This window comes from Arenibacter arenosicollis, from assembly GCF_014397245.1.
Classification (GTDB): domain Bacteria; phylum Bacteroidota; class Bacteroidia; order Flavobacteriales; family Flavobacteriaceae; genus Arenibacter; species Arenibacter arenosicollis.
Window position 1 is genome coordinate 1 of the sequence record NZ_JACLHY010000022.1, and the last position, 57,671, is coordinate 57,671.

Annotated in this window: 59 protein-coding genes and 1 pseudogene (1 of these 60 running past the window's edge); 40 read left to right on the forward strand and 20 right to left on the reverse strand. The window is 38.5% G+C overall.

Translation table 11 applies throughout. The features are described from left to right. Positions 1–134: 134 nt before the first annotated feature. The 3 genes from H4O18_RS17295 to H4O18_RS17305 all read right to left on the reverse strand — a co-directional run bounded on the left by H4O18_RS17295 (position 135) and on the right by H4O18_RS17305 (position 3,548). Positions 135–998 (reverse strand): hypothetical protein, encoded by an 864-nt coding sequence (locus H4O18_RS17295; protein WP_187586894.1) that lies wholly within the window; start codon positions 996–998, stop codon positions 135–137. A 17-nt stretch (positions 999–1,015) separates the two neighbouring features. Next, on the reverse strand, positions 1,016–3,037 hold the full coding sequence (locus H4O18_RS17300; RefSeq protein WP_246474388.1) for a TonB-dependent receptor domain-containing protein: 2,022 nt from the start codon (positions 3,035–3,037) through the stop codon (positions 1,016–1,018). A 136-nt stretch (positions 3,038–3,173) separates the two neighbouring features. Next, entirely contained in the window at positions 3,174–3,548 is a 375-nt protein-coding gene (locus H4O18_RS17305) for a hypothetical protein (protein ID WP_187586896.1), read from the reverse strand. A 282-nt stretch (positions 3,549–3,830) separates the two neighbouring features. Here H4O18_RS17305 and H4O18_RS17310 point away from each other — a divergent pair, with 282 nt between their 5' ends. The 10 genes and pseudogenes from H4O18_RS17310 to H4O18_RS17350 all read left to right on the forward strand — a co-directional run bounded on the left by H4O18_RS17310 (position 3,831) and on the right by H4O18_RS17350 (position 8,538). Beyond that, positions 3,831–4,265, forward strand: a complete 435-nt coding sequence (locus tag H4O18_RS17310) for an RrF2 family transcriptional regulator (protein WP_187586898.1) — start codon at positions 3,831–3,833, stop codon at positions 4,263–4,265. A gap of 43 nt (positions 4,266–4,308) precedes the next feature. Further along, on the forward strand, positions 4,309–4,746 hold the full coding sequence (locus H4O18_RS17315) for a hypothetical protein (RefSeq protein WP_187586900.1): 438 nt from the start codon (positions 4,309–4,311) through the stop codon (positions 4,744–4,746). A gap of 6 nt (positions 4,747–4,752) precedes the next feature. Beyond that, a pseudogene (locus tag H4O18_RS22530) lies at positions 4,753–5,340 on the forward strand (tryptophan 2,3-dioxygenase family protein). 63 nt (positions 5,341–5,403) lie between these two features. After that, complete coding sequence (locus H4O18_RS22535; RefSeq protein WP_343065476.1) at positions 5,404–5,712, forward strand: hypothetical protein; 309 nt, start codon at positions 5,404–5,406, stop codon at positions 5,710–5,712. Next, positions 5,666–5,962 carry a cupin domain-containing protein gene (locus H4O18_RS17325; RefSeq protein ID WP_187587050.1) on the forward strand — a complete coding sequence of 99 codons (297 nt, stop codon included), beginning with the start codon at positions 5,666–5,668 and terminating at the stop codon, positions 5,960–5,962. Before H4O18_RS22535 ends, H4O18_RS17325 begins: the two co-directional genes overlap by 47 nt. Before the next feature lie 5 nt (positions 5,963–5,967). Then, positions 5,968–6,693 carry an iron-sulfur cluster repair di-iron protein gene (ric, locus tag H4O18_RS17330; RefSeq protein ID WP_187586902.1) on the forward strand — a complete coding sequence of 242 codons (726 nt, stop codon included), beginning with the start codon at positions 5,968–5,970 and terminating at the stop codon, positions 6,691–6,693. A gap of 199 nt (positions 6,694–6,892) precedes the next feature. Beyond that, on the forward strand, positions 6,893–7,354 hold the full coding sequence (locus H4O18_RS17335; RefSeq protein ID WP_187586904.1) for a hemerythrin domain-containing protein: 462 nt from the start codon (positions 6,893–6,895) through the stop codon (positions 7,352–7,354). 19 nt (positions 7,355–7,373) lie between these two features. After that, positions 7,374–7,658, forward strand: coding sequence for a hypothetical protein (locus H4O18_RS17340; protein WP_187586906.1), 285 nt, complete (start codon positions 7,374–7,376; stop codon positions 7,656–7,658). A 5-nt stretch (positions 7,659–7,663) separates the two neighbouring features. After that, a complete protein-coding gene (locus H4O18_RS17345) occupies positions 7,664–8,005 on the forward strand; it encodes a 2Fe-2S iron-sulfur cluster-binding protein (RefSeq protein WP_187586908.1) in 342 nt (113 codons plus the stop codon). A 134-nt stretch (positions 8,006–8,139) separates the two neighbouring features. Continuing rightward, a complete protein-coding gene (locus H4O18_RS17350; protein ID WP_187586910.1) occupies positions 8,140–8,538 on the forward strand; it encodes a group III truncated hemoglobin in 399 nt (132 codons plus the stop codon). Here H4O18_RS17350 and H4O18_RS17355 read toward each other — a convergent pair. The 3 genes from H4O18_RS17355 to H4O18_RS17365 all read right to left on the reverse strand — a co-directional run bounded on the left by H4O18_RS17355 (position 8,535) and on the right by H4O18_RS17365 (position 11,421). Continuing rightward, entirely contained in the window at positions 8,535–9,752 is a 1,218-nt protein-coding gene (locus H4O18_RS17355) for a hypothetical protein (RefSeq protein WP_187586912.1), read from the reverse strand. The genes H4O18_RS17350 and H4O18_RS17355 overlap by 4 nt on opposite strands. A gap of 277 nt (positions 9,753–10,029) precedes the next feature. Next, entirely contained in the window at positions 10,030–10,860 is an 831-nt protein-coding gene (locus tag H4O18_RS17360) for a GIY-YIG nuclease family protein (RefSeq protein ID WP_187586914.1), read from the reverse strand. A 96-nt stretch (positions 10,861–10,956) separates the two neighbouring features. Then, on the reverse strand, positions 10,957–11,421 hold the full coding sequence (locus H4O18_RS17365) for a ferritin-like domain-containing protein (protein WP_187586933.1): 465 nt from the start codon (positions 11,419–11,421) through the stop codon (positions 10,957–10,959). A 278-nt stretch (positions 11,422–11,699) separates the two neighbouring features. On the opposite strand from H4O18_RS17365, the gene H4O18_RS17370 reads away from it, so the two are divergent. The 5 genes from H4O18_RS17370 (at position 11,700) to H4O18_RS17390 (ending at position 16,904) form a co-directional block, all read left to right on the forward strand. Beyond that, entirely contained in the window at positions 11,700–12,152 is a 453-nt protein-coding gene (locus H4O18_RS17370; RefSeq protein WP_187586935.1) for a response regulator, read from the forward strand. Beyond that, a complete protein-coding gene (locus H4O18_RS17375) occupies positions 12,149–14,668 on the forward strand; it encodes a PAS domain-containing protein (RefSeq protein ID WP_187586945.1) in 2,520 nt (839 codons plus the stop codon). The genes H4O18_RS17370 and H4O18_RS17375 overlap by 4 nt, the downstream gene beginning before the upstream one ends. A 125-nt stretch (positions 14,669–14,793) precedes the next feature. Further along, complete coding sequence (locus H4O18_RS17380) at positions 14,794–15,252, forward strand: response regulator (RefSeq protein WP_187586947.1); 459 nt, start codon at positions 14,794–14,796, stop codon at positions 15,250–15,252. 443 nt (positions 15,253–15,695) lie between these two features. Continuing rightward, positions 15,696–16,148: a ferritin-like domain-containing protein gene (locus tag H4O18_RS17385; protein WP_187586949.1), complete on the forward strand. Its 453-nt coding sequence runs from the start codon at positions 15,696–15,698 to the stop codon at positions 16,146–16,148. 210 nt (positions 16,149–16,358) lie between these two features. Continuing rightward, positions 16,359–16,904 carry a hypothetical protein gene (locus H4O18_RS17390; RefSeq protein ID WP_187586950.1) on the forward strand — a complete coding sequence of 182 codons (546 nt, stop codon included), beginning with the start codon at positions 16,359–16,361 and terminating at the stop codon, positions 16,902–16,904. A gap of 43 nt (positions 16,905–16,947) precedes the next feature. On the opposite strand, the gene H4O18_RS17395 is transcribed toward H4O18_RS17390, so the two are convergent. Beyond that, positions 16,948–18,012 carry an endonuclease/exonuclease/phosphatase family protein gene (locus H4O18_RS17395; protein WP_187586952.1) on the reverse strand — a complete coding sequence of 355 codons (1,065 nt, stop codon included), beginning with the start codon at positions 18,010–18,012 and terminating at the stop codon, positions 16,948–16,950. Positions 18,013–18,455: 443 nt separating this feature from the next. Between H4O18_RS17395 and H4O18_RS17400 the strand changes: the two genes are divergently transcribed. After that, entirely contained in the window at positions 18,456–20,585 is a 2,130-nt protein-coding gene (locus H4O18_RS17400) for a catalase (protein WP_187587052.1), read from the forward strand. A 42-nt stretch (positions 20,586–20,627) separates the two neighbouring features. Next, complete coding sequence (locus tag H4O18_RS17405) at positions 20,628–20,783, forward strand: lmo0937 family membrane protein (RefSeq protein ID WP_187586954.1); 156 nt, start codon at positions 20,628–20,630, stop codon at positions 20,781–20,783. A gap of 101 nt (positions 20,784–20,884) precedes the next feature. Here H4O18_RS17405 and H4O18_RS17410 read toward each other — a convergent pair whose 3' ends face one another. From H4O18_RS17410 to H4O18_RS17450, 9 genes are all read right to left on the reverse strand, one after another. Further along, positions 20,885–21,667 (reverse strand): ABC transporter permease, encoded by a 783-nt coding sequence (locus H4O18_RS17410; RefSeq protein WP_187586956.1) that lies wholly within the window; start codon positions 21,665–21,667, stop codon positions 20,885–20,887. Further along, positions 21,660–22,370, reverse strand: a complete 711-nt coding sequence (locus tag H4O18_RS17415; protein ID WP_187586958.1) for an ABC transporter ATP-binding protein — start codon at positions 22,368–22,370, stop codon at positions 21,660–21,662. The genes H4O18_RS17410 and H4O18_RS17415 overlap by 8 nt, the downstream gene beginning before the upstream one ends. Next, positions 22,367–23,605 (reverse strand): nitrous oxide reductase family maturation protein NosD, encoded by a 1,239-nt coding sequence (locus H4O18_RS17420; RefSeq protein WP_187586960.1) that lies wholly within the window; start codon positions 23,603–23,605, stop codon positions 22,367–22,369. The genes H4O18_RS17415 and H4O18_RS17420 overlap by 4 nt, the downstream gene beginning before the upstream one ends. Further along, positions 23,605–23,898 carry a cupin domain-containing protein gene (locus tag H4O18_RS17425; RefSeq protein ID WP_187586962.1) on the reverse strand — a complete coding sequence of 98 codons (294 nt, stop codon included), beginning with the start codon at positions 23,896–23,898 and terminating at the stop codon, positions 23,605–23,607. The genes H4O18_RS17420 and H4O18_RS17425 overlap by 1 nt, the downstream gene beginning before the upstream one ends. A 128-nt stretch (positions 23,899–24,026) precedes the next feature. Continuing rightward, positions 24,027–24,461, reverse strand: coding sequence for a nitrous oxide reductase accessory protein NosL (locus tag H4O18_RS17430; protein ID WP_187586964.1), 435 nt, complete (start codon positions 24,459–24,461; stop codon positions 24,027–24,029). 18 nt (positions 24,462–24,479) lie between these two features. After that, positions 24,480–25,124 (reverse strand): hypothetical protein, encoded by a 645-nt coding sequence (locus tag H4O18_RS17435; RefSeq protein WP_187586966.1) that lies wholly within the window; start codon positions 25,122–25,124, stop codon positions 24,480–24,482. A gap of 133 nt (positions 25,125–25,257) precedes the next feature. Then, on the reverse strand, positions 25,258–27,219 hold the full coding sequence (gene nosZ, locus H4O18_RS17440) for a Sec-dependent nitrous-oxide reductase (protein WP_187586968.1): 1,962 nt from the start codon (positions 27,217–27,219) through the stop codon (positions 25,258–25,260). A gap of 34 nt (positions 27,220–27,253) precedes the next feature. Next, entirely contained in the window at positions 27,254–27,835 is a 582-nt protein-coding gene (locus H4O18_RS17445; RefSeq protein ID WP_187586970.1) for a fasciclin domain-containing protein, read from the reverse strand. Positions 27,836–27,853: 18 nt separating this feature from the next. Further along, entirely contained in the window at positions 27,854–28,360 is a 507-nt protein-coding gene (locus H4O18_RS17450) for a c-type cytochrome (RefSeq protein WP_187586972.1), read from the reverse strand. Positions 28,361–28,973: 613 nt separating this feature from the next. Between H4O18_RS17450 and H4O18_RS17455 the strand changes: the two genes are divergently transcribed. The 6 genes from H4O18_RS17455 to H4O18_RS17480 all read left to right on the forward strand — a co-directional run bounded on the left by H4O18_RS17455 (position 28,974) and on the right by H4O18_RS17480 (position 35,482). After that, positions 28,974–29,453, forward strand: a complete 480-nt coding sequence (locus H4O18_RS17455; RefSeq protein ID WP_187586974.1) for an acyl-CoA carboxylase biotin carboxyl carrier protein subunit — start codon at positions 28,974–28,976, stop codon at positions 29,451–29,453. 13 nt (positions 29,454–29,466) lie between these two features. After that, the gene (gene accC / locus H4O18_RS17460; protein ID WP_187586976.1) at positions 29,467–30,945 is read left to right on the forward strand and encodes an acetyl-CoA carboxylase biotin carboxylase subunit; all 1,479 of its coding nucleotides are present in this window, start codon (positions 29,467–29,469) and stop codon (positions 30,943–30,945) included. 45 nt (positions 30,946–30,990) lie between these two features. Further along, entirely contained in the window at positions 30,991–32,532 is a 1,542-nt protein-coding gene (locus H4O18_RS17465; protein ID WP_187586978.1) for an acyl-CoA carboxylase subunit beta, read from the forward strand. A gap of 43 nt (positions 32,533–32,575) precedes the next feature. Further along, entirely contained in the window at positions 32,576–33,442 is an 867-nt protein-coding gene (locus H4O18_RS17470; protein ID WP_187586981.1) for an acyl-CoA thioesterase, read from the forward strand. A 265-nt stretch (positions 33,443–33,707) separates the two neighbouring features. Continuing rightward, positions 33,708–33,878: a DUF6747 family protein gene (locus H4O18_RS17475; RefSeq protein WP_187586983.1), complete on the forward strand. Its 171-nt coding sequence runs from the start codon at positions 33,708–33,710 to the stop codon at positions 33,876–33,878. 389 nt (positions 33,879–34,267) lie between these two features. Then, a complete protein-coding gene (locus H4O18_RS17480) occupies positions 34,268–35,482 on the forward strand; it encodes a DNA polymerase Y family protein (protein ID WP_187586985.1) in 1,215 nt (404 codons plus the stop codon). A 490-nt stretch (positions 35,483–35,972) separates the two neighbouring features. Here the strand turns inward: H4O18_RS17480 and H4O18_RS17485 are convergent, their stop codons facing one another. Then, positions 35,973–36,605: a 7-carboxy-7-deazaguanine synthase QueE gene (locus H4O18_RS17485; protein WP_187586987.1), complete on the reverse strand. Its 633-nt coding sequence runs from the start codon at positions 36,603–36,605 to the stop codon at positions 35,973–35,975. A gap of 208 nt (positions 36,606–36,813) precedes the next feature. Between H4O18_RS17485 and H4O18_RS17490 the strand changes: the two genes are divergently transcribed. The 5 genes from H4O18_RS17490 (at position 36,814) to bla (ending at position 41,220) form a co-directional block, all read left to right on the forward strand. Continuing rightward, positions 36,814–37,530, forward strand: a complete 717-nt coding sequence (locus H4O18_RS17490) for a VIT1/CCC1 transporter family protein (protein WP_187586989.1) — start codon at positions 36,814–36,816, stop codon at positions 37,528–37,530. Positions 37,531–37,575: 45 nt separating this feature from the next. Next, positions 37,576–39,180 (forward strand): sulfatase family protein, encoded by a 1,605-nt coding sequence (locus tag H4O18_RS17495; RefSeq protein WP_187586991.1) that lies wholly within the window; start codon positions 37,576–37,578, stop codon positions 39,178–39,180. 91 nt (positions 39,181–39,271) lie between these two features. Then, positions 39,272–39,661 (forward strand): VOC family protein, encoded by a 390-nt coding sequence (locus H4O18_RS17500; protein WP_187586992.1) that lies wholly within the window; start codon positions 39,272–39,274, stop codon positions 39,659–39,661. A 161-nt stretch (positions 39,662–39,822) separates the two neighbouring features. Then, complete coding sequence (locus H4O18_RS17505) at positions 39,823–40,401, forward strand: YdeI/OmpD-associated family protein (protein WP_187586994.1); 579 nt, start codon at positions 39,823–39,825, stop codon at positions 40,399–40,401. An 18-nt stretch (positions 40,402–40,419) separates the two neighbouring features. Further along, entirely contained in the window at positions 40,420–41,220 is an 801-nt protein-coding gene (bla, locus tag H4O18_RS17510; RefSeq protein WP_187586996.1) for a subclass B1 metallo-beta-lactamase, read from the forward strand. 165 nt (positions 41,221–41,385) lie between these two features. Here bla and H4O18_RS17515 read toward each other — a convergent pair whose 3' ends face one another. Further along, the gene (locus H4O18_RS17515; protein ID WP_187586998.1) at positions 41,386–42,723 is read right to left on the reverse strand and encodes a Gfo/Idh/MocA family protein; all 1,338 of its coding nucleotides are present in this window, start codon (positions 42,721–42,723) and stop codon (positions 41,386–41,388) included. A 402-nt stretch (positions 42,724–43,125) separates the two neighbouring features. On the opposite strand from H4O18_RS17515, the gene H4O18_RS17520 reads away from it, so the two are divergent. From H4O18_RS17520 to H4O18_RS17570, 12 genes are all read left to right on the forward strand, one after another. Next, on the forward strand, positions 43,126–43,554 hold the full coding sequence (locus tag H4O18_RS17520) for a DUF1801 domain-containing protein (protein WP_187587000.1): 429 nt from the start codon (positions 43,126–43,128) through the stop codon (positions 43,552–43,554). A 677-nt stretch (positions 43,555–44,231) separates the two neighbouring features. Then, positions 44,232–44,615: a tetratricopeptide repeat protein gene (locus H4O18_RS22290; protein WP_246474391.1), complete on the forward strand. Its 384-nt coding sequence runs from the start codon at positions 44,232–44,234 to the stop codon at positions 44,613–44,615. An 8-nt stretch (positions 44,616–44,623) separates the two neighbouring features. Beyond that, positions 44,624–45,913 carry a tetratricopeptide repeat protein gene (locus H4O18_RS17525; protein ID WP_246474393.1) on the forward strand — a complete coding sequence of 430 codons (1,290 nt, stop codon included), beginning with the start codon at positions 44,624–44,626 and terminating at the stop codon, positions 45,911–45,913. Between the two features lie 19 nt (positions 45,914–45,932). Next, a complete protein-coding gene (locus H4O18_RS17530) occupies positions 45,933–46,550 on the forward strand; it encodes an SCO family protein (RefSeq protein WP_246474397.1) in 618 nt (205 codons plus the stop codon). Between the two features lie 274 nt (positions 46,551–46,824). After that, positions 46,825–47,313: a GNAT family N-acetyltransferase gene (locus H4O18_RS17535; RefSeq protein WP_187587003.1), complete on the forward strand. Its 489-nt coding sequence runs from the start codon at positions 46,825–46,827 to the stop codon at positions 47,311–47,313. A 138-nt stretch (positions 47,314–47,451) separates the two neighbouring features. Beyond that, entirely contained in the window at positions 47,452–48,099 is a 648-nt protein-coding gene (locus tag H4O18_RS17540) for a cation efflux transmembrane domain-containing protein (protein WP_187587005.1), read from the forward strand. A gap of 126 nt (positions 48,100–48,225) precedes the next feature. Then, entirely contained in the window at positions 48,226–48,459 is a 234-nt protein-coding gene (locus H4O18_RS17545; protein ID WP_187587007.1) for a thioredoxin domain-containing protein, read from the forward strand. Positions 48,460–48,523: 64 nt separating this feature from the next. Next, positions 48,524–48,787: a DUF2024 family protein gene (locus H4O18_RS17550; protein WP_187587009.1), complete on the forward strand. Its 264-nt coding sequence runs from the start codon at positions 48,524–48,526 to the stop codon at positions 48,785–48,787. Positions 48,788–48,842: 55 nt separating this feature from the next. Next, complete coding sequence (locus tag H4O18_RS17555; RefSeq protein ID WP_187587010.1) at positions 48,843–49,454, forward strand: MarR family winged helix-turn-helix transcriptional regulator; 612 nt, start codon at positions 48,843–48,845, stop codon at positions 49,452–49,454. 158 nt (positions 49,455–49,612) lie between these two features. After that, positions 49,613–51,988 carry a S9 family peptidase gene (locus tag H4O18_RS17560; RefSeq protein ID WP_187587012.1) on the forward strand — a complete coding sequence of 792 codons (2,376 nt, stop codon included), beginning with the start codon at positions 49,613–49,615 and terminating at the stop codon, positions 51,986–51,988. Positions 51,989–52,349: 361 nt separating this feature from the next. Then, positions 52,350–53,726, forward strand: coding sequence for a PAS domain-containing protein (locus tag H4O18_RS17565; protein WP_187587014.1), 1,377 nt, complete (start codon positions 52,350–52,352; stop codon positions 53,724–53,726). Then, a complete protein-coding gene (locus H4O18_RS17570) occupies positions 53,698–54,096 on the forward strand; it encodes a response regulator (RefSeq protein WP_187587017.1) in 399 nt (132 codons plus the stop codon). Before H4O18_RS17565 ends, H4O18_RS17570 begins: the two co-directional genes overlap by 29 nt. A gap of 469 nt (positions 54,097–54,565) precedes the next feature. On the opposite strand, the gene H4O18_RS17575 is transcribed toward H4O18_RS17570, so the two are convergent. Then, positions 54,566–56,515, reverse strand: coding sequence for a hypothetical protein (locus tag H4O18_RS17575; RefSeq protein WP_187587019.1), 1,950 nt, complete (start codon positions 56,513–56,515; stop codon positions 54,566–54,568). A 163-nt stretch (positions 56,516–56,678) separates the two neighbouring features. Continuing rightward, positions 56,679–57,671 carry the end of a VCBS repeat-containing protein gene (locus tag H4O18_RS17580; protein WP_187587020.1) on the reverse strand. The gene runs 2,295 nt beyond the window's last position, so only the last 993 of its 3,288 coding nucleotides appear in the window; its start codon lies beyond the right edge, outside the window — the gene reads right to left on this strand; its stop codon occupies positions 56,679–56,681.

Sequence of the window (57,671 nt, forward strand, 5' to 3'; positions counted from 1 at the left end):
AAGACCACATTTGAGCCTTAATTATAAAACACCTAATTTTATACATAACAAAAAACCTGTGAAGTTAACTTCACAGGTCTAATATATATTCTTTAAAAACCGTCAACCTATTTTAGGACGTCTCAAAGTTTTGTCTAAAACTCCAATTCAAAATACAAACTACTGGCTTCGTTTTCCTCTGTAACATCTTCGCCTTTCAACACTTCTCCAGAGCCATTAAACAACTTCAAATTAAGCTTCCAATACCCCGTCATTGTCAAAGAAAGTTTTCCTTTATAACTTTTGGCAGCGGTATCATAGGTTAAATCCTCATTGTTGGGGGAACTGTGATTACCCATACCTGGCATACGTGGATCAAGTGCAATAGTGTAATTTTCAACTGCGGGAAAGCTCATCATATTTTCCATTTTAAACAACATTGCCTGTATATCGTTAACGGCAACTTGCGGGTCTAAGGGTTCTGCCATGGCCAAGACATACCTTACATCATCACTCCCCATAAACGAACTTACCTTTTGTTTACCATCGCTGGGAGCTACAACATCAATGGTTTCCGTCAAAGAATACTCCTTACCCTCCACTGTATATGTAAAAGTTATGTCCCAAAATTCATCCGTATTTCCTGCCATTTGAAATACAAGGTACCCCTTTGAAACCGTATTGTTTTCTTCCGTAATATTCAGGTCCGATTTTGGACATGAATGATTCATACTCATCATGTGCATGACAGGCATCCATGTAATTTCCGGATCGGCAAAATAGCTTTCATCGGCGTTGTCTTTAATACGTACGAAGATTTCATTGTATCCGGTAGTAAAACCATTCTTACCCTCAGAATATAGCTGCAAACTGTGACCGTTGGCCTCGATGTTTGCAAGCAAATTAAATTCTGCCATTGGATTTTCCTCAATTTTCGGCGAATCGTCCCCGTCTGATGTACAAGAACTTAATACCAAGGCTACTATGAATATTACTATAAATGGTTTTATTGTTTTCATTTTGTTTATTATTAAAATTAATTTATTGAATAAGAAAGTGTTAAGAAGAAATTTCTTCCCATACGTGGAATGTTCTTCCAATCGGTGTAAGTGGAGTAATTTTCATCAAAAATATTCTCCATCCCGAATTTCGCATACATTGAATCGTTGTTAAAATTGAAGGTTTTTCCAAAGGTCAAGGAACAAACTGTATATGCCTGTGTTTGATCCTCCCCAAAATCCGGGTTATAGTTAACTTGTTTTGCTGCCCCGGTTATCCTTAAACCGGCAGAAAATAATTTGCTGTTATATTGAAGACCTGAACGATATGAAAATGGACTAATAAATGGAATATTCTCCTGATTATTGTCCGTGCCTAGATGATAGGAGATTAATCCTGACCATTTCAATTCTGGCAGAACTGTGTATTCCATATCCAACGAAGTATTGAACAAATTGGCATACTCCAAATTTTTATAAATCTTGACCCCATCCGCACCAATGGTCATTACACTAAGGGAAGGATCGACCTCTCCAATGATATAATCTTTAATGTGGAAATAATTGGCCTCCGCGCTCACCTTAAATTTGGACTTCTCCCAAGTAATCTTGGTATTGGCCTCCATCGATTTTTCATTGGCAAGTCCCGGATTCCCAATATAATCATGGTTATCAAAGCTATTGAACAAATAAAACCCATATCCCTCGGTAACGGATGGCGCCCTATCCCCATAGGATAGTCCGGCATTGAAATGCCAGGGCATCCACATTTTATGCCATTGGCCAGAAATACTTTTCAGGAAGCGTGTTTTGGATGTTTCCATATCAGGATAAAAAATCCTTAGACTATTCAATCCAAATTCGTCCGCAACGTTCTGATTCTGCACGGCCATTCTGGTGGCTATTTTTAAAAAGCTACCATTTAAATTTAGCTCATCTTCCGCATAGACCCCAGCATTGGCAGTACGCACATCGGGCCAAGTGAGCATAAACATGGGCAACTCATCAGGGTCGTTGGGATACATTGTCATTTCTGCCAACGACTTATTGTAATAACCATCTGCTTTGAACAAAAATTGATGCTTTTTAAGCTTTAAGAGGGCTTGTGAGAAGAATCCATAGGTATCGCTCCAACCGGGCATATCCATATGAATGGGCACATCGGGCCTTTTGGTATCATCCATAACATGGGTAACCTTATTAAAATACACCTTGGATTTCCAATTACTTAAACTGCCCCATAAATCATCTTGTTCAAAACCAATGGATGCAATGATGGCCCTGGCCAAAGAAACATCCATAGTTAATGCGGGATAACCTACATCCCTGGCCTCATCAAATATAAGACTCCCTGTTAGTGCCTGATCTTCGGCGATTTTATAACCGCCACTGGCTGAAACATTATATTTTTCAAATTGGGAAAACTGAACTTCTTCATCACCGCCTGCAAAATAATTTTCTGCCTTGCGATAAATAATATCCGTATCCACATAGAAATTGGAATCAGAATAATTAAGCTCGGCCCCAACAACACTCATCTGGTTGTTGCTTTCAAAACCGGTCTCCAATCCGCCGTATAATCCAGTCTCCTTAAAATTACCCCTATCCAGCTCCAAATTAATGGCGCCACCAATGGTAGTACCGTGTTCGGCCCCTTGTTGTCCAGAAGCTATGTGGGCCTTTGACAAATTGGACACATCCACATAAGAAGTTATGGGATCCATCTTGTCCGTACATGCGCCAAAAATCCTCATGCCATCTATGGTAACCGAAAGACGTTCAGAGAACATATTGTTCAAAGTAGGTTCCCAGGCATAGGCACCCCTTTTCACCATATCCACTTTTTTTGACGATTCCAAATATTCGTCCAAGGTTGATAAGGGTTTCGGCTGGCGATGGTAATCCAAAGTCTTTCTTGCCGATATCAGGATAACTTCGTCCAAGTTGATCGTGATAATCGAATCCTTTTGCAAAACCAATTCCTGTGCGCCATTGTAAATAGGTAAAAGTAATTTCCCTAACAAAAGCACCCACCTGGATATAGGTTTGCTCTTTGCCATAAGTATTAAGCATACTTTATGGGCACATCCAATAATTTTCACATGTTTAAATTTTAGATAATACAATTCATTTAGGAAGCCAAAATAGTGACATGGGAATTACAATAATTCCATGACTACCAAGGCGATAATTGAATTATACCAGCTCGGGAGGCTGTGCAATATCTGTAGTGTATAACCCAGAAATTAGCATCTGGGCTCTTTTAAAGTTATCCTGAATGCTATTTCCGTATTCATTACCAGTTCCAAAAACCATTAATGGTTCGAATGAAGATATGTACTGGATTTCCAAATTGAACCGCTTGCCTTCAAACGGATTTTTATCGCTCCCTTCCGATTCTTTGGCCAATTGTTTCGCCAAATAACATTTACCATCACAATGTAAGGAAGGAGTATCCCTATTTTCACAAAGATTCTCTACTATGTAGTCATAATTTACCGCATATTCTGCTAAAGGCCAAAGTGGCTTTATCAGCATGATCAATGCAACAAACAGAACTACTTGTTTCATTATATTTTTTTATAATTGAAAATTACAGCCCAAATATAAGACTACAATAATATTAACAAAGCTCCTTTTATAATCAAGGTCTGCTTTTTTTTTTAACATTCCGGACAAAGATAGGGCATAATACAAACATAAAAAGATGACAAATATCATGAACTTTAAAATTTGGGTTTAAACAAAAAATGTAAAAAACGAGATTGACAGTCGAAATTCATTTTATTTAGGATAAATTTGTCCGAAATAAGAATAAGACTTATATTTGTTCCTATCAAACTTAGAGTAACTATGTTTTCCAAAGCCTGCGAATACGGAATAAAAGCCACCATATATATAGCTGTTAAGTCTATGCACAAAGAACGTGTAAGCCTTAAAGAGATTGCGGAAGAAGTGAATTCACCGGTAGCATTTACTGCTAAGATATTACAGTCTTTGGCCAAGAGTGGCATTATAGACTCCCACAAGGGTCCAACGGGTGGCTTTCAGATCGAAGAATCAAGAATTGATACCATTAAATTACATGATATAGTGCATGCCATAGACGGCGATAATATTTTCAATGGCTGCGGTCTAGGATTAAAACAATGTGATGCCAGACAACCTTGTCCCGTTCATCATAAATTTGTGGTAGTTCGGGACAATCTAAAGATAATGCTACAAAATACCAGCTTGTATGAATTGGCCACAGGCTTGGATATTGGTCTGACCCATCTGAAAAGATAAAATTTTTAACTATAAAAGGATAAAAAGGTATTAAAATCTTTATATGAAGGCAACAACAAATAATCTGTACATACTAGCTTCTGTTTTTTTGTGGATTGGATTTGTAGGGGCTATTAGCTTTATGGAGGCTTGGTTAAAATTTCAAGAACCTACATTAACGCTGTCCGTGGGACTGGGCATAGGTAAATTAGTGTTCAATGCACTGAACAAAGTGGAATTGGTCCTTGCCACTATCATTTTACTTACTTTATACAGGACTTCCAAGAAGATTTTTTTATGGAGAAATCTCTTTTTCCTTATTCCATTGGCCATTCTAATTTTTCAAACCTTAATTCTCCTACCCATTTTGGACGCAAGGGCTATAGCGATCATTGAAAATAATCCTGTTCCAATATCCAACGCCCATTTATATTATGTAGGTCTAGAGGTGGTCAAAGTAACAACCTTATTTATTTACGGAATTAATATATATAAAACCTAAACTGTGATGGACATTATCCAAAAAATAACAGAAAAATACCAATCCCTTGGAGAGAATCCGGCCACCTATCTTCAAGGTCTTCTCCATTCAAAACCAATCACCTATTGGGATTACGTTGAAGTGGACACCTTACTCTCCCTTCAAAAACCACGTACCAATTTTAATGATGAGTCCATTTTTATTATGTACCATCAGGCAACCGAACTTTATATAAAAATGATGCTGCACGAACTGCAGCAAATAGTGGCGGAAACCAACCCTACCACTAAATTCCTTACAACCAAACTGGATCGACTTATAAAATAAACCACTATATTGATCAATTCCTTTGATATTATGACGGTGGGCATGGACTATGACGATTATAATACATTTCGTACTACCCTTACCCCGGCGAGTGGTTTTCAATCGGCACAATTTAGGTTTATAGAACTTCATTGTACGTCATTGACCAACCTAATCAGTATTAGGAAAAAAAACCATTTATCCAATAATCCGGATTTAAGGGAATGTTTGGAACATGTCTATTGGAAGGATGCAGGAACCAACCCCAAAACCGGCGAAAAAACATTGACATTACAACTTTTTGAGTAAAAGTATCTTAAACGGTATATTGAATCCGCCAATAATTTAATAGGCAACACCCTAGAGGACAAGTTGGAACAACTACCCTATATTCCCGATGCCCTAAGAATTAGACTTCGCACTTTTGACAAGCTTTACAATATTGAATGGCCATTGGTCCATTTACATACCGCCGAACATTATTTGGATAAAAAAGGTCAAAACAAAGCAGCTACAGGCGGCTCTGAATGGAAAAAATACCTACACCCAAAATATCAACAACGCAAATTTTTCCCGGCCTTGTGGACGGAAACCGAAAAACAAAACTGGGGAATAAACAACAAATATGAAGACTATGGAAGTATTGAACAGACCAGAATTGACGCACCTGCAGGTAGGTGAAAATCTTAAAATCCTACAAATTAAGGCCTTGGCCGGAATGGGTATGCCTAAGCATCACAGTACCAAAGAAGCGGTAATTGTTGTCCAGAAGGGTAAAGCCATACTTAACACCAAGGATACCGAATATCTTTTGGAGAAAGGATCCTCAATGTTGGTACCTGCAGGATTGGAACACAGTCTAACCATACTAGAAGAATTTGAAGCAGTTGCCATAATGGCAAAAGATTGTAATATAAATTTTAACAATTAATAATCATGGAAAATTTAATGACCAAAAGTATAGGGGAAATAGTAGCGGAAAACTATCGCACTGCCCAAATATTCAAAAATCATAAAATAGATTTTTGCTGTAAGGGAAACAGAAGCATAGTAGAAGTGGCCGAAAAAAATAAGCTGGACGCGAATCTTTTGTTGCAGGAAATTGAAACGGTACAACATCAAACAAACGATAACAATATCGATTTCAAAACTTGGCCCTTGGACCTACTTGCTGACTATATAGAGAAAAAACATCACCGCTACGTAGAGGCGCAGATACCTATTTTAAATCAATATTTGGCTAAACTATGCCGAGTTCATGGAGAGCGACATTCAGAACTGTTGGAAATTACAGCCCATTTCAACAAGAGTGCTGGAGAACTTGCCATGCATATGAAAAAAGAGGAACTAATTGTTTTCCCTGCCGTACGTAAAATGCTCCATAGCAAACATTTAGGAAATCCACTGGCCCAACAAAATTTCGGCACTATTCAGAATCCCATACAAATGATGATGCAAGAACATGAGAATGAAGGGGATCGTTTTAGGCTAATCGCGGAATTAAGTGATAATTACACCCCTCCAGCTGACGCCTGTAACACTTACCGTGTAACATTTTCCCTGCTACAGGAATTTGAAGAGGATTTGCACAAACATATACATTTGGAAAATAACATTCTCTTCCCAAAAGCCATAGAATTGGAAAAAGTATTAAATGATTAAATCAAAGTCTAAAGAGCAATAGGCAAGATGATTAGTGAAATAAACAGGCAAACCGATCCGGTACCGGTTATGACTTTACTTAAAAGTCCCCCCCCCCCGACCGTGCCGTATTGGTCCCTGTTTACCAAAGGACTAACGAATACCATGACCAAGAATAGGCCCAACAGGACCATTGGGCGATAACTAAAAAATAGTGACTATGAAAACCAAACCTATTAAAAGACACCAGGCCTTGCAACCCTTGAGCAGGGACCATCATCAGGGACTACTGTTATCTTGGAAAATTAGGACTGGCTTTGCCAAAGGCATCTCAGTGGATCGCATAAAAAACTACACTGACTGGTTTTATAAAATCCATTTAATTCCACATTTTAAAGAGGAGGAAAAATACATCTTTCCCATATTGGGAAACGATAATGAATTAGACAAAAAAGCCATTGCCCAACATAGAAGACTGGACCGGTTATTCAATAGCTCTTTGGAGTTAAAAAAGTCTTTAAACCGTATAGAGGAAGAATTGGAACAGCATATCCGATTTGAGGAAAGGGTACTGTTCAATGAAATTCAGAAAGTAGCCACCAAACAGCAAATGGAATTCATTTTGGAACATCATAAAGAAACCAAGTTTTTGGATAATAATACAGATACGTTTTGGGAGTAAAAATATAAATATGAAGATTATGAAGCTCTATAATCAGTTGTTAAACGAATTTGAAAGGGAACAAACGGGGTATTCCACCATTGCTATTATTGGGCAAAGTTGTATTGGATCTGTTGCTGCCATGGTACTTCTCATGAATAATATGCCGACGGCGATAAAACTGACATTACTTTTCCTGGTCACCATCCTCTGTATGGCCTATAATGCAGCGGTTTTGGCCCAATTAAGTACTAAAACAACCTTTAACTTACTCGTTTTAAGCATCGTTTTCAGTATCCTAACCATAATTGGAAATCTTATTTAAAACAAATGAAACAGGAGAAGTACACCTTTACCTATATTGACGAATTTGGGGATATTTGTTCTGCCAATTTTAGGCTAAACGAATACCATAGTCTAATGGATCTTCTTTTCGACAAATACCTGCAGGAATGGGGCGATTGTAAAGGCAGGGCATGGTGCGGAACATGCCATATACAAATTCTTGAAGGCACTTTAAGTGCAAAAATACAGAACGATGAAAAACATACCTTGTCCAAACTGCATGGTGCCTCAGCTCACAGTAGATTGGCCTGTCAAATCCCTGTTAATTCGAATCTCCATAATATGGTTTTTAAGGTAATAACGGAAAATGATTATGGAACCAATTAATTAGGGGACCGGCGAGAAGTAGAAATTATAGATACCAAGAAGACCTATTGCCTTTCAAAAAAAGTATAATTATCCCCAACTAAAAAAGCAACCAACTACCTTTGTAATCTGCCCAAAGAAATTAAATTTAAACTATGTCATTAAAATCGGAAATAAAAACGAGGCAGGATGTTAATCTTTTAGTGGTTAGTTTTTATGCCAAAATTAGAAAACACCCAACATTGGGACCCATTTTCAATGGTATAATCAAAGATTGGGACAGCCACCTGGAGTTGCTTACCGATTTTTGGGAGAGTCAATTATTGCTTCAACGAAAATATATGGGAAACCCCATTGTTGTTCACCAGGAGGTAGACGAGAAAATGAACCACACTATTACTCCGGAGCATTTTGGCCTTTGGTTAAACGAATGGTTTTCCACCATTGATGAACTATTTGAAGGAGAAGTCGCATGGATTGCCAAAAACAGGGCCCAAAAAATGTCTACCATGCTCTATATGCAGATTTACCAGCATAGAAATAAGGGAGCTTAAATCCCTGACTTTGCACCATCACCCTTGGAGTGCCAAAGAATCAATATCAAAGCAATAGGAATTAGAGAACTGCCCAAGACCAAGAGTTTTAGGTAGGCTTCGAATAATGGCCACCCCAACCAGGCTGCCATGCCCTTATAAAAAATAAGCAATTCGGTTATTGCAAAGCCCAGTATATAAACAACATAGCTGGATTTGGAGAGCTTTATAAATCCGAAAAATTCCAAAAAGAAGAATAAACCTAAAGTAATGACGCCTAAAAAGGTCCAATGCAAATAACCAATGGTGAAATCCAAAACCGTTGAAGCCAAGTTGGCAAAGTAAGGCATGGCAGTTAGCAATTGCAACATCATTTTGACAAATAACAATATTGCCCCCAATTTTAAAATGCCAAATTGAAATTTGGAAAAACCAGATTGCAATACCAACCTATTTCCATAACAAATCTTTAATAAAATGCCGAAGCCGATCAATTGCAATAATGCGCCCAACCCTCCCAAAATATAGTATATCAATGCTGGTCCTGTCCAAAGGGTAGACAGGAAAAAGCTTAGTACTATACCCAATAAGGTGGTCCAGAAAAAGTATTTAAAAATCCTTGGAGAAATGATAATTTGATGTTTTTCCAACAGGTAAAAAAGGAGTCCCGTCAGTCCCAATATCATCCATCCGTTATATTGAAAATGCAGGTAAAAGTAGATGGCCAATCTATACCATATGGATTCGGGCCCCAAAATGGTCATTATTGCACCCAAGGCCCAAGGTCCAAGACTGGAACCTATCATAAACCATAGGGCTGCCCTTACACAGATATAGGCTTTAGTATTCTTTATGGAAGTAGGAGCGTATTTTATAAAAAAAGCGGTAAACCAATAGGATGCCAATAAAAATAAGGTGGAAAAAACAATGGAAAACAAGGCATATCCCTGAAAGGGAAAGGATAACAACATTCCTAACAAACATAACTGTGTAAACCAGAAAATCCCTCGATATTTACCTTGCAGGTCCTCCTTTTTTAAAAAAAGGTGATACAGCAAGGTGGTCAGTGCAATATATACCCATCCCAAAAGCGCTATATGGGAATGGGTATGCACAATAAAGCGGTAATTAATCGGCATAGGGGCAACTACATATGTACGCAATACCACCCCTAGTAATGCCGCCAATAAAAAATAGCCTAAGGATACCTTAATATGGGATTTAGTGTAAAGCACGCTTCATTGAAATTCTGTTAAAGGTACTATTAAAAATCCTTTCTTATTGCAAGACATTGGCCATAACTTCAGTAAAGGCTACACTAAATCAGCCTTCCAGACTTAGAAATGAAATTAGGTTTTTGTGATCATTTATTATTCCATTCGATAGAATCATAATATTTTTAATTTTATCAAATTCTCAATTTTTAAACTCCATGCTAAAAAATAATCCAATAGTCACTCTTCCTTACAAACTATTATTTATGCTTGGATTGTAAGAACCTATTCCTGGGTGTCATAATCCCATAATTGTTTCGGCCTCTAAATACATTATTTTGGAACGATTCTTTTTTCGATAAGTGTTCAGTATTTGAACGACATGAAATGTATGTTTACGAGGATTCATTAAATCCAAAAGGTCTTCAATACCACAAATCTGTTGAGAACTATCTATATATTTAAAACCCTGATAAACCCCGTTCAATACCAAAATTAAACTCTGTTCTCCGCTTCGCCTGCCTTTTTCTCGAACTATATAACTATCGGCGTTGGCCTTTAAGGATGCGATTGCCCTTTTGGCACGCTCATTATAACTTCCAATATTCTCCTCTTCACAACACACTCCTTGGCAAAACGGGAATTTGATATGGTTACATTTTCCACTTTTGCGTTGAAGTCCTGAATACTTGGGACAGAGATTGAATTCTTCACACAGGTGTTCCAACTTTTTTTTGGCAGCGCCTTTTGTATAAAATAGTTCAGAAGACACATGTAATCGTGGCATTTCTTCCACAGTCAATTGTAGAACGCCCATTTTATTATAAGCCGCACAAACATAGTATGCGATATGGGACTTTTTCTGTAAGGTATTATAGATGGGCATGTGCTTTTGAATCAAGTCCGATTCAAGTAGAAGTGCAATGAGTTCGTTTCCAGCCAGTTCATAATCTATTGAGAAGGTGGCGTTGCACAAAACAATCTCCTTTTGCGCTTTGCTTTGAAAATGACTAAGGACCCGTTTTTTAATATTCTTGGCTTTGCCAATATAAATTACTACTCCTTCTTTATCTTGGAATTTATAAATACCAGATCTGCTGGGCAATGCATCGAACTGTTGGTGATTCATTAGATAAAATGGATTTAATCCCAAAAGTAGGAAAAATTCCAAACATTGGGCCAAAATCAATATTCCAGGAAACTGAAACAATCAAATGAAATTTGGCTAAGATTCTTCCTGAAACTCGATATTGTCGATTGCATGTAAGATAACTAGACCATTTTCTATTTTAGAACGTTGTGCTCTTATAATAGCTTTTGTGGTAGGCCCCAGGGTTGTCGCGGCCAATACGTCGCTGTACTCCTCTAAGGCAGCCCTTTCGCCTCTGATGGCCTCCTCCAGCATTGCCTCATCATTATCCAATGAAAATGCCGCCTTTACATCCATCCAAACTCGGTGGAAATCTCCAATTAGGCTAGGAGTCTTAACACAGGGATGTCCCAATGAATGGAGTTCCAATTTGAGTTCTTCCCTGAACATTCTCCTTTCTAAGGCTTTTGCCGTAAACCACTCCTTCAGTGAACTGGCTTTTGAAATTTCAGCAGCCTTTTCGAAACCCTTTTCAGCATCACTATTTTTTTGCACAAGGGCATTAAGTTTAACTGTAATTTGCTCTGAGTCCATTTTCATAACATTAATATTTAGAGACCGTAAATTTTTCCTTCATATTCTTTGGAACGCGCTTTAAGAAAAATCTTAAAATCTGAAGTTTCTCATATGTTCCGGCTATTACCGAAAATCCATAGTTTTAAAATGGTATGTTGACTCGTTTGAATCAAAAATTAACTTGTTCAAGACCTCATAGTTTATTTAAGAATTGCAATTTGCTCAACAAAAGGATAAATTATATTTTTGGAAATCCTTTAATACTCTATTAATCTCGATGTCCATTTTCAATACTGATTTCTATGTGCGATAATCCCTACCATGTATTCTTAATCGATGATGATGAGGACGATCGTGATCTGTTCGAAGATGCGTTAATGGAAATTCCCACAAAAACACGTGTCGTAACTTTTGGCAGCGGTATTGAATTATTTAATTTCATAAAAGATGAAAATAACCAGCCTCCACAAATTATTTTTCTGGATTTAAATATGCCAATGATGAGTGGGGAAGAATGCTTACAAAAAATCCGTGAAAATCCTCGTTTTAGGAATCTTCCTGTCGTCATATTCTCCACATCGATTGTGGACCCATTGGTTAATCGGGTAAAAAGTTTAGGTGCCAGCCTTTACGTAAAAAAGCCATCTTCGTTTTCCTCCTTGAAGTCTATTTTGGAAAGTTGTATAACAGCCTTACTTGAAAACGAAATAAAGATAGGCGTGGAATTGGATTTTATCGTAAAAGAAAATTTATGAGCATAGATATAAATTCGAGCATACCCAAATTTCTTCAAGGTGGTGGCAAAATGGGTCAAATCATTTATGAAAAGGACTGGACTTCCCATTCTTTGGGAAAGCCTGAAAATTGGCCCATGTCCTTAAAAATATCGATAAGTAATATATTGAAAACAGCATTCCCGAAATTTATTTATTGGGGAAGAGATCTGATATGCTTTTATAACGATGCTTTTAGGCCCAGTTTGGGAAAGGACGGAAAACATCCATCCATACTTGGTGAAAAGGCTGAAGTTGCCTGGCCCGAAACTTGGGAAATCATCAAACCACTAATTGATCAGGTCCTGAAGACAGGTAAACCTACATGGAACAAAAACCAGTTGATACCTATTTACAGAAATGGGAAGATGGAGAATGTTTATTGGACATTTAGTTATAGTGCCCTTTTAGCTGACGATGAAAATATAAAGGGAGTTATGGTGACTTGCACAGAAACCACCGAAGAAATACTCAACCTACAAAGATTGGAGGAAAGTGAAGATCTATTAAAATTCGCAATTGATGCTGCTGAACTCGGTACATGGGATTACAACCCACATACCAACAGATTTAATGGCAATGATAGGCTCAAAAGTTGGTTTGGTATCTCTACAGAAGATGAAATAGAATTGACCTTGGCTACGGAAGCCATGGTCCCAAGGGACAGGGATAGGGTTACACAGGCCATAAAGCGAGCGCTGGAAGGTGTCAATGGGGGAAAATATGACATTACATACTCCATTGAGAACAAGAAGACCCATGAAATAAAAATAGTTCGTGCTTTAGGTCGGGCATGGTTCAACGGTAGTGGTGAGGCCTACCGTTTTAATGGAACATTGCACGATGTTACTGAGCAAGAGAAATCGGCTGAAAAATTACGGATGGCCAATCAACAAATAAAAAATGAAAAGGATAGATTTAAGAATATTATCCATAATGCCCCTGTGGGTATAGCTATATTTAAAGGAGAGCAATGTATTGTGGAAATGGCAAATCCCTTTATATTGGCAATTCTTGATAAAACCTCCGAGGAATTGGAGGGTCAACCACTTTATGAGGTGCTTCCAGAAATAGAGAATGGAGTAAGTCCGCTTTTCGAGGAGGTCTTGAAAAATCGAGAGTCGGTCTTAGGAACTGAATTGATTCTACCCATAAAACGCAAAGGAAAAATTGTAAATGCATATTTCAATTTCATACTACATCCATTAAACAAGCATTCAGATGATGTTTTGGAGGTCATGTTTATCACCAACGAAGTCACTGATTACGTAGTGGCGCGTAATATATTGGAAGAGAACGAGAGCCAATTTAAAAACTTGGTGCTGCAATCGCCAATTGCAATGGCCATCCTTAGGGGTGAAAACCTAGTGATTGAAATGGCGAATAATAAATTGCTAAATCATTTTTGGAAGAGGTCTTGGGACAATGTTATCGGAAAAAGGCTAATAGAGGTCTTTCCCGAATTGGAAGGACAAGAATATGTGGGACAAATTACAAAGGTTTTAAGAACAGGCCAAACTGTACAGAAACAGGAGTCCAAAGCCATCGTTGTTAAAGATAACGAAACATTCGAATTTTATGTAGATTATATTTACTTGCCTTTGAGAGAAGTAGATGGTTCAATTTCTGGTGTTATGCTTACAGTAACAGACGTTACCGATCAATTCTTGGCAAAAGAAAAGCTGGTTAACTTTTCAAAGGAAATGGAAGAACTAGTAAAGGAGCGTACGGAACTTCTGAGAAAAGCTAACGATAAATTACATCAATCCGTCAAAAAATTGGAATACGCCAATGCGGAACTGGAATCTTTTACCTACGTTTCAAGCCATGATCTTCAAGAGCCATTGCGTAAAATACAGGTTTACACCTCACGAATTTTAGAACAAGAGCAAGATAACCTTAGCAAAACTTGCAAGAATTATTTTGAAAAGATTTCGGTCTCTGCAAGTCGTATGCGTATTTTAATCGACGATCTTTTGACCTTCTCACTATTAGAAGAAAACCAGATGGAATTTGAGCCTACAGAACTCAACGAGGTCTTCAACCAGGTTGTTGAAAACCTATCTAGCCGAATAGAAAATTCAGGTGCAAAAGTGAGCAGTTCCAGTTTACCCAAGGTACAAGCAATACCTTTCCAAATGCGTCAGGTTTTTAGCAATTTGTTAGGTAACGCCTTGAAATTTTCGAAAGAGAATATTCCTCCTGTAATTAATATCAGTACAGAAACGGCCAAGCTTACGGATTTGGAAGGTTTAAGTCTAAATAAGAATAATGCCTACCATAAAATTATTATAGAAGATAACGGCATCGGCTTTGAGGAAGAACAGGCTGAAAAAATATTCGAAGTCTTTAAACGCCTACATGACAAAAGCGAATACGAAGGTACCGGGATGGGGCTTTCTATAGTTAAGAAAATCATCCTTAACCACAACGGTGCAATAGAGGCTACGGGAACAGATGGTCAAGGTGCAATATTTACGATCTATCTTCCTCAATAACAAGGCACTTATTTTTGATTCCTACACCAAATCACGCAACCTATACCTTTGTAAGAAATTCTTCACGACACTTGGAAATATTCCAATTTATGTTCGTATTTTGGTCAACAATTCTACAAGAATAAATGACCAAAATAAATTCCTTTCCCAGTAAAATAATTTTGGTCGATGATGACGAAGACGATAGAGATCTCTTCGCCGAGGCCTTTCAGAGTTTAAACCTTCAGTCCGATCTTGTCCTGTTCAAGAACGGGCAGGAATTGTTGGAATATATACAGAAATTAGATAATTTAATTACAACCCATATTTTCTTAGATTTAAACATGCCCCTAATTTCAGGAATGGAAATATTGCGGCAGCTTCGTAAAACCTTGAAAGTGAATGATAGTTTTGTGACCATTTATTCAACTTCGGCTTCGCCAAGAGATGTGGAAAATGCATACAAATACGGGGCTAATGGTTATCTAAAAAAACCTTCCAGCTATCAACAATTATGCGAACTTATTTGTAAGGCTATTCAAGCCAGTACCGTAAACTATGGGAAACAATTGGCCAAGAACGAATTTATTCTGAATAAAGATTAGGAGCATCTCTTCAGCTATAGTTAAAGAATAATTTTACAGAGAAACTGGGACTTTTTCTGAGATATTGCGAGCCCACACTAATTAAATACCATATTTCATTTTTCCTGTTCCTATATAATTATGAAGAATAGTATTAGAAGCACCATTCCTATCATGCCTCACAAATAGCTCGAACCTCGGTGTTTTTCTTACCTCGTTATATCTGCCATCTTAATAAGCTAATTGCTTAGAAATTCTTTTTGAGCTACCAAACTAGGTGTCCAATAAATAATCCCTGCAGTTCCCCAAAAACAATACTAAACTTAATACTTGCCCCATAAATCCCCTAAAAAACACTAACAGCAACTATCGACCTGAATGTGCTAATATTGAAATGATTACAGTCCATCTTTTGCAATTACAGGCGGTATCTTTACATGAATTTAATCTAAAACACTTAATAGATGGAAACAAAAAATAGAAAATTGGTAGATCAACTGGAAGAAATTCTTGAAAAAAATAGAGATGCCGAAAAGGGCTATAGAAAGGCGGCTGAAAATGCAGAAAGCCATGGGCTGAAGGCTTTTTTTGACAGAAAATCAAATCAGCGTAAGCAATTCAACGAATCTTTAAAACGCGAATTGGTTGCTAACTATGATGAAATTGATGATGATGGCAGTTTTACAGGTACCATGCATCGAGCTTGGATGGACGTTAAAGCCTTCTTTTCCGGTGATAATGACGAATCTATGTTAGAAGAGGCCATTCGCGGTGATAAGGCTGCAGTTGAAGAGTATGAGGAGGTATTAAAAGAAGAATTATTGCCAATGAGTGTTGGCACTATCATCCGAGAACAACTAATGAAAATTAAAGCTGATTTAAATCAAATTAAATCATTGGAAGATTTAAAAGATTAACTTGTTTAGGTAAAACTAGGGCGGCCCTTAGTTTTGAGGGCTGCCCCTTTTTCTATTACTGAGATGTTGATCCATTATTTACCCATGATTTTCGTGAAAGGGCTTATTAAAAAATTACAATCAAAACTGGCGCCTTTATCAGAATTTCTGGGATTCCCAAAAAGGGTTTTTCATGCCACAACCAGCAATAACTTTTACAAATAAATTATTATGGAATTATCCGCTTATACTAAAAGGGCCATTTGGGGAGGCGTATTTTCGCTACTCTTTATATTAACAGGGTCAATTCTTCTGGGCAATTTAAGTGGGTACGAAGCAAAAGTATTAATACAGAATTCACTAGCGGGACTTAATACACTTTGCAACACCATAGTTTTAGCTTCGGCCACCATTTTGGCACTTTTACTTACTCTACTGGGCTTAAGTGCGGAGAGCAAATCAAAATTAAAAGAAGACCATTATAATCATGTTTTGCAAATCGCCAAATTCGACACTGTTGTATTCGTGGTATCCTTGCTTTCCTTTCTTCTTTTTAACCTTCCTGTTACGGAATCTGACAATGTTCCAGCAAACTGGTTCTCTACACTCTATTATATTGCAATGTCGATCAGTGCTCTTATTAGTGCCTCTTTGATCGTAGTGGTTTTGATGCTTTACAATACCGTGGTCAATATCATAAAAATTGTCGGATTAGGTGTTAAAGACCACCCTTTAGCTATAAGCGGGGAAGAAAAAGAAAAGTTGGAGGAAAACTAGAAGTTATTTAGCTCCTACCACTTATTTTAAGATTTAAGAATACTCAATCTTCTTCCTTTTCTTTCTCTATTTGATCAAAAGCGGTGTCTATCTCATCTTTAGTTGGTGGCTTTAAGCGTTGCTCTCCCGCCAGCTGCGGTTCAAAACTTAATTCCGTAAAAAATGGAAAGTGGTCGGAGCCAAACTTTTCCCCAAGGTATACCTGTTTTACCCTGAATTCCGGTGATGTAAAAATATGATCCAGTGGCCAACGCATTAGCCAGTTTTTGGCATTAAACGTACTGTAGAACCCTCTCCCCTTCCGTAAATCTAAAAGACCACTTATTTTTTGAAACAATTCAGTTGTCTCTGACCATGCTACATCATTGAAATCGCCTAGTACAATTACCGGAAAAGGGGAATACCGGGTCAATTTGGTAATTTTCATCATTTCGGCATCGCGATCTACTGATGAAGGGTTGTGTTGAGGCATAGGAGGTGCTGGATGAATAGCAAAAAGTTGAATTGTATCTTGGAACGGGAGTATAATTTTGGTGTGGATGGATGGAATGGTATCTTCAATCAGATATTTGATTTTATTATCATACAATTCAAATTTCGAAAAAAAAAGCATCCCGTACGTGTTGTCTTTGGGTACTTCTATCTTATACGGATATGATTTATCCAAAATTTTCGTCAGTTCATTTACCCATTTTCTATCTGTTTCGGTGAACAATAATATATCGGCATCCTGCTTTTTAGTATCTTCTAAAAGGCCTTTAAAGTTGTCATTGGTTTGCAAAACATTTGCCGTATAAACAGAAAAGGACTTTAAAGAGTTCTTGGATGCGTTTTGCACTTCGTAAGGGGCAAAAGCAGTGTAGGGATAAATTTTAATACTTTGAAATAGGAAACATCCAAACAACACTATTACGAAGATATAATCCTGTATATTCTTTAAGTCGAACCTTAAGAAGTAGGTCAATAACGCCAACAATGTCAATAACGTTAACTGTAAATGCGGAAAATCGAAAACCCGTATTAACCAATGATCTACTGGAATAAAAGGGAAAACAGTCAAAATAATGGCAATAATCCCAAAGACGCGAAGGAACATTTTGAAGTTCATATTTTTGAATGGATAAGGTCGGTTTTCTCCAAGTTATGAAACATATGATAGATTAGCCCAATAATATCAATTTTACTTAATAATATTCTTCCAATATAATATCTTATATATCACTTTTCTTAATTTATTCTTGGCATTTATAAAATGTTTTACCTGCATAAATAGGAGGAGGAGAAATTTGCTAAATATTTAGATACGGTCAACCGCAAAGGATAGATAGCTCCGGAGTTATAGATCGGGAATAATATTGATAGCTTTGTGTTGAAAAAACTTCAGCTCATCCAGTTTCATCAATTACAGTCCATATTCCTAAAACATTTTTTAATCCCCGCTCCTCAAAAATCCATATAGGATAGAGTCAATTTCTATTTCTTTTGAGCTACGTTTATGAAATTATCCTTGTTAGCTTTAATGCAGTTGAATTTATCACTAAAGTATATGCCATGGCTAAAAAGGAAAAGCTTACAAAAAAAACAGATCAACTAGAAAATTTTATAGACGATGCACAAGGCCAGCCTTTAACCAGTCGTCAAGGAGTCAAAATTAATGACACCAACAATTCTTTAAAGGCCGGACCAAGAGGTTCCACCCTTCTAGAGGATTTTTTACTTCGGGAAAAAATTACAAGCTTCGATCATGAAAGGATTCCGGAGCGAATTGTTCATGCCCGGGGTAGTGGGGCACATGGCTATTTCGAATTGTATGAAAATCAAAAAAAATATACCAAGGCCGGAATATTTAATGACACCAAACGCATAACTCCTGTATTTGTACGTTTTTCCACCGTCGCAGGTTCTAAAGGCTCGCCAGATCTTGCCAGAGATGTACGGGGATTCGCTGTTAAATTCTATACGGAGGAAGGTACTTGGGATCTTGTAGGAAATAATATGCCTATTTTCTTTATACAGGATGCAATGAAGTTTCCCGATCTTATACATTCTGTTAAACCAGAGCCCAATAATGAAATTCCCCAAGCAGCATCTGCGCATGATACGTTTTATGACTTTATTTCCTTAACGCCAGAAACCTTACATAATCAAATATGGGTAATGAGTGATCGAGCCATTCCCAGAAGTCTCCGTATGATGGAAGGCTTTGGTATACACACATATAGGTTAATCAACGAAAAGGGAGAATCCCACTTTGTTAAATTCCATTGGAAACCTGTGCTTGGGGTACATTCCGTAACATGGGACGAAGCCGTAAAAATTAATGGGGCCGATGCCGATTTCCATAGACGTGATTTGTGGGAGGCCATCGAAGCCGGACAATATCCCGAATGGGAACTTGGCTTTCAAATTGTGCCGGATGCCGATGAACATAAATATGAATTCGACCTATTGGACCCTACAAAACTTATTCCCGAAGAAATGGTACCTGTAACCATCGTAGGAAAGATGACTTTGAATAGGAACCCTGAAAATTTCTTTGCGGAAACAGAACAAGTCGCATTTCTTCCAGGAAATATTATACCGGGAATCGATTTTAGCAATGACCCCTTACTTCAGGGCCGAATATTCTCTTATCGTGACACACAGTTATCGAGACTGGGAAGTCCTAACTTTCATCAGATTCCTATCAACCAACCTATTGGACAAACACATAACAATCAACGGGACGGACATATGCAGACGCGTATTCCTAAAGGTCAGACCGCTTATTTCCCCAATACCCTTGGAGGGGGGTGCCCACATCTGTCCAAAATAGCGGAAGGTGCGTTTTCTTCTTATGAAGAACGAATAGACGCCAAGAAAATCCGTTCACGAAGCGAAAGCTTTATAGACTTTTTTTCTCAACCTGCCCTTTTCTATAGGAGTTTGGCGGATTGGGAGAAACAACATGTAACCGATGCCTATTCCTTTGAGTTGGGAAAATGTAAACATAAACACATTAAGGAACGAATGTTATGGATGATAGATCAGATTAATGGGGACCTGGCAAAAAAAGTAGCAAATAATCTAGGGATTAATATTCCGGAAAGCATAGAACAGCCCATTAATCAGGCCATTGGCGCGGATAGTAAGGTAGAGGATTTTCAACCTGGAAAAGCAAAGAATTATTTAGAAAAATCGGCTGCTTTAAGTCAATCCAACAATAAGTTCAACAGCATTGCCACACGACAGATCGCAGTGCTTGTGGCAGACGGTTTTGCCATGAATGATTTTGAGCAAATGCAAAAGGTTTTAGAAGACGGAAATGCTATGGTCAAATTAATAGGGCCCCATGGCGGAATTATCAAATGTGATACCGGGATGGAGCATAAAATAGATGCTGCGATAAGTACAACCGAAAGCGTACTCTTTGATGCGATCTATATTCCGGGCGGAAAAAAATCAATAGATAGTTTGATGAAAAATGGAAAATATCTCAAATTCATAAACGAAGCTTTGAAACATTGTAAAGCAATCGCTGCGGATAATGAGGCAGAAAATCTCTTGGACAAAACCTATGTAAAGGATTTTAAAGATGACAAAGCGATCTGCATCAATACCAAGCCGAAAGATTTTGTCAATGCAATAGCTAAGCACCGAAATTGGGATCGGATGGAGAAGACAGATTCGATTCCTGTATAGTAACCGATATTTTAAATTATTTAATAACTAAAACTTTATATTATGAAAGACATTATTTGGATAATCGTAGTAATCTTGGTAGTCGCTTGGCTTATAGGCTTCGCAGCATTCCCTGATGTAGGCGGAATTTTGCATACATTATTGGTAATCGCAGTAATTTTGATTGTCTACAAGCTGGTAACAGGTAGAAGTGTTTAACTTTTTAAAAGTTTTATATGAAGATAATTCCCCAAAGTTTGGGGAATTATTTTTATAGGGAAACATTTTAGACTAAAAATGCATGTCCTTGTATAAGAAGATTAAAAATCCTTTCTTTTTGCCACATAACTCAATCGCCAAACGGGGATTATGGTCCATAGCAGCAGCATACAAATAGACATGACAAGCCCTAAATTAGTGCCAAAAAATTGCTTAAAAATAGCTCCCGTATAACCAAGTAAAGCGGAAATATCCAATTTAAGCAATATTAAAGTTCTTGATAAATCTATAGGATTAAACATGGTGGCTACCAATGAAAAACTATCCAAAGGATATTCCTCAAAAACGATCAATGACATTAAAAAAAGTCCGTCATAGATTACCGCCAAAAACAACCAGGCCAATACGGCATATCCAAAACCCTTAATCTTATTTTCATTGGATAGGGCAATATTGAAAGCAACTGCAGTAAAAATCAAGGTTAAAAAGGCTCCAGTAATCAACAATAGTGAAAAATCCCAAATGGCATTACTTTCAAATAATCCGTACAGGGCAAAGGGGATTCCCAAACCTAGGACGAGGCTCATCGTGAGCGAACCTGCCACTCCAAAATACTGCCCCAAAAATATAGACGACCTTTTAATGGGCTGTGCCAAAAGAAGTTCAGTAAATTCTTTGGAGTTGTAATAGTACATTACACCAAAAATAGTCCCTATCAAGGGTACCAACACTATAATCACATTCATTAGGGTAATAACCGCTTTGGACAGCTCGTTGTTCAAAAACAACAGTACAAACCCCAACAACAGATAGAACAGGAAATAAACATAACTCCATCTACTGCGCATTAGGTCGTAAAAACTGTATTTTAATATTTTAATCATGCTTATTGTGAGTTGATATTGCCGCTATGGCATGTTCAAAATTCGTTTGTCCTGTTTTTATTTTTAGTTCGGCAATACTTCCCTTAAAATAGATTTCACCTTCGAGAAGGTAAACTACCTCATCGGAAACCTCTTCAACAAACTGCATAATATGGGAGGTAATCAAAAAGGTTTTGCCTATGGCCTTTTCCTCAGCAATAAGTTCTTTGAGGCGAATCAGTGCCAAGGGATCTAAACCATTGGTAGGTTCGTCCAAAATAATCAAAGGACTATCGAACATAAAGGTCAATACTATATTCACCTTTTGTTTGGTACCTCCGGAAAGGTTGCTCAACTTTTTATCCAAAAAAGGCTCCAGTCCAAAGAGGCCTATAAGCTTTTGCTCATCACTGGGTTTTTGTCTTATGTCCTTTATCATTGCTATTAATTCCTTGACCTTTAAGTTTCCTGGAAAATTGGCAATTTGGGGAAGGTAATTTATATCCTGACGGTACTTCCACTTATTTTTAACCAAGGAATCCATTACAGAAATAGTCCCTTTGTTGGGAATCACCATTCCTAGGATAGTCTTGATCAGCGTTGTTTTACCTGAGCCATTGGGCCCAAGGATAGCAAAAATACCGCCTTGGTCGATATCGAGCTCCAATCCTGACAATACTTCATTTTTGCCAAATTTCTTATGTAAACTTTCAACGTGTATCATTTGATCTTTTTCATTAACGGTTTTGCATCAACTAATTCATCCGGTGTAAATACGGGGGATACTTTTTCTGAAAAATCAATAATATCCATAAATAAACTTCGCAATAGGATAATTGTCTCGGGGGTTCTGTTTACTATGTAAGAAAATAATTTTACCGGCCTGTAGGGAATATCGCCAGTGCCATTCCTATCCAGATCATAGCCTGTATAGTTGCTCCAATAGTTTTCTTCAAATATATTATCGTTTAGATTACTATTGTAAGCCAGATCAAAGGAGTTGTACATAAAATTATTGTGGATAAAGGTATTGGTGTAACAGGCACCACGTACTTTAATGGCCCAACCATTTTTTACAAAGTTATTTTTTGAATAATTTATCCTGTTGGATCCTTCAATACTGATACCTATCGTATTCTCCTCAAAAGTATTGCCCGTAATTTCGGCATCATTTATCTCTTTTAACAACACTCCAAATGAGGCGGTACCCCAATTTTTCTTAAAGGTATTGCCCAACATTTTTATTCTTTTGGAAAACATGACCGCAACCCCAGCCCCATTGTTTTCAAAGGTATTGTCCTTATAGATGTCATCATTGGAAAACATAAAATGCAACCCATAGCGAAGATTGTTCGAACTGATATTGTTTTCAATTGTTATGTTGTCCGAAAACTCCAGATAGATGCCATCCCGTACATGCTGAACAATATTATTCTTCACCACAATGTTTTGGGAATACCACAATTGTATGCCATTGCCAGAATTATATTCATCCACAGCATCACCAATAACCTTATTGTGGTAGACCTTACCGTTCTTGCACTTTTCCAGATAAATACCGAAAAACAACTTTTCCAACACCACATTCTGTATCAGAAAATTTTCGCTCTTCACTACCCTTATTGCTGCATAATCCGATGTATAACTGGTACCGACGTTAATAATAAACAATCCGTCCAAGGTAACATTATTTGAAACTATGGTAATGATTTCCCCTTGATCTTCCCCATCAATCACGGGATAGTTTTCCCCTATAATTGTCAAGGGTTTGTTTACCTGAATATTAAATTCCCGATAAGTCCCTTTTTTAATCAAAAGTGTATCAAAATCAGCGGCCACCGCTATGCCCTCCTTAATGGTTTTCACCTCACAGGAACTACAGACCGTTATAGTCCCGGCCCATAAATGATTCCCAAAGAGTAGCAGAAAAAAACCAACTAAAACACTAATTTTCCCCATTATCTAATAATCAAAAATTTAGAGTTTTCTTCGGCAGACACCCAATGTGGGACTTCTTTTGGAAAACTAAAGTGTTGCTGTTCTTTTATGGGATAGGATTTACCATTGATATGAAAGATAATTTCTCCTTCCAGAACAATCAATTGCGCATCTGTTGGAGCAATATGCTCGGGAAAAATAGATCCTTTTTCCAGACTGATGTTCAATATTTCCAAAGCTTCTGTTTTAACCAGTTTATTTACCTGAAGCTTATTGTAATCCTGATTTTTTATCTGACTATTAATGATGTACATAGTTATTGTATTGTTTTAATCAATTATATATTAAAATTGGCTAAGCCTGAAAGGCGGAAAAATGAAAATTTTGCATTCTGGTTATAGGTTACCCTACCTTTCATACCAATAAGATGATTTCCAATTGTCTACAGTTGAAATCTCAGTTTTAATTGTTCCCAGCTCATTAAGTCCCCCTCATAGATCATAAGGGCTTCCACAGCGGCCTTCTCGTCCTTAAAAGCAGTTAGAAATTCGCCCATCGGACTTGGTAGACGGTTACTTATAAGATAGGTTGCTTCGGTAGCATCAATCAATTCCCCCGGTCGATCGAAGTCGTTTACCAGGTAAAGGGCAATTTCCCTTTGGTCCAGATCCTTGACGTGATTCATCATACATTCACTTGAATCGAACTTAAAGACCTTTCCTTTATCCGTAACAATTTCGGCTGCATGTTGCCTATCCACAATGGTCATACTACAGAAGTGGCATCCATCAGATCCATATGCTATGGGTTGTGGACCTATCCTACAGGAAGAAGCAAATATTAAGAATAAAAAAATAAGTATTCTGTAGATAACCATACCTTCAATTTTTTAAAATTATGCGGCCACCGCTTCTTTTGATTCCTGTTTTTCCGCGGAGCTCTTGCTCTTCCAACCTAAATATGACGCTACCAAAGTAAGAGTCATTCCAAGAAACATCATATAGGCACCAGTATGTGGAAGTGAAGTTACATCAAAATTCAACATCTTTTGATTCCCAAACAGGGGTGGCTTATAAGTCATTGGTGTTCCATCTTCATTGATCACTTTTATAATAGCGTGGGGATCTAAATTGGAGCCATAGTCCGTTAACCATTCATTAAAATCGTACATACCCAAAACTCCTAAAATAGACATCAGTAGAAACCAGCCCAAAAACCATTTGAAACCCACTTTTCCGAAAAAGCCCAGCAGCCCTATTAATACGCCAAGGGCTATCATTCCGATAATAACCATGGGAAAAATATCAAATTCCCACATTTCACCCGGTTTAGGAATGGTCTTCATTCCTATATAGTGATTGAGTCCATCTATATTCTGAAGATCAAATTCCGAGACACCCTGAATTCCCGAGATATGTATATTCATTCCCAATGGTTCAGGATATTGGGGCGCACCCAACATAATATTCCATAAAGGGAAGGCAAACAAACCCAATAAAAACAATGGGCCTATAATCATTAAAAAACTTGCTTTTTTCATTACTACTGTCTTTATAAATTACAAATTGAAAAATGTTTTGGATGGTTTTCCTTTTCTTCAACTTGTGAAAAAAGCGGGCAGTTTCTTAAACCAAACCCGCTTTTTTCTATTAAAAAACTAAAAATAAGTAAAGCTAATCGCCAAGGGACCATGAAATTTCTATATTGGAACTTGCCGGTGAAACCCTAACATAACCTTGCATCTCTTGGTGAAGTGCCGAACAGAAATCGGTACAATAGAACGGCCATACCCCAACTTGCTTAGGTTCCCAAATTATTGTCTTGGTCTGCCCTGGCATTACCAATAATTCTGAGGTATTTGCTCCTATCACAGCAAAACCGTGTGGTACATCAAAATCCTGCTCTTGGTTCGTTATATGAAAATATACCTTGTCTCCCACCTTAACACCCTCAATGTTATCGGGGGTAAAATGACTACGGATCGTTGACATATAAATATGTACATCTTTACCTTCACGTACCACTTTGGCATCATTTGCACCTAAAGTAGCGTAGGGGTGTTTGTTTTCTGAGAGTTTATAAAACTTTTTCGATTTAGGAGCCAACAGTTCAGCTGGGATTCCTGCTGCATAATGTGGCTCCCCATGAGTAGGGAAATCATAAAGAAGTTCCATTTTTTCACCAGAGATATCATAAATCTGAGCCGAGTGCTCCATCTCTGGACCAACTGGTAAATATCTATCTTTTGTAATCTTATTAAGTGCTACTACATACTTACCAAAAGGCTTTCTTGAATTTCCACCCGGAATCATCAAGTGACCTACAGAATAGTAGGTAGGTTTTCTATCGATAACCTCCCAAGTTCCCAATTTCCATTTCACCACCTCCGAGGAAATAAAGAAAGTGGTATAGGCATTGCCTTTTCCATCAAACTCGGTATGTAATGGTCCTAAACCTCCACTTTTTACCGTTCCGGCAAGTACATCTTCAAATTTCAAGATAGGAATACCATATGCCTCTCCATCAAACTTTTTACCCTCAATAGCAGCAATCATATTATCAAAAGAATGTATCGTTAAATCAGCAGACAGTTTTCCGTTACCAATAATGTATTCTCCAGAAGGATCAACGTCACAACCATGAGGTGATTTTGGAGTTGGCAGAAAGAATACCGCACCAGGTACATCAAGGGGGTTTACTGTAAGCACTTCCTTTTTCATGGTACTTGTTGCAGTATGTGTAGACTCATCATATACATTATGCGCATAATTGGCTGGCATTTTTGTTCCTCCACCATTGTTAACAAACTCTTCAACTTTTTTCCAGTTTATGGCGGCAATAAAATCTTTATCGTTCTGAGAAGAATTCACTTCTTGCAATGTACTGGCTTCCTCAGTATTATAAGTGGTAAAGAAGAACCAACCATGAGATTTTCCACGTCCGGGATGCGAAAGATCATAATTAAACCCAGGCATTATGATTTGGAATTTAATATCCATTTGGCCGTGTTCCGGCTCAACACTTATAAAAGACAGAGCACCTTGAAAGTTTCCTTTATACTCGTTTATGGGCATATCACGCTGTGGAATAGGTACCGAAAAACGCGTTCCAGCCACAACGTATTCAGAATTCTCTGTAACAAAAGATGAACTGTGATTACCAGCACTATTAGGTACCTCAATAATCTCTTCTGTTTCAAAGGTCGTTAAGCTTATCCGTGCAATCCTTGGTGTATTATTACCATTAATAAAGATCCAGCGTCCATCCAGTTCTCCGTTAGTTTGCGAAATATCAGGGTGGTGAGAATCATCCCAAGGCACAAACCCGTGGGAGGTATTTAACATAGGCTTTGTTTCTTCAGAATAGCCGTACCCAGAGGTGGGAAATTGTGAGAATACGGGAATTTCCTTGAACATACGTCCAGATGGCAGGCCGTAAACTGTTAAATTGCCACTATATCCTCCAGACATAAAAGCGTAAAATTCATCATGTTCCCCTGGAGCCACATAGACTTTTTCGGCATTGCTCGAGTTTAATGCCCCGGAAGAACCTTTACCTTGGTTACCGTTGCCGCAACTCGTCAATAATGCGGCAAAGCCCAAGAATCCTAGTACTAAATAAGTATATTTTTTCATTGTTTATAATTTAATTGTTTATTGAGTTTTATAACTATTCTGTAGGAGGTAGCATTACCTTGTCTACCACATGTACAATTCCATTACCTGCTGGTATACTTGCAATAATTTTTGCACCACCAATAAAAACATCATCACCTTTTACCTCGACGGTAGTGTTCTGATCATTGGCCTGCCCCAATTTTTTAAACTTCTTTAAAAAATCCTTGCTGTAATTGCCAGCAGTAACGTGAAACTTTAAAATATTTGCCAAAGCATCTTTGTTCTCCGGTTTTAAAAGATCTTCCACAGTACCTGCCGGTAGTGCTGCAAAAGCCTCATTGGTAGGTGCAAATACCATTAAGGGACCCGCATTAACCAAGACGTTTTCCAATTGCGCAGCCTGCACAGCCGCCACTAAAGTGGTATGGTCCGGAGAGCCTATGGCAATTTGCAATACGTTAGGGGTAGAACCATCATTTTCTATGAAGGCTTGGCCCTGCTTTTCCATCTCTTCCGTTCCAACATTGTCAGAATTTGGAGTCGTTGTCGTTTTTGATTCATTTTTACAACTGAACGTAAGGCCCAGAATAAAAAATGACACCACCAGTAATTTTAAGTAATTGGTCGGGAACATAGTTGTATATATTTAAGGTTATAAGGTTCTAAAGTATTCCAATACTGCTCTTGCCTGTTCTTCTGTTAGACTTTGATTGGCCATTGGAGCGCCGTTAAATTCGGCCAATAAGGCTTTTGCTAAGGGATCTTCCTTAACCATAACCTCAGGATTCAAAATCATGTTCATTACCCATTCCGGGCTACGTCTTCCCAAGACACCATTTGGGGCCGGTCCAATGAACTTTTTACCAACTCTATGGCAAGCCAAACACATTTGACCGTATATTTCTTCTCCTTTTTTAGCCATTTCCTGATCAATATCAGCCGCCAAGGTTATGGAGGTAATTGGCCCCACCCCTTTATTGGCTAAATCTACAGTCTCTGAAGCCCTGGTAGATGTCGCCTCCGGAGCTGGTGCAGGTTGCTCGGTTGTAGTTTTTGCCCTATCTACACTAAAGCCCTCTTTTTTCTTTTCTTCTTTACCTCCACAGCTCATCATCAAAACAGAAAAAAGAACTGCGCTACTTTTAAAAATTATTTTCATTTGCTTATTATTTAATTGTTATTGGTCACTTGTTTATTAATTATTCGTAATGTTTAAATCGGTGTCTATAAATTATCAATCTCACTTATCGTTTATTTCTTTTAACAATTTATTTGGACAAAATTAGGCTGCCATTGAAACAAAAAACATGATAAAAATCATATTAAGGATAAAATTGTCCTTTTTTTAAAATTATAAGGGTAGTGAATTAAGTATACAGCCCCTTCTTATGGAAATAATCCTTCAATCAAAAATGAAGACATTGATTATCAGTACACTACTCGTATTTTCATAAATCCAATTATTTCTGGATGACGGGAAATATCCCCAACGCATTTGTCTTTTAAATCTTTTACATATCTTAGTGAAAGCACTAAACCGGAATCATCTGTGCTATTGGGCCTAATATTATTTAGGACTATTTAACATTACTTTCAACTTAAAAATTGAAAGCACAAGTAGGGATAATTAGGATTTCCACCGTTGTCAAATGATTTATTACCATTTTACATTTAGATGGAACCTAAAAATCCTTGGTAATTTTTTTAGCTAATTGATCCTGGCATTTGGTCCTAGTATAATAATGCTCTGCCGGGTTATGAAACTGTAATATATGACCCACTATAATATCATTGTTGACAAGGAAAATTTTAATATTGGTCCAAAGGAAATTGCATCCTTGGATATAATTGCCACTGGCAAACTACAATATCATGCCTTACAGAACAATCAATCCTATATCATCAATATCCTAAATACCGATTTTGCCAGTAAAACAATTACAGTGGAAGTCAATGGCAATAATTATGAAATGATCCTGGCGGACGAATACGATCGGATGGTTGAAAAAATGGGTTTATTAACTGCCAAGACCCATAAAATAAATAGTATTAAAGCCCCTATGCCCGGGCTTATAATAGATATTATGGTCACGATAGGACAGAAGGTAGAAGCGGGAACCCCGTTGATCGTGCTATCGGCCATGAAAATGGAAAATATCATCACTTCCTCTGGAGAAGGGGTTGTAAAGAAAATCGAAGTCAATGTTAATGATGCAGTTGACAAAGGACAGATTATAATTGAAATGGAATAAGCTTAGCATAAAGATGAAAAAAATATTAGTAGCCAACCGTGGAGAAATAGCATTACGGATTATGCGGACAGCCCAAAAGATGGGAATAAAAACCGTTGCCGTTTATTCGGTTGCCGATAGGGAGGCGCCCCATGTACGCTTTGCCAATGAGGCGGTGCATTTGGGAAATTCACCCTCTTCAGAATCCTATTTGGATATGGATAAAATAGTGAATGCAGCACTCCAGACCAAGGCTGAAGGTATTCACCCAGGCTATGGATTTTTAAGTGAAAATGCTGCCTTTGCCCAACTTGTAACCAAAAATGGCCTAAGTTTTATTGGACCAAAACCACATGCCATAGAAGTTATGGGCGATAAATTAGCGGCCAAAGAGGCCGTAAAAGCTTATAATATTCCTATGATACCTGGAATTGAGGAGGCCATTACCGATATTGCACTGGCCCAGAAAATTTCCAAAAAGATTGGCTTTCCCGTTTTAATAAAAGCCTCAGCCGGTGGTGGTGGCAAAGGCATGAGGGTAGTACATCAGCTTTCCGAATTACCGGAACAAATGGAGCGTGCCATAAGCGAGGCCAAGGCAGCTTTTGGAAATGGTTCCGTCTTTTTGGAAAAATATATTGAATCTCCCAGACATATAGAAATCCAAGTACTGGCAGATACCCATGGCAATATTTTACACCTTTTTGAACGCGAATGTAGCATACAAAGAAGACATCAAAAAGTTGTGGAAGAAGCTCCATCAGCCATATTGACCCCAGAAATAAGAAAAGCCATGGGGGAAGCTGCCGTAAAAGTAGCCAAGGCGTGTGACTATGTAGGTGCAGGAACCGTGGAGTTTCTATTGGATGGTGATAACAAATTTTATTTTCTGGAAATGAACACCCGCTTGCAGGTAGAACATCCGGTAACGGAATTAATTACCGGTATTGATCTGGTGGAGCAACAAATAAAAATTGCAAGAAATGAAAAATTGGCATTTTCACAGGAAGATTTAAGTATAAAGGGACATGCCCTGGAAGTCAGGGTCTATGCGGAGGATCCCTTGAACAATTTTTTACCCAGCATGGGCACTTTGGAAACCTATAAGCGTCCAGAGGGCGAAGGTGTAAGATTGGATGACGGTTTTGAGGAAGGCATGACCATACCCATGTATTATGACCCCATGTTGGCAAAGTTAATTACCTATGGTAAAAATCGTGAGGAAGCCATTCAATTAATGATCCGTGCCATATCGGACTTTAAGATCAAGGGAATTTCCACTACCCTGCCCTTTGGGAAGTTTGTTTGTGAACATGAAGCCTTTACTTCCGGGAATTTCGACACCCATTTTGTAAAGAACTACTTCAAACCGGAACTATTACACCAACAATATGGGCAGGAACGTAAAATTGCAGCTTTGGTAGGATTAAAATTGTTCTTGGAGCACCAGGAGCAACTAAAGCTTCCCGATAATCAAAACTCCGATTGGTCATTAAAAAGAACCAAGAGATAAACAACAGCGGGACCAATTATTCTAAATGGCAAAAAGCATTATTTAATGAAGGAAAACATAAAAGCACTCGAAGATAAAATTGCCAAGGCAAAATTGGGTGGCGGCCAAAAACGTATAGAAGCCCAACATGCCAAGGGCAAGCTCACTGCCCGTGAGCGTATTCATTTTTTGTTGGACGAGGGTTCGTTTGAAGAGTTGGGTGCCTTGGTAACCCACAGAACCAAAGATTTTGGTATGGGCAAACAAATATTTTATGGAGATGGTGTAGTTACCGGTTATGGAACCATTAATGGTAGACAGGTCTGTGTTTTCGCCCAGGATTTTACCGTATTTGGAGGTTCACTTTCCGAAACCCATGCCGAAAAAATCTGTAAGGTAATGGATATGGCTATGAAAATAGGAGTTCCCTTAATTGGATTGAACGACAGTGGCGGAGCAAGAATACAGGAAGGTGTAAGATCATTAGGCGGTTATGCAGATATCTTTCACAGGAATGTAATGGCTTCCGGCGTTATCCCACAAATATCCGCCATTATGGGCCCCTGTGCAGGTGGAGCTGTCTACTCCCCTGCCATGACCGACTTTACCCTAATGGTGGAAAATTCCAGTTATATGTTCGTCACCGGGCCCAATGTTGTAAAAACGGTAACCAATGAAGAGGTTAGTTCGGAAGAATTGGGCGGGGCAATGACCCATGCCACCAAATCCGGCGTTACCCATTTTACAGCGGAAAATGATTTGGATTGTATTGCTCAAATAAAGGAACTCATTGGTTTCTTGCCCCAAAATTGTGAGGAAACAACAAAACCACTGCCCTATTCCTTAAATACGGAAATCCGGGAAAAGTTGGAAACCATTATTCCCGAAAACGCCAATCAGCCATATGATATGCGACATATCATAACTGAAATCATTGATGATTCCCCATTCTTTGAAGTCCATAAGCATTATGCGGAAAATATAGTCGTGGGATTTGCAAGGTTGGCGGGAAAAAGTATTGGGATAGTTGCCAATCAGCCCATGAGCCTGGCCGGAGTTTTGGATGTAAACAGTTCAAAAAAAGCAGCCCGATTTACCCGTTTTTGTGATTGTTTCAATATTCCACTCTTGGTATTGGTCGACGTTCCTGGATTCCTGCCAGGTACGGACCAGGAATGGAACGGCATTATCACCAATGGCGCCAAGTTGCTATATGCCCTAAGTGAGGCCACGGTTCCCAAAGTCACTGTTATTACCCGAAAAGCTTACGGAGGTGCGTATGACGTTATGAATTCGAAACACATTGGGGCAGACCTTAACTATGCATGGCCAGGAGCCGAAATTGCGGTAATGGGTGCCAAGGGAGCCAGTGAGATTATTTTTAGGAAAGAGATTACATCGGCAGATGACCCCGATGCCATACTAAAGGAAAAAGAGGAGGAATACGCCAATAAATTTGCCAACCCCTATAGCGCAGCGGAAAGAGGGTTTATAGACGAAGTTATTCAACCCCAGAATACCCGTAGAAAATTAATAAAGGCCTTTGCCCTTTTAGAGAATAAAGTGGTGAATTTGCCGAAGAAAAAACATGGAAACATACCTTTGTAATTTTACCAACAGCTTAAAGTAATTTTTGAATCCATAACATCGCATGAGCAACTTAGAAGAACTTATACAATTACTTACCCTGGAACGGATCAACGACAATACCTTTGTGGGACAAAACTATCAAGCTCCCTGGGGCCGTGTTTTTGGGGGGCAGGTATTGGGACAGTCTTTACATGCCGCCTACCAAACGGTATCCGATGATAGACTGGCGCACTCCATGCACGGGTATTTTATTTTAGGGGGAGACCTGAACATTCCCATTACCTATGAAGTAGATTGTTTAAGGGACGGACGTAGTTTTACTACACGTAGAGTGGTAGCCAAGCAAAACGGCAAAGCTATCTTTAACATGGCCGCCTCTTTTCAGGTCAAGGAAGATGGGGTGGAGCATCAAATTACCATGCCCAATTTAATCACCCCAAAAAAATTAATGAACAGCTTGGAACAAATTGAGGAAATGGAAAAAACAGATCCTGACTCCTATAATCTTATAAAACTTACGCATCCCAAGGTATTTGAATTTAAACCTGTAGAACGCCTAACCGCCTTGCTTGCTAAAAATGGTCCGCCATTTAACCATATGTGGATGCGCTCCACTGAAAAGGTAAAAGCCGATTTGCCACTACAACAGCAGTTATTGGCATATGCCTCCGATTACAACATACTTACCACCGCATCCCTACCGCATCGTGAAGAACTTAGGAAGGGAAAAACTTTTTATGCCAGTATAGACCATGCCATATGGTTCCACCGCTCTTTCAAAATAGACGAATGGCTTTTGTATACCATGGACAGCCCCAGTGCTTGTAATTCCAGAGGGTTTTCCAGGGGAAGTATTTTTGACAGAAATGGTGTCCTGGTCGCCTCTGTGGCACAGGAAGGATTAATGCGCAACACTCGGGCAGATTAATACCATTGGCAAGGGGTTTTAGGCCCAGCTTTCTTGAACCAACCGTTTTCAGATTATAAGTGCCCCTCCGCTGAAGTGCCATTAAAACCCTTGAAACACTATATACCTTCATGAGCCCAACTGCGGTTTATCCTTTGTAAACAACCGTTCATCCGGACAATATTCTTCCACTCGTTTTTCAACCAATTTTTGCTCCTTTTAACCACTAAATTTCCATCTAGGGCAAGGCTGGTCGAATTTTGCCGTATAACATTAAACAAAAGGTATGAAAACATTATTACTCGTTAAAGAAATTTATTCCGAAGGATTTAAAAACTTGGGAAACATCATTGTTAGAAATTATTTCAAAGCTTTCTTGTGGTTCAGTATAGCTATGTTTGCCGTAGTATTGTACGCTTTCATTTTTAGATTGGCTACCGGATTTGTTTGGGACTAAAAAAGAAGAAAATGCATTAGTATGAAAAGTATGCAGTATTTAAGAGAATTATTGATAGGAAAAAGTGATGGAATTGAAGTTCCAATAACACTAAAGTTGTTATTGATATTGGTGTTTCTTTGCTTTTTCCTAGCCTTGTTCTCTATCTTGCTATATACTTTTGAATAGAACATTTTTATTGCAAAGCCCAAGGTTTTGCATACTTTCAACTTTATACTATTTTCTTGTTTTTTTTTAATGTTATGTTAGTTCCCCCACTTGGACAACGTAACCAGACCAAATTTTTTTGTTGTTGATCTAAGGATAAGATTAGTCTTGAAATAAATTATGGATATTGTCCAAAATATTGGAAATATTCCATAATTTAGCATACCTTTTTTTGGTGTGCAATGGACAAAACAATACTTCATTTGGATTTGGATACTTTTTTTGTATCCGTAGAGCGACTTCAAGACAGTAAATTGGAGCATAGGCCCATACTCGTTGGTGGCGTTAGCGATAGAGGGGTGGTGGCAGCATGTAGCTATGAGACCAGAGGTTTTGGAGTGCACTCCGGCATGCCTATGAAAATGGCCAAGGAACTTTGTCCGGAGGCCATCATCATAAAAGGGAACGCGGGAAACTACAGCAAGCATTCCGATATCGTAACCGATATTATCAAAGAACACGTACCCCTATTCGAAAAATCCAGTATCGATGAATTTTACGCCGATCTTACCGGAATGGATCGGTTTTATGGTTGCCATCAATATTCTACCGAGTTGCGCCGCAAAATTATCAAGGAAACCGGACTCCCCATTTCTTTTGGGCTATCGGCAAATAAGGTGGTATCCAAGGTAGCTACCAATGAAGCCAAACCCAACAATGAATTAAGGATAGATATAGGGTACGAGAAACCATTTTTAGCACCTTTATCCATAAAAAAAATACCTATGGTAGGCGATAAAACCTATCAGACCCTTCGGAATTTGGGATTGCGGCAAATAAAGACCATTCAAGAAATGCCCATGGATATGATGCAACGGGTATTGGGCGCCAACGGGGGCGTAATCTGGAAGCGGGCCAACGGCATAGACAACACCCCTGTTATTCCTTTTTCCGAACGTAAATCCATTTCCACCGAACGTACTTTTGACAAGGACACCATTGATGTCATTAAACTGCGGGGAATCCTTATTGCCATGACCGAGAATCTGGCCTATCAGTTACGGAGGGGAAAAAAACTTACTGCCTGCATTGCAGTAAAAATTCGTTATTCGGATTTTAATACCTATTCCAAACAACTAAAGATTCCTTACACCAGTGCGGACCATATCCTGATTCCCAAGATTTTAGACCTCTTCAATACGCTTTACAACAAAAGACTGTTGATCCGGTTGATCGGTATTCGTTTCAGTCATTTGGTACAGGGTCATTACCAGATCAATTTATTTGACGATACCGAGGAAATACTAAATCTATACAATGCCTTGGATAAGATTAGGGAACGCTATGGGGACAAAAGTGTTATAAGAGCCTCCGGTATGGGGGCCAAGACCATTGGAAGAATGCAGAATCCGTTCAACGGACAGCCTCCTATAGTATTGGCACACCGGAAACAGTGAGCCGTGGGCAGTGGGCAGAGAACAGTGGGCAGTGAACAGTGAACAGTAGTAGTGGGAGAAAAAAGAATCAAGAACCAAGAATATGGAAACTAGACCTTAATAGTTCAAAGTAATTACCGTCATTACGAGTCTACCTGTCGATAGACAGGCTTCCCAACCAACAGGGAGGCGCAGCGCGGCAATCTGTTTATTGAACAGTATTGAAATTTTAGTAATGAGTATTTGGAGAAAAAGAATCAAGAACCAAGAATCTGGAGACTAGACCTTAATAGTTCAAAGTAGTTGCCGTCATTGCGAGTCTACCTGTCGATAGACAGGCTTGCCAACCGACAGGGAGGCGCAGCGCGGCAATCTATTTATTGATGTGGCGTCAGTAGTGCGGTAAGGTTCAGTTAAGCTCAGAACCACTTTCAACCTATAACCATAGACCTCTTGGTTCTTGGCTCTTGGTTCTTTGATCTTGGTTCTTGGCTCTTGGCTCTTTAACAGTCTAAGGTATATTCAAATACTTATGCGTTTGAAGCGACACTTTCCACTTGGGGTTTTGCATTACATAATCTACGATCCAAGGGGTGACCTTATCCCTTACGCTCCATTCCGGCTGCAGGTACAAAATGCAATCCTTATTGGTCTTGGCCGCCTGTTCCTCGGCAAAAATAAAGTCGTGCTTATTGTACACGATCATCTTTAATTCATGTGCCTTGTCATAGATAATACCTTCTGGCAACTTATTCTTTTTTGGGGAAAGACAGATCCAGTCCCAGGTTCCTGAAAGAGGATAGGCCCCGGAAGTTTCAATATGGGTCTTTAGATTTCTGGCCTTTAGGGCATCTGTTAGGGGTCCCATATCCCAGGTCAGGGGTTCACCCCCGGTAATGACTATGGTGTCGGAATATTTAGCCGCATTCGCCACAATATGGTCTATGCCAGTAGGTGGATGGGTTTCCGCATTCCAGCTCTCCTTAACATCGCACCAATGGCAACCTACGTCGCAACCGCCCACACGAATAAAATAAGCAGCGGTCCCTTTGTGGAACCCTTCGCCCTGAATAGTGTAAAATTCTTCCATTAGCGGAAGCATTAGGCCTTGGTCGACCAGCGCTAAAACATCTTCTTTTACCATGGCGCAAAGATAGAAAATACCCCGCTCTAGTACTACTAATTAAGAAAAAGATATTGCAGCACGTCTTAAACCTACCTCATTAAAAAATATTGTAAATTAAACCTTTATAAATACCCGTAGCATATACGTATAATATGGGTTTGAAAACGGTTATATAAGAACCATAGTAAGGAGTTACTATACACATACATTAAACCAAACCAATTAAATGAGTGAAGCTAAAAAGAATATAGACAATTATTTGGACAACCATTACATCCACCGAAGTAACTGGTTAAGAGCAGCTGTTCTTGGGGCCAATGACGGAATTTTATCAACGGCAAGTCTTGCAATAGGTGTTGCCGCTGCAAGTGAAGTTAGAGACCCAATTGTGTTAGCAACTCTAGCAGGATTGGTAGCTGGTGCTCTATCTATGGCAGCAGGTGAATACGTTTCCGTAAGTTCCCAGACCGATGTAGAAAAAGCAGATATTGAAAGAGAGAAAATAGAATTAACAGAAACACCTGAGATCGAATTGCAGCTGTTAGCTGAGATTTATGAAAAAAGAGGTCTAAAAAAAGAAACCGCCATAACAGTAGCAAAAGAACTAACAGAACACGATGCCTTAGGAACACACATGAGGGATGAATTGGGCCTGAATGAGATAAGTAAAGCCAAACCCTTACAAGCCGCTTTTGCCTCCGGAGCAGCTTTTACAGTTGGTGGAATACTACCTCTCATCGTAACCCTCTTCTTGCCCTTAAAAAGCATGGAGTATTCACTTTACGGTTTTGCTCTTTTTTTCCTGATCATCCTAGGGGCACTAGCAGCAAAAACGGGTGGATCAAGTATTAGTAAGGCTATCATCAGAATCACATTTTGGGGCACAGTGGCAATGGGGTTGACTGCTATGGTCGGGTATTTATTTAATGTAAATATTGGTTAATGAAAAGTTTTAACTTAGGCTAATCAAAAAATAAAATTTCCCGTAATGAATAAATTAAAAATCACCTTCCTTTCAACAATTACCTTTTTGTGGATAATGCTAAGTTGCAATCCAGCAAAAAAACAGGTAGAAAGTTCTCCTCCCAACATACTTTTCTGTATTGCCGATGATGCTACCTTTAAGCACATGGGTGCCTATGGCAGCTCTTGGGTAAAAACTCCAACATTCGATAGAATTGCTGAACAAGGTTTACTGTTTACCAACGCATATACCCCTAATGCAAAGTGCGCACCTTCACGTTCCTGTATTGTAACTGGTCGTAATTCATGGCAATTGGAAGAGGCGGGTAATCATTGGAGTTATTTTCCAACTAAATTTAAAACATATGCCGAAACGCTCAGTGATAACGGCTATCATGTGGGTTTAACTGCCAAAGGATTGGCTCCAACCGTGGCCTTGACCGAAAGTGGAAAACAAAGACTTGTTTTGGGAAAGGAATTTAACGAAAAGAAAACAACGCCTCCCACAACTGCAATGTCCAATATAGATTACGCGGCCAATTTTATTGAATTTCTAAATGAGAAAACAGAAGACAAACCTTTTTGTTTTTGGTATGGAGGGTTCGAACCACATCGTGAATATGAATATGGCAGCGGTATAAACAAAGGCAATAAGAAGCTCGAAGATGTTGATGAAGTAATGGGTTTTTGGCCAGACACGGAAGCAGTCAGAACAGATATGCTCGATTACGCTTACGAAATAGAATACTTCGATTCACATTTGGAGAGAATGCTAAAAACCCTTGAGGAAAGGGGAATGTTAGACAACACAATTGTTATCGTAACATCAGATAACGGAATGCCATTTCCACGTGTTAAAGGTCAGGCCTATGAGTATTCCAACCATTTGCCTCTTGCAATTATGTGGAAAGACGGTATAAAACAACCAGGTCGTAATATTAATGATTTTGTAAGTTTTATCGATTTTGCACCAACATTTCTTGAATTGGCTGGTATTGAACAGTCTAAATCACAAATGCAGCCAATCGAAGGAAGAAGTTTAACTGATATCCTGTATTCCGATAATGGTGAAAATATATCGGCAGACAGAGATTATGTTTTAATTGGTAAAGAACGGCATGATGTGGGACGACCAAATGATGTGGGATATCCAATTAGAGGCATTCGAAAGGGAGACTATTTGCTGGTACTTAATTTTGAAACAGACCGCTGGCCTGCAGGAAATCCGGAAACAGGTTATTTAAACACCGATGGAGGTGCTACAAAAACTCAAATATTGAATGACCGTAGGAAAATGGGTTCAAATAAATACTGGGATCTCTGTTTTGGGAAACGGCCCTATAAAGAGTTATATAATGTAGTTGAAGATCCTTTTTGTATTAATAATCTTATAGACCAACCCGGATTGTTGGAAACTGCGGGTAATTTGGAAACACAATTAATTGAAGAATTAAAAAAACAAAAAGACCCTCGCATGTTTGGAAATGGGCATGTTTTTGATGAGTATATGTACGCAAATGAAGCTGACCGAAATTTTTACGAGCGCCAGATGAAGGGCGAAAACCCAAAAGCCGGTTGGACCAACAAAACCGATATTGAATCGGCAGAGATGATGCAGGTACTAAAATGAAATAATTGGAAATAAAAAAAACCATTAGATAACAAATTCAATAAGCGAACACTCAACTAACCCAACGATTCAAATTTAAAAGACATAGGTAATGATTAAAATTGACCCGATAATAGCTGTAAAAGATGTTGTAGCCAGTTCAAAATGGTATCAGTCAGTATTTGGTTGTAGAAGTATGCACGGTGGAAAAGATTTTGAGGTTTTGGTGTCTAAAAATGATGAAGTATTAATTTGCCTTCATAAGTGGGGTGAACACCAGCATCCTACTATGAACAATCCAATAATTACTCCTGGAAATGGACTTATCCTTTATTTCAGGACTGATAATATGAACGGAATACGACAAAATATCCAAGCAGTGGGCCACCCGATGGAAGAAGATATTCACTTAAATAAGAACTCGGGGAAAATGGAATTTTCAATTCGAGATCCTAATGGATATTATTTAACGGTTTCTGAATTTCACAAATATGAAGGTTGATATAAACTAAGCCATTTGCCCAGAAAACTCTGGCTCAGGCCTACAATTTGAGGATTGCAACAGATCTCTTATTTTTATTTAAAATATGTTCTTTAAGAGAACAAACTGTACTTGTTATTTAGGAAATACGTATTGGATAATATTTTACAAAATAAAAAACTATGAATCCCGAGCTTGATTTTTTCTTTAATAAGGCAAGTAAGTGGCAGGACGCTTATAAGAAATTGAGAATACTTATTCTGGATTGTGGACTTACAGAAGAATTGAAATGGGGCAAACCCTGTTACACCTTCAAGGGTACAAATATAGTTCTAATACATGGGTTTAAAGAATACTGTGCACTGCTATTCCATAAAGGTGCCCTTTTAAAGGATACCAATGGCATCCTTGTTCAACAAACCGAAAATGTACAGGCAGCACGGCAGATCAGGTTTACCAATGTCCAGGAAATAGCGGGGATGGAAGCTACCCTAAAAGCCTACATCTTTGAGGCCGTAGAGGTAGAAAAAGCCGGATTAAAAATAGATTTTAAAAAAACCAAGGAATACAAAGTGCCGGAGGAATTTCAAAAGAAACTTAATGAAACCCCTGAATTAAAGTTTGCCTTTGAATCGCTTACTCCTGGCCGACAAAGAGGATATCTTCTTCATTTTTCCCAACCCAAACAATCCAAAACCAGAATATCCAGAATTGAAAAATGTATGGAGCAAATTCTTAACGGCAAGGGATTAAATGACTAACAAAAATCATAAATTTTTATGAGCAAATACCCATTGCCAATAATTCTAATTGCGGCCCTAAGTTTGTTGGCGTTCAAGGCATCGCCCTTCCAAACAAATACGACAAAGGCAGCTAAAATTCAAGTGATGAACTTGGCTCCTGGTGACAGCTTAAAAGTTTATGAATCCGAAAATTTAATTGTTCTTAAACTGTCCCAACATATTTACCAGCATATTTCCTTTTTAAATACGGATGATTTCGGAAAAGTCGCCTGTAACGGAATTTTGGTCATCAATAACCATAAAGGAGTGGTGTTCGACACCCCCACGGACAATATAAGTTCCCTGGAATTAATAAAATTTGTGACCAAAAAATTGAAAACGGATATAACTGCGGTAATTCCAACCCATTTTCATGAAGATTGTATTGGAGGGATCGCTAATTTTGTTGATAAGGGCATTCCCGTATACGCCAATAATAAAACAATGGTATTATTAAACACGGAGAAATCAAACTTTACCAAACACATACAAGAATTTAACGGCAAGCTTAGTTTGCATGTCGGAGGCAAAAAAGTGTATGCAGAATATTTTGGGGAAGGCCATACCAAAGACAATATTATAGGATATTTCCCAGAAGACGAAGCTATTTTTGGCGGGTGCCTCATAAAAGAGGAAAACGCAGGCAAAGGATACTTAGGTGACGCCAATACAGCTGAATGGCCAGCAACCGTACAGAATATCAAATTAAAATACCCTGCTACCAAAATTGTAATTCCCGGTCATGGCAAATATGGAGGTATGGCATTATTGGATTATACCATACAGCTCTTTCAGTAAACAATAGGCTCCATAAAAAGGACCGGTACTCCCCTATTCCGGGCTATTTGGCATACGTGCAATTTAGATTTAATAAAAAAACCTTGGCCAGGGAATTCCTTGGCCAAGGTTTTAATCTTACTGAACTTTCCAGTTTTATTTACTTAAACGGAAGTCATTTTCCAATTATACATTTTCTGGAACCTCAAACCCTTTACGATAATCACGTCTCAACATTTTATCCGCTTCGGGATCGTTTACGAAGGATTCGGATTTTGGATTAAAGTCTAGGACACGTCCCGTTCTGTAGGCAATGTTCCCCAAATGCGCCAATCCAGAGGAAAGATGTGCAGTTTCTACTGGTCCGTTCAAAATAGTTTTGTCACGCTTGCGCACGGCTTCGATAAAATTGGCAAAATGTCCGTCCGTACCACCGGCACCACGATCCATTCCAGATCCGGACTCTCCACCATCCTCACCAGATTTACCAGGTGTTCTGTCCTCTCCTAGATATGTTTTATACTTGTCATAACCGTCTACGACCAATATTCCCTTATCTCCATAGAAAATATTACCTACAGTGGCACCTTCCTCGGTATTGGTACACCAAGGCCGTACTTCAAACTGAATGATTTTCCTTTCTTCAGGGTAGTTATATACCGAAGTAAGTACCTCTGGCACTTCCTTGCAATCATCCCATAGGAATTTACCGCCCATGGAAGTAATCTTTGTAGGAAGCCCAACATCCAAGCCCCACATACAAAGATCTGTTTCATGAATACCCTGGTTGCCCACATCGCCATTACCATAATCCCAATGCCAATGCCAATTGTAATGCACCAAATTCCTTGTAAACGGACGCTTTTGAGCTGGCCCAGTCCACAGATCATAATCTATCCCTGCTGGCACAGGAGAAAAACCTTTGTCACCGATATCACCCCTCCAACGAAAAACTATACCTCTGGCCATATATACCCGACCTATATATCCATCTCGCATTAAGTTGATAGCCTCGTTTACGGCGGGGGAACTCCTCAATTGAACCCCGTGCTGTACAATACGACCATACTTTTCTGCAGCTTCCACCATTTTACGGCCTTCCCAAATATTGTGCGACCCCGGTTTTTCAACATAGGCGTCCTTACCTGCCTGGCAGGCCCAAATTACAGAAAGGGCATGCCAATGGTTCGGCGATGCAATACTAACCACGTCTATATCCTTATTATCCATAACCCTACGGAGATCCTGCTCCAAGGCAACATCTTTTTTATATGTTTCCTTAAAGGTTTTTTGGCGCTCCCGCAACAAATTCATGTCCGGATCACATAAGGTGGTGACCTGTACGTTCTTTTGTGCCATTAGGCCTTGGATATGGCTTTTTCCACGGCCATTGACGCCCAAAACTGCCGCATTAATACGGTCGTTGGCTCCAAAAACGGTGGACGAAATTATGGTCGGTGCGGCAATAACGGCCGAACTGGCCACAGCCGTTCTTTTAATAAAGGATCTTCTCGTTGATTTCATTTGACTCTATATTTACATTAACTTCAATTACACAATAATTCTACTTATTATAACCACTTATACTTTGTTTAATCCATTAAGCAAAAGGAACCATATCGCCCATTAATAGGTAATGCCGTCCTTGGCCACTTCCTCCTTTTCAGGTGATTATGCCCTATAAAAGTCACGTTAATTTGAATGACAGAACAATAGCTTTTTACTTTTGCTATGAAAGTTAGTATTATTTTTTTATTCGTTAACGTTAACAGCCATAGATTTTTGTTAATTTTTAATATTAGAGGATCAAGGCAAGGTTTGTACGACGGTTTTTAGATCATTTGCAAAAATTTAATTTATCCGCTACCTTTCTTAATTAAAACCATAATGAAGGTTGAGACCAACATTAGGTCCAAATTATAAGTTATGACGAGTTTACAGATAAAGACGAATCCCGAGGTTGCATTGGTTTTTGACAATTACCCCCCGGAGATCCGACAAAAAATAGAATACCTGCGTACACTGATCATTGAATCCGCCAAAAAAATAGAAGGTCTAAGCTTGTTGGAAGAAACTTTGAAATGGAGCGAGCCCAGTTATTTAACCAAAAGTGGTAGTACCATTAGAATAGATTGGAAACCCAAAAATCCAGATCAGTACGCCATGTACTTCAAGTGTACCAGTAAATTGGTACCTACCTTTAAAATGGTGTTCAACAATTCATTTAAGTTTGAGGGCAGTAGGGCCATCATTTTTCACCTTGGGGACAGCATTCCAAAAGAGGAACTGCAGGCTTGCATCACTGCAGCCCTCACCTATCACAAGGTAAAACACTTGCCTACCTTGGGCATGTAAATTTTGAGGATGGAATAGGAATCGTCAAAGTCCGTCACGGAAAACATAGTAAATAACAACAAGATAAATTGATTATTTGTACAACTCAGAAGTAGCCAAGCTCACACTTAAAAAAATATTGTAAATTAATACCTTCATACTTCCCCCACTTATTATAACCGCAGTTTAACGCCAATGACCAATGATTATATATAATTGTTAGCAGCAAGTATAAAAATCAATATTTAGAAGGAAATATGAAAAACTCAACAAAGATTAAATTTGCAATTGCGTTTGTTCTTTGGGTTATTGGTACAGTATTGGTATACAAAAAAAGGCAGCGTAAATTCTCCGATTATTATAACCGGCGTTGTATTAGTAATTGGTTTGGTTTCCCAAATTCGTAAGAAAGTAAGCAAGGAGTGAAATAGAATTTCAATTGTAATATACTGCCAAATTTAGTTGTATCACTTCACGAAAAACCAAGGCTAAATAGGCAATAACCTGCCGTTGAAAATGCTATTCACAAACAATGCAAATACAAAAAAATTATTGTAACTTAACTATTCAATATCTCCCTCTCATTTTTAAGACCAAGATTAACGCTTGGAACAGAATTATGATTCACAATCATAATCTAATACTGTACCTTATGAGTATCAAAAACATTGAGTATTATAATTTAATACCTAGGGAATATGAAACGTTCAAAAACAATATGGGTTATTGCAAGTGTTTTAGTGCTTGTTTTTTTTGTCGGTTGTAAAAACAATAAACCGGACCCAAAATTAGCCTCTTTAGATCTTTTGAGAGGTGAACTGCAATTATGTGGAAATGGACAATTTGGCAACGTCAACTTTTCCGAAGCCTGCAGTTACGAAACAAGGGAAACCTTTAATCTGGCCATTTCCCTGCTCCATTCCTTTGAATATACTGAGGCAGAAAAGGCCTTTGTTCAGGTATTGGATAAAGATCCAGATTGTGCCATGGCCTATTGGGGTGTAGCAATGAGTATTTACCACGGTTTATGGGCACCTCCTGAAAAATTCGTCTTGAAAAAGGGGGAAAACTTCTTACAGTAGCTGAAAAATTGCCCAAATCAAAAAAAGCAGAACAATATATTGAAGCCATAGGTGCTTTTTATAAGGACTGGGAAACAGTAGATAACCAAACCAGAAAGTTAGCTTATGCTCAAAAAATGAAAGAGATGTATGAAGAAAATAGAGAGGAAACCGAAGTAGCTGTTTTCTATGCCTTGGCTCTTAGTGCATCGGCTGTAGAGTCGGACAAAACGTATTCCAAACAACGGGAAGCTGGAAAAATATTGGAAGATTTGTTCAAAAAAGAGCCCAACCATCCGGGCATTGCCCATTATATAATTCATTCATACGATTATCCGGAATTGGCCCACTTAGGTCTTAGCACCGCTAGACGTTATGCCAGTATTGCTCCAAATTCTGCGCACGCACAGCATATGCCGTCGCACATTTTTACACGCTTAGGACTTTGGGAAGAATCCATTAATACCAATATCAATTCAGCAGCTTCAGCTGTTTGTTATGCAGAAAGCATAGAACCCGGAGCTCATTGGGACGAGGAAGTACATGCAATGGAATATCTGGTTTATGCTTATTTGCAAACAGGAAACAATACACTTGCCAAGGAACAGTACACTTATCTTAAATCGTTTAAAAAAATATTTCCTCCGAATTTTAAAATTGCATATACAGCAGCATCCATTCCTACACGATTAGCTGTTGAAAACAAAGATTGGGAAGAAGCAGCAGCTTTAGAGCTGCCTCAAATTGCGGAGATGGAATGGCAAAAATTCCCTTGGCAAAAAGCCCTATTACATTTTGCAAAGGCATTGGGGAATATACATACCGATAATCTATCAGCCGCTCAGGACGAACTTGATTTGCTGCGTTCTCTTGAAAAGGAGCTAATAACATTGAACGATCCTTATAAAGCTAACCAAGTAGCCATCCAAATTAAATCAATAGAGGCATGGCTTCAACTGAAAAAAGGGAATAGTGTAGAAGCTCTATCCTTGATGAATACCGCCGCAGAAATGGAAAGCCTTACCTCCAAACATCCGGTAACGCCAGGAGAAATTTTACCCGCAGATGAACTTTTGGCAGACATGCTCCTAACACTAAACAAACCTGTCGAGGCCTTAGCCGCCTATGAGTTAAATCTAGAACGGCGCCCTAACAGATTCAACGGAATCTATGGAGCAGCAATTGCATCAAAACTGGCGGGCAATAAAGAAAAAGCAACAGCCTTTTTTAAAGCATTGATAGAACTAACAGAGAACGCAGATAGCGATAGACAAGAAATAAAAGAGGCCAAAACATTCCTTGAAAAGAATATCATTTAAAATGAACAGGCTCTATTACATGCTCATAGGCTCCCTTATTTGGTGCTTGTTGTCTTGTAATGAGACGACAAAAAAAGAATTACCCGTCTATAATCCTTCCGACTTTAATCCAGAATTAGTAGATATCAGTTTACAAAAGACTGCTAAAGATCATACTGTTGCCAATTTTGAATTGATAAATCAAAATGGAAAAAGTATAACGCAAGAAGACTACAAAGACAAAATATATATCGTCGATTTCTTTTTTACAAATTGCCCAAGTATTTGTCCTGTAATGACCAACAATATGGTTGAACTTCAAAATAAATTTCTAAACAACGACGAAGTAATGTTTTTATCATTGTCCGTAACACCTACCATTGATAGCATTCCTGTCCTGCGAAAATACGCAACCGACAAAGGCGTAATAGATTCTAAATGGAATATAACAACTGGAAATAAAAAACATATTTATGAATTGGCAAGGAAAAGTTTTTTTGCCGTTGTTGAGCAAGGTGATGGTGGACTGCAAGATTTTATTCATACCCCCAACTTTATATTGGTTGATAAGAAAAAACAAATACGAGGAATTTATGATGGGACAAATAGTGAAGAAATTGAGCGATTAATAAAGGATATTAACGTTTTAGCAAACTGATAAAAATAAATCTTGGATAAGACACTTAATAATTATAAAGGGATTCCAATCGGGCCTATACAAAAAAGACGACTAATCAGTTTTTAATACCAGCCTCCCTTTGGCATACTAGTATTATATTAAGAAACTTACTGCTAGTAAAAAATTGGCCATTTTGGAAAGTGCATATTGCTTTCACCAAAAACATTTCCCGAACCTAATTTTCCAGTGATTCTTCTGTAAATTTCCAAACTTTTCGTATACTAGTTTAACCGAATAATCCATTAAATCCTGCATGAAAAACAAGATTGAAATAAAACTGGCCCAAACCACGACCCAATACCTTGAGGCAAAAGAGTTGATTTTGGAATATGTAGCCTGGTTGGGAATTGACCTCTCCTTTCAAAACTTTGATCAAGAAATGAAAGGCTTACCGGAAATGTACAACCCTAAGGACGGTGGGTTATTTATAGCTTATATAAACGAGGAGGCCGTTGGCATCGCCGGTCTCCGCAGATTCAACGCGGAGGATTGTGAGGTTAAAAGAATGTATGTAAAACCCAACGGTAGAGGCTTGGGTATAGGGCAACTGTTATTGAAACAATGTCTAGATACCGCAAGGAAACTACAATACAAAAGTGTAAAATTGGACACGGCCGACTTTATGAAATCGGCCATAAAATTGTATACGGACCATGGTTTTGTAGAAATTTCTGCTTATCGCCATAATCCCCACGAATCGGCCAAGTATTTTGAATTGGATTTGACCAAGAACCTAAATTAAACAGTAAGGGAGACCAAGATTTTGCTTAAGTCTGGATATCTTTACGTTAGTAGAAGGATTCAATAAAAGGTAATCCATGAATCGATTCATAAGAATCCGCAAACCTACAGCCCCATCTAGCTGTATTAAACATAGCACATGGAAAATATAATCACTACCACAGATAATATCCGTCTTTATAAAATTGCTCTGGGATTCGCCCTGTTCACCATAATCTACAATATTGCGGAGGGTCTAATCTCCACCTACCTGGGTTTCGAGGACGAAAGTCTGGCGCTGTTCGGTTTTGGTGCGGATAGTTTTATAGAGGTCATCTCCGGTATTGGAATAGCACATATGATTATTCGGATTCAAAAAAGACCTGATAGTAATAAGGATCCCTTTGAACGTACCGCTTTGAGGATTACAGGATTTGCCTTTTATGGTTTGGTCGTGGCCTTGGTATTTACAAGCCTGTATAACATATGGAGTGGTCATAAACCAATCACCACCTTTTGGGGCGTCGTCATTTCTATCGTCTCCATTGCCATTATGTGGATGCTTGTACTGGGCAAAAGAAACGTGGGTAAAAAACTGGATTCGGAACCTATTCTCTCCGATGCCAATTGTACAATGGTCTGTGTGTATATGTCCATTATCCTTTTGATCAGCAGTGGCATCTATGAACTTTGGAACATTCCCTATATAGACAGTGTTGGAACACTGGGGCTTTCATATTTTGCATTTAAGGAAGGGAAAGAATGTTTTGAAAAGGCCAATAGCGATAAATATTGCGGCTGCCATTGATTCCCACCTCCTGAAACCAACCTGAGATCATAAGTGAACCCGTAAAAATGATTAATTTAATTTGTATAGTTAGGATTCCTTACTATATTTGTATGGCAATAGTGCAATAACCTAAATTTAAGAAAAATGAAAAAATCAGTTTTTTATCACGCAGGATGTCCAGTATGCCTAAGTGCAGAACATGAGATCTTAGAACTAGTAGGAAAAGACAATGTTGAAATTGTACATTTTGGAACCAGCAAATCACGTATTCACGAAGCCGAAAAGGCCGGTGTTAAATCGGTTCCAGCCTTGGTCACCCCTACTGGAAATGTGCTGCACATTAACTTCGGTGCTTCCATGGCAGATGTAAAGGGTTAAAAAAATTTAACCCTTAAAGTTAGGATTCCTAATAACTTGTTTTATAATTTTAATAATGAACGCCATGAAAATATCGGTTTGGGACACTTACGTAGCCCGTGAAGACGGCAAGACCATGCATTTTGATATACTCGTACCCACTACTACGGAGGATAAGGACTGTATTTTTAGTTACGGTCGTGAATTTCTATCCAAAAAGCCGTTCCAAACAGCCGAATTATCCTCCAGGGAATGTAAGTTCTGCCATATGGAACAGGCTGCAGATGCCATAGCGGATACCATCAATAAAAAAGGGTATTATATCATAGAAATGGAAAATTGCGAATAATTTAATTAGGATAACTAACTTTGCCTGTCGGGCAAAATCCCGGCAGGCTTTTTATATGAACAAGAGTATTTTTAATCCAGACCATCAGGAGATCGACGTTTCCAGTAAAATTGTTGCCGGACTTGAACGTATATCCGAAGCATTCAAGGTTTTGCTCTGGGATAAAGCCAAATTATTGGGATTAAGTCCCATCCAGATCCAGATCCTAATTTTCATCGCCTACCACAAAACCGAATTCTGTAATGTAAGTCACTTGGCCAAAGAATTCAATATTACCAAACCTACTATAAGTGATGCTATTAGGGTGTTGGACAAGAAAGGTTTAATTACCAAAAACTACTCCTCCAACGATAGTAGAAGTTATTCCATAGGTTTGTCCCCAGAGGGTAAAAAAATGGTGGAAGAAACATCTGATTTCGCAAATCCTTTAAAAACTCAGCTTACAAATATAAATCAGACCGACCTGGGAGGTTTATTCGGCACCCTTAGCAAATTGATATATCAATTAAATAGAAGCGGAATACTTACGGTGCAAAGGACTTGTTATGGCTGTAAATTCTACCGTAGGGAAGCTGAACAGGATTATTGCAATTTGTTGGACAAGGAATTATTGAATAGGGATATTAGGTTGGACTGCCCGGAATTTGAAGAAAGGCCTACCCACTAAATCCTCCACGCCAAACTCCAATAATAATTACATAACGCGGAATCTCTTCTCCACAACTTTGTGATATTTACTAAGATTTAGGATATTTACGGCTTCCATGTTTTAAGAAAAACTAATAAATCCAAATCTAAGTCACTCTAGGATTTTAAATAAAATAAATGAAGAACATTTGGCTACTGTGCGGCATATCTCTTTTGTCCATTATCCCTTGTTTTGCGCAGCAAGGAAATACCTCAACATTATCGATCAAAGAAATTATGCAGGGTGATAACTTTGTGGGACATCTTCCATCCAACTCCCAGTGGTCCATGGATGGCCAAACCCTATATTTTGATTGGAATCCCATACAAGCACAAAGTGACTCCCTTTACACCTATCATTTAAAATCGGCCAAGACGGTAAAAACTGATTTTGAGACCGAGTACGCCCTACCACGTACTATCGGGGTCTATAACCAGGATAGATCCCTGAAACTATATGCCAAACGGGGCGATATATTTCTATTAAACCTTAAAAACCAACATATTACCCAGATAACCCAGACCGAAGAATACGAAACCACCCCCCATTTCACGGACAATGGCACCAAAGTTGCCTTTCAAAAGGATAAAAATCTTTTTACCTGGAATATAGCTAACGGGAGTACCGTTCAGCTTACAAAAATTAAGTCTAAAAAAACGGATGACGAAAAAAGTAAAAAAGACCAATGGCTGTACGAAGATCAATTAGGCCTATTTGATGTACTGCGAGAAAGAAAAACAAAAAAAGACGCAACCGAGGAAATAAACAAACGTTTGGAGGCTAAGGAACCTTTATCTATCGACCCCGGCGACAGATCAATTTACAATCAAAGGATTAGCCCCAAAGGAGAATATATCACTTACATAGCCGCAAAATCGCCAGAAACATATAAGGGTACCATTGTTCCCCATTACGTTACCGAATCGGGCTATACCGAAAATGAAAATACAAGATCGAAGGTGGGCAACGAACCTTACGAATATGAAATGTTCGTATATGACATTGCCAATAGAAAAGCCTATCCAGTAGTCCTGGACAGCCTGGAAGGTTTGGATTACGTACCTGAATACACCAAGGATTATCCGGATAAGACCTACGAAAATAAAAACAGGCTAGGCTATATTGATGGCCCTCTTTGGAGCGAGGACGGAAAATATGCGGTGCTGGACATTAATAGCAACGATTATAAAGACCGATGGATAGTACTTCTAGATCCCAAAAACGGCATGGTTACTCAATTAAATCGCCAACATGACGAAGCCTGGATAGCCGGACCTGGCATTGGAGGATACGAAGGAGGCGAAATGGGATGGATGCCAGATGGAAAAAGTATCTGGTTCCAATCCGAAAAAACAGGATATTCACATCTCTATATGATGGATGTAAACACCAAAAAAGTAACGACATTAACTTCGGGTGAATTTGAAATTTACGACCCACTAATCTCAAAGGATAAAAAGCGTTGGTACTTTACGGCCAACAAAAACCATCCTGGGGACCGCCAGTTTTATAGCATGCCCATTGGAGGTGGAAAACTACAACAACTGACCCAGATGATAGGGGCCAACGAGGTTACCCTGTCCCCAGATGAGCGTAAAATGGCCATACTGCATTCATACACCAACAAGCCCACGGAACTTTACTTACAGGACAATCCAATTTGGGGAAAATCCAAAGCAGAGGCAAAACGTATAACCTTCTCCACTACCAAAAATTTTAAAGAATATCAATGGCGTGACCCTGAAATAATCACGTTCCAGGCCAAAGATGGCGAGGCAGTACACGCTCGGCTATACAAACCCAATTCCGACATAATAAACAAGTCGGCCGTTATTTTTGTACATGGAGCGGGATATTTGCAAAACGCACATAAATGGTGGAGTACCTATTTTAGAGAGTATATGTTCCACAATCTCTTAGTGGACAATGGTTACACCGTATTGGACATTGATTATAGGGGCAGTGCTGGCTATGGTCGGGACTGGAGAACCGGAATATACCGACACATGGGTGGAAAGGACTTGTCCGACCAAGTGGATGGAGCAGCGTATTTGGTACGGGAATTAGGAATAGACCAAGATAAAATAGGTATCTATGGTGGCTCCTATGGCGGATTTATAACCTTAATGGGAATGTTTACCACCCCCGACACCTTTAAAGCGGGTGCAGCAATCAGGTCCGTGGGAGACTGGGCAGCATACAGCCACGGATATACGGCACGGATATTAAACACTCCGGTCACAGACAGTCTGGCCTACCGAAGAAGTTCCCCAATTTATTTTGCGGACGGATTAAAGGGCGATTTATTGATCCTGCACGGCATGATAGATGACAACGTCCATTTTCAGGATATGGTGCGATTATCCCAACGCTTGATCGAATTGGAGAAACACAATTGGGAGATGGCAGTATACCCGGTAGAACGACACGGTTTTGTTGAGCCCAGTAGCTGGACAGATGAATACACCCGTATCTTTAAGTTATTCCAACAAAGTTTGCTGAATAAAAACTAAGTTGAACCTATGGCCGTACACCATTACCGGTGGCGCGAATCTCGATGGTAACCTGGACAAATCCATTATTCAATTCCACATACTACAACCCAGTCATTTAGACTTTACCTAAAATAGATTAAGCATAGAACATCCTCACTTTTTAAGGGTATATTCCTATTTACTAAGGTATTCTACCTCTATTAAAGGTACAAAAAGCATAAAAGGACATACGTATTTGAAAAATTAGCCGTTTGCATTATATATTATCTGAATTGAATCATATCTTAACATTTAAATTTAATTTGGACAAGGCTAAGTCCAGTAAGTCTACTATGTACTTAGTAATATAGGGCAAGCAACTAGGTGATCTTTAAAAAATATGGGAACTCAGAACAAGTATTATGGATGGAGATGGGATGAAGAAGACCCTATATTCAAGAATCTTGAATACATTCAAAATGTCCTGGGATATGTAGAACCCTGCGATCAATCATTTACATCGAACAGTTTCAAGGAATTATTCTATCCTGGAGATTTTGAGTTACTTCAAAAATCATGGAAGGAATATAAAAAAGGCACCAATCATTCCTTTGAAATATCCTATAGATTTAAGCATAAGGATGGGTCTTGGAGATGGATAAAAGAATCTGGTCTAGCCAATGAATTTAGCAATTCCAATAATCCTATTGGTGGAATTGGCACCATACAGGAGGTTACGAACAAGAGAAAAAAGAATACCCAATTAAAATCGATCCTTAAAAACGTTTCCATAATAATACTGCGCTTACGACAAGATTCCAAAGACAATCCCAAAGTCGAGTATATAAGTGAGGAAGCCCTAAAACACTGGAATATTCCTTGTAAAACCCTTTTAAAAGATGAAGACTATTTACGCAACTTGGCACATAAGGATGATCTTGGTAGAATTAGATCCACCTTGGGCAATTCCTTTGCGAAAATGGAATTTTTCGAATGCCAATGGCGTGTGGTTTCAAAGGAAGATAAGATAATTTGGTGTCAGGGTGTAGGAACACCTATAAAGGATAAAGATGGCAGTTGTTTTCTAGACATTGTAATTACAGATATCACCAAGGAGAAATTGTATACAGAACAACTTATGGTATCCGAAGAAAAATACCATAGCCTTTTTCAGCATTCCCCCCAGCCTTCATGGGTGTATGACCTGGAATCATTATCTTTTTTAAATGTCAATACGGCTGCTATAGAAAAATACGGTTATAGCAAAGATGAATTCATGTGCATGACTTTGGCAGACATAAGGCCAAAATGCGAGTTGACCAATCTGGAAAAACAGGTTCAAAAAACTAGAAAAAATTATTTGAACCTTTTCGACGGCCATTTTAAACATATTACCAAAAAGGGTGAAATATTAACAGTGCATCTATATAGTAGTCCCATTACCTATAATGGTCAAAAATGTAGACAAATCATCGCTATAGATATTTCAGAAAAAATGAAATATTTAAAATTTATAGAAAATCAAAATAAGAGTTTAAAAAAGATTGGCTGGATGCAATCCCATGAACTTAGGGCGCCTTTGGTACGCTTAATGGGTCTAATAAATTTACTGACCGATCATGATTCCATATGCCAGGAGGACAGGCATTATATCAATACCGAAATTATAAATTCGGCCAATGAAATGGATATAATGACCAAAAATATGGCCAAGATTATTAACGATACCCAACTAAAAGAGAAAAAGAATGACCTACAGATTATTGCAGATAGATGACGACCCCGTAATTCTTTTTTTGCATAACAAACTGTTTTCAAAATACACCAATTCCAAAATTGAACAATTTAAAAATGGGAAATTGGCATTGGACCATATACTCGATAATAATAGTCCTGACATTTCCTATATGCTGCTTTTGGATATTAATATGCCTGTAATGAATGGTTGGGAATTTATGGATGAGATTTGCAACCATGGCTTGGAAAAAAGCATCAGCGTCATAATTTTAACTTCCTCTGCGGATTACGCAGATTTGGATAAATCCAAATCATATGCCAACATTGTACATTTTATTCAAAAACCTTTGACCAAGGAAAAGATTGAAAAAGTACCAGTACTTATGGAATATTTGGATCTACAGGAATAAGCTGTATCCTCGTCCACACTTTAAGACTTTATTTTGCACTTTCTGGAAAGTTTAATCCATTCACAGAGGTTTTGCAACGGGTCAAACAGCCTGTAAGGTCCTATTGACAGCACATTACTTCATCTATTTCCATACCGGGCGAATCCCAGGTAAATTCATTTAACCTACTGAGGTGAAAAGCAAAAAGAAATAAATCTTTTATAAAACACAGATTTGTCGATAACTCCAGTTCTTAAATTTTAATTCGAATATCTTAACATGGCCTGCAAACAGCATAAAACAGTAACAACAAGGAAATGGGGTAGAGAAAGGCTCGTCTAATTGTTTTAACAACAGATCAAATTCGCTTTATATCGCTTTAACCATTGATCGGCAAACTTCCCCAACACTAGCAAAAGCGCTGTCAAAATCTAATGAATTAGCACCCAATAGTAGCACTCTCCAAAATAAATTCATTGCAATATGGCTATTATTCATTCCATAAATCAGGAATTGGTCCATAACCACAAGGATTAAGAGGTTTTTGATCAAAGGCTTCCAAATTTTGGGAATGCACATCATATAAACTTTTGGCTGTTTCTTTAATTGCATTGACCATATATTTATATGGGCGATCGGTAACATCCACCAATCCACAATTGTAATTTTCTCCATCATAACCTCTACCTGTCAAATCCTGATCAGGCCATTGAAAATAGGCTACACCTATGAGTCCCGGATGATCAAAGGCTTGCTCTGTATAAAGCCTATAGGCTACCCCTCGTTCCTTCTGATTTTCAACTTGAACCAGTGCCTGGGCCATGCCTCTATCTACCGTTCCTGCGTGGTATTCCCCTATAATCATTGGCAAACCCGTTACGTTCATAATTCTATCCATCAACTCTTTGGGAGGTGTCAACTCATAACAATTGAAACTAAATACATCAAAAACTTCCTTGCAAATTTCCAATATTCCATCCTCGGGGATATTCCCAAACCGGATTCCCAAGGTTAGATGGTTAGGGTCGTGTTTTCTTACTGAGGACTCTACGGTTTGAAGAAAAATTTTAAAGGTATTATATATAAATTCTTTTCGCCTTTCCGGTGTATCACCCTCCGCTAAATATTGTTTTAGAACTTCTTTGATGGGTTTGTTTTCCTGTACTTCCAAAATTAAATCGCACAATCTGGATTCTTGACCGAGCCATGAAGGTTCGTTACCGGTAAAGTATCCTATAAGCCAGGGATTCTCCTTGTATGGATAAACAGTCTCCCTTACTACCTTATCAATTTTAGTTTCAAAATCAGATGCATATACATCTGCTAGCCCCATTACACCTTCATCAATACCAAGGTCATAAAGCTGAAGCATAAAAGGCTTCTTGTTCATATTGATGATTTCCCTACTGGACCAGTTGGCTATAGTATTTATACCCCAATTAGACATTCTGTCTATAATCATATCTTGGGATTTAAAGACATAATCCTCTCCAAATCGACGAAACAAATTCCAGGTCCCAAAAGATACGGTATTGGGGTTATCCAAGTTCAGCCCATGGCCTTCCGGTGGTGCCTGTTTGATGAAATTTGTACGTTTATCCAGTCGATTAACATTGCCACCACTACCTGGAGCAATACAGTCGACCCCTAAAGATAAAAACTGATGGCCATCTGGGTCAACAAACCACCACGTATTTTCTACCTTTTGCGTTCTAAAAAAACCTGTCCCTTCAACCTGTGCGTTAAGGTATCCTCCATATTTTGAATAGTTGAAATCCTCTACCTTGTCCAATGCTTCCTCCTCCATCTTCCATTCGAATTTTAATTGCTCAAGGGACTTAATTTTTTCTTTGAAATCTACAAGATTGGATTGTCCAAACTCATCAACTACAGGTATATCACCCAAATATTCATCACCAGGGTCATTGACGTGTAAACTTATGGAACGCAATTCTATAGTTGGATTTCCAATAGGAACATGCATTCTTATTCCAATTGAATCCACTCCTGTCAATGGTCCCCGTTCCCCTCCGAGATTAAACCAGCCCGAATAACGAGGTTGATTCATGGTTCCAGCAATATCATTGGCAGCATCCGGTAATTCCGTGTAAAATCGCAAAGGAATGGCCAGTTTCATCCATCCGTTGGGTAGATAGCTCATAACGCGTATTTCATTATACCCTTCGTCGGTGGTAAAGCCGACTTGAAATCTTTGCGAGGTGGTCGACATCATCTCTAGTTCTACAAAATTATAACCACTCCAATCTGTCTCAAGTCCTGGACTAATGTCTTTAATGGCAAATTTTTGTCCAGAAACCTTTTTGCTGCTATCGAATTGAATTTTAAAATTTCTCTCCTCGGACTTGTTACAAGCCTGGGACAACAAGCAAAGTAAAATGCTAACGACAATTATTGATGGATATTTAGTTATTCGCCTCATGCTTTTTATGTTTAATTCTAGTTAAATCGTTGATTTTATGGTGAATTGTGTTATGTAGCTATTTCAGGAGTAATCCACAAATCCACTATTTGTTTTCAGCTTTTCTAATGCCATGGTGGACCTATCGACAACCAGAAATACAGTCGCTCAAAATATTTATTTGCTAGTAACGATGAATTGTAACAGACCCATTGTTCGTAGCCGTTATGACACAAAACTCCCCACCAATTTTAATTTTACCAACTTTTTTAGCATCACCCCCAATAAATAAACCACTCTTGGCGGGTTTTAAAGCCATCACATTTTCCATGCCCTTATCAAATGCCAATAAACATCCATAACTTGCATCGTTCCTGGTAGTCTCGACTTCTGAGGCATATAGATTACCTACCAATAGAACCTCTTTAGAGCCATTATTATCAAAGTCTTCCACCAGAATGTCATTTATCGATGAAATTTGGGCATAACTTGGCATCTTTAGCTTGCTAAAACTCCCTTTATCATTTATAAGAATGTAAGAGGAAAAAGTTGATGCATTTAATTCCAAAGCGTTGGAAAGGCCTAAATCCGAATATATTGTTTTAATGTTTGCCTTTGCAAAACTATTATAATCCTTGAATTTCACTTTTAACTCTGGCAACTGTTCGGAGGAGCATTGCTTACCTCTAACTGGATAATAATCCCCCCCTTGCGGATAACTCAAAACGATATCGGTACTTCCCGAATCATTAAAATCCTTGGCGAAAACTTTAAATGGCTTTTTAACGGAGGCTTGATATTTATAATTTTCACCTAAATTCCCTAGAATAAGATCTATATCGCCATCATTATCAATATCGGCTTGTTCTATAGAGAACCACCATCCGGCCATGTCAATTAAACCAAGACCTCCATTATTGGCTGGTTTAAAGCTGCCCTCTTTATTTTGTAGCAAGACCAGAGGTTCCATCCATTCACCTACCAATACAAGGTCTATTTGGTCATCAGAATTGATATTTGCCCAAACGGCATCGGTTACCATACCCGCGTTTGTCAATTCCGCTGCAATCATCATTGTTACATCTTCAAAATGATCGCCTTTATTTTCATAAATAAAACTACCCTCCGAAAAAGGATAATTATGTGGGAGATGTCTAGTTCCCACAAATAGGTCCAG

Coding starts and splice junctions, on each gene's coding strand:
- H4O18_RS17295 (WP_187586894.1), bottom strand. CDS start 998: ATGAAAACAATAAAACCATTTATAGTAATATTCATAGTAGCCTTGGTA.
- H4O18_RS17300 (WP_246474388.1), bottom strand. CDS start 3,037: ATGGCAAAGAGCAAACCTATATCCAGGTGGGTGCTTTTGTTAGGGAAA.
- H4O18_RS17305 (WP_187586896.1), bottom strand. CDS start 3,548: ATGAAACAAGTAGTTCTGTTTGTTGCATTGATCATGCTGATAAAGCCA.
- H4O18_RS17310 (WP_187586898.1), top strand. CDS start 3,831: ATGTTTTCCAAAGCCTGCGAATACGGAATAAAAGCCACCATATATATA.
- H4O18_RS17315 (WP_187586900.1), top strand. CDS start 4,309: ATGAAGGCAACAACAAATAATCTGTACATACTAGCTTCTGTTTTTTTG.
- H4O18_RS17325 (WP_187587050.1), top strand. CDS start 5,666: ATGGAAGTATTGAACAGACCAGAATTGACGCACCTGCAGGTAGGTGAA.
- ric (WP_187586902.1), top strand. CDS start 5,968: ATGGAAAATTTAATGACCAAAAGTATAGGGGAAATAGTAGCGGAAAAC.
- H4O18_RS17335 (WP_187586904.1), top strand. CDS start 6,893: ATGAAAACCAAACCTATTAAAAGACACCAGGCCTTGCAACCCTTGAGC.
- H4O18_RS17340 (WP_187586906.1), top strand. CDS start 7,374: ATGAAGCTCTATAATCAGTTGTTAAACGAATTTGAAAGGGAACAAACG.
- H4O18_RS17345 (WP_187586908.1), top strand. CDS start 7,664: ATGAAACAGGAGAAGTACACCTTTACCTATATTGACGAATTTGGGGAT.
- H4O18_RS17350 (WP_187586910.1), top strand. CDS start 8,140: ATGTCATTAAAATCGGAAATAAAAACGAGGCAGGATGTTAATCTTTTA.
- H4O18_RS17360 (WP_187586914.1), bottom strand. CDS start 10,860: ATGAATCACCAACAGTTCGATGCATTGCCCAGCAGATCTGGTATTTAT.
- H4O18_RS17365 (WP_187586933.1), bottom strand. CDS start 11,421: ATGAAAATGGACTCAGAGCAAATTACAGTTAAACTTAATGCCCTTGTG.
- H4O18_RS17370 (WP_187586935.1), top strand. CDS start 11,700: ATGTGCGATAATCCCTACCATGTATTCTTAATCGATGATGATGAGGAC.
- H4O18_RS17375 (WP_187586945.1), top strand. CDS start 12,149: ATGAGCATAGATATAAATTCGAGCATACCCAAATTTCTTCAAGGTGGT.
- H4O18_RS17380 (WP_187586947.1), top strand. CDS start 14,794: ATGACCAAAATAAATTCCTTTCCCAGTAAAATAATTTTGGTCGATGAT.
- H4O18_RS17385 (WP_187586949.1), top strand. CDS start 15,696: ATGGAAACAAAAAATAGAAAATTGGTAGATCAACTGGAAGAAATTCTT.
- H4O18_RS17390 (WP_187586950.1), top strand. CDS start 16,359: ATGGAATTATCCGCTTATACTAAAAGGGCCATTTGGGGAGGCGTATTT.
- H4O18_RS17395 (WP_187586952.1), bottom strand. CDS start 18,012: ATGAACTTCAAAATGTTCCTTCGCGTCTTTGGGATTATTGCCATTATT.
- H4O18_RS17400 (WP_187587052.1), top strand. CDS start 18,456: ATGGCTAAAAAGGAAAAGCTTACAAAAAAAACAGATCAACTAGAAAAT.
- H4O18_RS17405 (WP_187586954.1), top strand. CDS start 20,628: ATGAAAGACATTATTTGGATAATCGTAGTAATCTTGGTAGTCGCTTGG.
- H4O18_RS17410 (WP_187586956.1), bottom strand. CDS start 21,667: ATGATTAAAATATTAAAATACAGTTTTTACGACCTAATGCGCAGTAGA.
- H4O18_RS17415 (WP_187586958.1), bottom strand. CDS start 22,370: ATGATACACGTTGAAAGTTTACATAAGAAATTTGGCAAAAATGAAGTA.
- H4O18_RS17420 (WP_187586960.1), bottom strand. CDS start 23,605: ATGGGGAAAATTAGTGTTTTAGTTGGTTTTTTTCTGCTACTCTTTGGG.
- H4O18_RS17425 (WP_187586962.1), bottom strand. CDS start 23,898: ATGTACATCATTAATAGTCAGATAAAAAATCAGGATTACAATAAGCTT.
- H4O18_RS17430 (WP_187586964.1), bottom strand. CDS start 24,461: ATGGTTATCTACAGAATACTTATTTTTTTATTCTTAATATTTGCTTCT.
- H4O18_RS17435 (WP_187586966.1), bottom strand. CDS start 25,124: ATGAAAAAAGCAAGTTTTTTAATGATTATAGGCCCATTGTTTTTATTG.
- nosZ (WP_187586968.1), bottom strand. CDS start 27,219: ATGAAAAAATATACTTATTTAGTACTAGGATTCTTGGGCTTTGCCGCA.
- H4O18_RS17445 (WP_187586970.1), bottom strand. CDS start 27,835: ATGTTCCCGACCAATTACTTAAAATTACTGGTGGTGTCATTTTTTATT.
- H4O18_RS17450 (WP_187586972.1), bottom strand. CDS start 28,360: ATGAAAATAATTTTTAAAAGTAGCGCAGTTCTTTTTTCTGTTTTGATG.
- H4O18_RS17455 (WP_187586974.1), top strand. CDS start 28,974: ATGACCCACTATAATATCATTGTTGACAAGGAAAATTTTAATATTGGT.
- accC (WP_187586976.1), top strand. CDS start 29,467: ATGAAAAAAATATTAGTAGCCAACCGTGGAGAAATAGCATTACGGATT.
- H4O18_RS17465 (WP_187586978.1), top strand. CDS start 30,991: ATGAAGGAAAACATAAAAGCACTCGAAGATAAAATTGCCAAGGCAAAA.
- H4O18_RS17470 (WP_187586981.1), top strand. CDS start 32,576: ATGAGCAACTTAGAAGAACTTATACAATTACTTACCCTGGAACGGATC.
- H4O18_RS17475 (WP_187586983.1), top strand. CDS start 33,708: ATGAAAACATTATTACTCGTTAAAGAAATTTATTCCGAAGGATTTAAA.
- H4O18_RS17480 (WP_187586985.1), top strand. CDS start 34,268: ATGGACAAAACAATACTTCATTTGGATTTGGATACTTTTTTTGTATCC.
- H4O18_RS17485 (WP_187586987.1), bottom strand. CDS start 36,605: ATGGTAAAAGAAGATGTTTTAGCGCTGGTCGACCAAGGCCTAATGCTT.
- H4O18_RS17490 (WP_187586989.1), top strand. CDS start 36,814: ATGAGTGAAGCTAAAAAGAATATAGACAATTATTTGGACAACCATTAC.
- H4O18_RS17495 (WP_187586991.1), top strand. CDS start 37,576: ATGAATAAATTAAAAATCACCTTCCTTTCAACAATTACCTTTTTGTGG.
- H4O18_RS17500 (WP_187586992.1), top strand. CDS start 39,272: ATGATTAAAATTGACCCGATAATAGCTGTAAAAGATGTTGTAGCCAGT.
- H4O18_RS17505 (WP_187586994.1), top strand. CDS start 39,823: ATGAATCCCGAGCTTGATTTTTTCTTTAATAAGGCAAGTAAGTGGCAG.
- bla (WP_187586996.1), top strand. CDS start 40,420: ATGAGCAAATACCCATTGCCAATAATTCTAATTGCGGCCCTAAGTTTG.
- H4O18_RS17515 (WP_187586998.1), bottom strand. CDS start 42,723: ATGAAATCAACGAGAAGATCCTTTATTAAAAGAACGGCTGTGGCCAGT.
- H4O18_RS17520 (WP_187587000.1), top strand. CDS start 43,126: ATGACGAGTTTACAGATAAAGACGAATCCCGAGGTTGCATTGGTTTTT.
- H4O18_RS22290 (WP_246474391.1), top strand. CDS start 44,232: ATGAAACGTTCAAAAACAATATGGGTTATTGCAAGTGTTTTAGTGCTT.
- H4O18_RS17530 (WP_246474397.1), top strand. CDS start 45,933: ATGCTCATAGGCTCCCTTATTTGGTGCTTGTTGTCTTGTAATGAGACG.
- H4O18_RS17535 (WP_187587003.1), top strand. CDS start 46,825: ATGAAAAACAAGATTGAAATAAAACTGGCCCAAACCACGACCCAATAC.
- H4O18_RS17540 (WP_187587005.1), top strand. CDS start 47,452: ATGGAAAATATAATCACTACCACAGATAATATCCGTCTTTATAAAATT.
- H4O18_RS17545 (WP_187587007.1), top strand. CDS start 48,226: ATGAAAAAATCAGTTTTTTATCACGCAGGATGTCCAGTATGCCTAAGT.
- H4O18_RS17550 (WP_187587009.1), top strand. CDS start 48,524: ATGAAAATATCGGTTTGGGACACTTACGTAGCCCGTGAAGACGGCAAG.
- H4O18_RS17555 (WP_187587010.1), top strand. CDS start 48,843: ATGAACAAGAGTATTTTTAATCCAGACCATCAGGAGATCGACGTTTCC.
- H4O18_RS17560 (WP_187587012.1), top strand. CDS start 49,613: ATGAAGAACATTTGGCTACTGTGCGGCATATCTCTTTTGTCCATTATC.
- H4O18_RS17565 (WP_187587014.1), top strand. CDS start 52,350: ATGGGAACTCAGAACAAGTATTATGGATGGAGATGGGATGAAGAAGAC.
- H4O18_RS17570 (WP_187587017.1), top strand. CDS start 53,698: ATGACCTACAGATTATTGCAGATAGATGACGACCCCGTAATTCTTTTT.
- H4O18_RS17575 (WP_187587019.1), bottom strand. CDS start 56,515: ATGAGGCGAATAACTAAATATCCATCAATAATTGTCGTTAGCATTTTA.